Source organism: Legionella donaldsonii, from assembly GCF_900452385.1.
In the GTDB taxonomy this organism is placed as follows: domain Bacteria; phylum Pseudomonadota; class Gammaproteobacteria; order Legionellales; family Legionellaceae; genus Tatlockia; species Tatlockia donaldsonii.
Window position 1 is genome coordinate 115,344 of sequence record NZ_UGOA01000001.1, and the last position, 57,671, is coordinate 173,014.

Here is a 57,671-nt window from a genome sequence, read left to right on the forward strand (position 1 = left end):
GCTGATGCCTTGTTACCCCAATTAGGTAAGGGGAAGGAGAAATTAATTATTAACATTAGTTCGCGTATGGGGAGTATTAGCGATAACCAGCGAGGGCGTAGTTATGCCTATCGCACAAGCAAGGCTGCATTGAATTGTGCGATGCGTGCTTTCGCTTTGGATGTGGCTAATGAAGGTATTCATGTGATGCTATTGCATCCTGGTTGGGTAAAAACTCGTTTGGGAGGCTCCGATGCACCCATCGATGCACAAACCAGCGTCGCCAGTATGTTAAAAGTCATTGCAAAACATAAGCATCATAGCCATGCTGAAGTACTACTAAGCTATGATGGTAGTACGATCGATTGGTAACGCATTAAAGGTTATAGAGTATTGATTATGTTAAAAAATTATTTTGATTCCCCTTTTAAGGGTGTCCCGTTGGCACAACAAGTGACTAATCCCAATATTAGTGTGGGGCCGTATAGCTACTATTCTGGTTATTACCATGGCCATAGCTTTGATGATTGTGCTCGTTATCTCATGCCTGACAGCGAGGAAGTAGACAAGCTCATTATCGGAAGCTTCTGCTCAATTGGAAGTGGCGTTGCATTTATGATGGCTGGTAATCAGGGCCATCGCACAGACTGGCTTAGTACCTTTCCTTTTTTTTACCTTGATGAAAGTGAGTTGGGCGGCGCAATAGATGGCTACCAGGCAGCAGGGAATACTGTTATTGGCAATGATGTTTGGATTGGTACCGAAGCATTGATTATGCCCGGTATTCAGATCGGTCATGGGGCGATTATTGCCAGCCGTGCTGTAGTAACTAAAAATGTTGAACCCTACGCTATTGTTGGAGGTAATCCGGCAAAACTCATTCGGAAGCGTTTTAGTGATCAAACCATCGATATTTTATTAGCCATGGCATGGTGGGATTGGCCTTTAGAACGATTGACCCCCGCGATGCCTCTATTATGCTCTGGTGATATTCAGGCCTTACAGGACTACTGGTTATCCTGGCATACCTCTGGCTAAACGTGTTTATTGCTAAACTTTCATAACATGTCCCTGTTAAGGGAGCAGGCCTGGCTCCGGGAGCGAGAAAATGCATTCGATCAGCGAATGGTGGATGTGGTTGGGTTTTTTTCTCTTAGTGAGCCTGGTATTAGCCATTGACATTTTTTTATTGGGCAGGAGGAAAGCACACCGTATCTCAATTAAAGAGGCACTTACCTGGGTTTCAATCTGGATATCCCTGGCCTTGTTATTTAATTTGTTTCTTTGGTGGTATTTAATTCATACAGCCGGCGTCGTTATCGCTCATCAAAAAGCGATGGAATTTTTAACCGGTTATTTAATTGAAGAATCACTTTCAATTGACAACATGTTTATTTTCATCATGATTTTCAATTATTTTGCAGTTCCTCATGAATACCAGCGCCGTGTTTTATTATATGGAGTCATGGGCGCTATTGTCATGCGTTTGGGTATCATTTTGTTGGGTGTTTTTCTGGTAGAAAAATTCCATTGGATTTTATATATCTTTGGTCTGGTTTTGATAGCAACCGGTATTAAAATGTTTATCTTTTCTGAACAAAAATTTGATTTTACGGAAAATTGGGTTTTACGTTGGATGAGAACTTATCTGCGGGTTAGCACGGCTTTTCATGAGGAAAAATTCTTTATAAAACAGGGAAATTTGCTCTATGCAACCCCTTTGTTTTTAGCTTTGGTACTGATTGAGGTGAGTGATTTAATTTTTGCTTTAGATAGTCTTCCCGCCATTTTTGCAATTACAAACGATCCGTTCATTGTTTTTACATCGAACATTTTTGCCATTATGGGTTTACGTGCCCTTTATTTTTTGTTGGCAAATATAGCCGAACGCTTTCATTTACTTAAATATGGTATTGCACTGATTCTGGTATTTATTGGATTTAAAATGTTGTTGAGTTATTGGTTCAAGATGCCTATCTATATTGCCCTTGGGGTAGTCGTGATTACTTTGGCGGGTAGTATAGTGCTCAGTTTACAGCAGACTGCCAGGAGAAAAGAGGGAAAATAAAACAATCAGCTCATTTTTTTCTATTTGGGTGGCATATAATAGACATTAATAGGATTAATAGAAGAGTAATATGGCTTCACAGAGCAATTTACCACCGATCGTTATCCTAAGCCGTTCATCTTCTTCAAGTGGTCAGATTCTAAGCCAGGATTCTGAAGGTGGGAATCTGGCATTGGGGATGTCTGAATCCTTTGTTTATATTCCAATTATCTTAGTAGAACAAAGTTTAGTAACGCCTGATTACGAACTTTATCTTTTTAAAGACTATGAAAATCTTAGCGAAAAAATTGACGAAATAATAAAAACTGGCCGTGATGCGATTATCCTGCTGGGAAGTGGAAAAGAACGGGTTGCCTATTTTATTGAGGATAAAGGCCTGGTTTCTTCCACGCCTAGTGAAATCAGATACGGCTTTGATGTAGAGAAACTGAATCATCTCCAACTTGATGATAAGCAAAAAGTGGATCGAGCGAACAATGACCTGGTTACAGTGAGAGGAATAATTAGACAACTTCGATTACAGAGTGGTCGTGGTAATGAGGTTGAAGTGAATGGAACTCGAACAGGCCATCATGTATTTTCTCAGAGTTTCGGTCCTTGTAATCCTGTATTGGCACGACGTAAAAAAGATAATCAATTTGTTCTTCATCATGCTGATAGTTCATCTGTTGATGATACTGGTGGTATTGGTGCATTTTTACAAAGTGTAAAACTCGGCGAAGGAGCACAAGGTGTTTTTGTGGTGCAAAATCCTAAAGTCAAAAGAAATGTTGTTAAAGCACCTTTGATAGCTGGGGGTATTGCCGTGCAATTGCAGGATCAGAGTGTAAAACGCATCAATTTACCTGAAGGCTTCACTGCTATAGCCTGCATTAACGGAAATACGGTGATTTTGGCTAACAAGCTAGTCGTTTTTCACGGTAATGACGAGAAGGAAAAATTGCTACAGGATTTGAGTGAAGCGCAGAGTTCTATGGAAAAAAGCCGGGAAATTAATAGTCACGCAGGCCCTGATATTATTGCATTGTCCCAGACCTTGAAGGATGTGGTTACTGTGAATGGTGAAATGAAAAAAAAACTTAATGACAAAGAAGACCCCTATAAAGACTTGATTAATAATTTGAAAGAACTAGGGATTGGGGAAAAAACGACTGAAAAAAAAAGTATTTTTCAGCGTTTGCTGAAGCTTTAATGATTTGAATTGCAGGTAGGGTACTGTTTGAATGAGAAAGAGGTTTTTCTATAAGAATTCTGACTTATCGTGTTTTCTTTAAAAATGACAACTATTGTATGACTAAAAAAGGATGTTTTTTCTTGCCCTGATGCCTGGGAATAATTACTTAAGCAATATCAGTTGTTTCACAGGATTCATTTACATATAATTCGCGTGCTTTCATTTAACACAGGGGCGTGAATTATGAAGAGGATAGTGTTTGTTTTACTTGCCGGCTTGTTTCTTTCCAATGTACAGGCCTCTACACAGCGAAGTACTTTTTTCTGCGGTTATAAAGATTATTTTCATTTAAGCAGCAGTACCCATCCAAATATTTATATCCGCAGTGCCAACAATAATCAGGATTTAAACCTTTTAATAATCGGGCCTCGTAGCTTTGAAATTAGAGATACGGATGCCTGCAACACAGGTTACGCTCACGTTGGGGTCGCTTATGATGATTATCATTGGTGCATATTGGATATTAAAGATGGCCCTTATATGATGCACCCCTCTATAAGAGCTGCCTGTAGTGGGATGGAGTATAAGGGACTCAGTTATGATGGATTTAATACCTATTCTTACACGATAAATATTGATTGATTGGAAGAGAGGGTGAGTTGCTTATAGTTGTCTCACAGCAACTCATCCTGATAACAGCTTATGGCCAACCAAGTCCGGTAACAACCGCTGCAAAAATAACAACGGCCCAGGAAGGAATATTACAAAAAAGCAATAATAGAAAACAAACTACTGCCAGAAAATAATCAGCGAGATTGTAAATAGCACTTGTCCATACGGGGTTATAAAAGGCAGCTAATAAGAGGCCAACCACGGCGGCGTTTACTCCCAGCATTGCGCGTTGAATAACAAAATGGTTACGTAAGACTTCCCAGAAAGGCAGGGTCCCTATGATTAGCAAAAAGGACGGTAAAAATATGGCGATTAGAGCAATACTAGCGCCTACGAAGCCTGCCGGTGTTTGTGTGGATAGAGCCCCCAGGTAGGCAGCGAAGGTAAAGAGAGGGCCTGGTAAGGCTTGTGCTATTCCGTAACCAGCAAGAAATTGATTGTTTGTTACCCAGCCCGAAGGAACTACCAATGTTTGTAGTAGGGGCAAAACCACATGCCCGCCACCAAACACGAGTGCTCCGGCACGATAGAAACCAGCAAATAACGTTGTCACATAACTCTCCGTTTCCAAGGCAAGCACGGGTAATAGAAACAGCAAAAGAAAGAAGAGAGTCAGGCATACCAAACCACGCTTTTTATTGATGGGTATTGACAGAGAACAATGAGGTAGTTGGGTTGGTGGCGTAAGTAGCCACCAGCCTAATAGACCGCCTCCCAACATAACAATGAGTTGTCCTAAAATGCCAACGATTAACGAGGTAACTATTGCAGCGACAAGGGCAATACTTATGCGAATCCTATCAGGCGTTAAGATTTTTGCCATCCCCCACAATGCTTGGGCCACAATTGCAACAGCAACTACCTTCAAACCATGCAGCCAATTATTATTCACCGTTTGCAGGTGAGTCATCGCTATGGCAAATACTAGCATTATGATAGCTGATGGTAAGGTAAATCCTAGCCAGGCTGCTATGGCACCTTTAAGTCCGGCACGTGATAAACCCAGAGCAATACCGACCTGACTGCTGGCTGGGCCAGGTAAAAATTGACTTAAGGCGACCAAATCGGCGTAGGATTGCTCGGTTAACCATTTTTGGCGTAGAACAAACTCCTCTCTGAAATAGCCGAGATGAGCAATCGGACCACCAAAACAAGTGCAACCTAATTTGAGGAAAAGTAAAAATATACCGAAGACGGTTGGTGTTTTTGAAGGGAGGCTTATGGTTGTTTTCTTCATGAATCAATCCAGGTTGCCGTTAAGTATGAGGATCTATAAACAACCAGCCTTAACCCAATTGGTTTAAGGAGGAATATAAGCAATAACGCTTTATTTCTGCAAGACATATCTGCCGGGAGCAGCAGGAAGAGAGTCAGGCAGTTTTGGAGGGGAGACCCGTGTTGCGCTAGAGTGTTGAACCAACCAATGGTGTAAGGCCAGCCACCATGAGCCGTGTTTGATTGTTGCAATTTCGAGCCAGTTCGTTGGATCAATATAGGTTGTATCTTTCTTGTGCCTGTGGATACGGTAAGTTCTATTCTTGCGTCCTGGCTCACTAACTATGCCAGCATTATGCCCTCCCTCGGTTAATACAAAAGTAATATCATCATTGATCATCAGATGAATTTTATATACCGAACGCCAGGGAGCGACGTGGTCTTTTTCTGTGCTAACAATAAAGGCGGGCAAATGAATATTGGCAGCGACTACGGGCATGCCTTCAACTTTAAAACGCCCTGCAGAAAAATCATTATCGAGAAAAAGCTTTTCCAAATATTCACTATGCATTTTATAGGGCATGCGGGTGGCATCGGCATTCCAGGCTAACAGATCAATGAGACCGCGTTGAGTACCCGCCATATAGTCATGCACCATTTTTGACCATATTAAGTCATAGCTGCGGAGCATCTGGAAAGAGCCAGCCATTTGTTTCGTATCCAGATAACCCTGTCCCCACATCATATTTTTCAGAAAAGAAACCTGGCTTTCCGTGATAAAGAGCATTAGTTCTCCTGCTTCACTGAAATCGCCTTGTGCTGCTAATAGTACGAGACTGTTAAGACGCTCATCGCCATTTCTGGCCATTGCTGCCGCAGTAATCATCGCTAAAGTACCACCGAGGCAGTAGCCCATAAGATTAATTTTGGTTTTTGGTTGAATGGCGGAAACGGCATCAATTGCTGCCATAGCCCCTAAGCGGTAATAATCATCCATGCCTAAATTACGGTCCTTGCTGTCTGGATTGCGCCAGGAAACGATATAGACCGTATGTCCTTTGCTAACAAACCAATTCACCATTGAGTTTTTTGGCGAGAGGTCGAGAATATAATATTTCATAATCCATGCGGGCAATATGAGGAGGGGCTCTCTAAAAACGGTTTGGGTCTGTGGTTTATATTGGATGAGCTCAATCAAATGATTACGAAAGACGATTTTTCCTGGTGTAATAGCCACCGTTTTGCCAGGGATAAAGTGTTCAATTCCAGCTGGCGGCGCACCGATTAATCGTTCCAGGGTGTCTTGTAGAGCGAGTTTAGTCCCGTGAATTAAATTAAGACCATTTGAGCGAATTGTCTCATAAAAGAGATTAGGGTTAGTCAATACAAAATTGGATGGTGATAAAGCATCCATGATTTGCCGAATGCAAAAAGCAACCGTTCGTTCGACATGTTCGGGTAAACCGGGAATCTCGGTGGTCGCACGCCGCCACCAATCTTCTATTTGGAGAAAGCCCTCGGCCCAAAAACGCCAAGGGAGGGACTCCCAATTTTCGGTATGGAATCTTACATCACGGCCGTTACCTGGTCTGGTTTCGCATAAAATTTTGTTGCCGCAATCTTCGGTATGGAGAAGTGGATAAAGCGCTAGTTCTGTTAAGCGGCCTGGGCAGAGCGCTAATTGGGCTAGCCAGGAAAAATAAGCCGTGCTGAGGGCTGCGGGACTTATTCCGGCAGATATTTTAGCAAGATTTGCCTGAAAAAATTGATCAAAGAGATTAAAAAAAACAATTAACTCACTGGCTTCCTTAAAGGAAGAAGCCCGCTCAGGATAACCAGGAATTATGGTTGTCGGGCGTGATTTTGATAATCGTCGTACTTTTGAAATTTTATTTTTTGAGCCAGCCATTGCCCTTCCTTGGGGTTGTATAATTTTCAGACTTCTAATTACAAAGTAGCACTAAAACAGTCGTTTAGCGAAGCATTGGGTGCAAAAACAAGACGAAATTTTTGTTTCGATAGGCTTAAGGGAATAGTAAAGCTAATGAATTTATCATCGCGGCAGACCCTTTTATGAGTGGTTGCTAATAATTCGCCTGCTAAAGTCAAGTTATCCATAAGGAACGCAGTTATTCATAAGGTTTTTTTAGAGAAAGCTAGATAGGTCGGCTCAAGATCTTAGGGATAAGAGACAAGATGTAGCATGTAATTAGGTCGATTTGATATCTAAAGAGTGATCTTGGGTCTTCTCATCGGTTAGTTGTATACTGGCGTATGCGACGCTTGCAGGCATGATTCCTGCTTGTATAAATTTTCAACTTCTTGCTGTGAGCTAAATACAGTGCTAATTGGTCAAAAACGAAGCGTTCTTATTGATTTGGTAGTAGCAAGAATAACAATAAGGGGAATGGTCATGAAAAAATGGGGACGTCGTGCGGCAACTTTAGGCCTATTGATGCTATCACAGTGGCTTATGGCTGCCCAACAGAATTGGAATAGCTGGGTTGCTGAAGTCAGGCAACAGGCGCTGGAGCAAGGTATTTCTTCTACGGTTTTTGATCAAGCCTTTGCAGATATTCGTGAGCCAAGCCGCCAAGTAAAAGGCCTGGCACGTTCACAACCTGAGCATCGATTGACATTTAGTAAATATCTGCATTCGCGTGCGGATAATTACCGGATTATGATGGGACGTAAGCAGTACAATAAGAATAAAGAATTATTGGATGAAATTGGCCAGCATTTCGGTGTTGATCCCTGCTTTATTGTATCCTTTTGGGGGATGGAAAGCAGTTACGGCACCTACATGGGTAATTTCCCGGTCATTAAATCGTTAGCAACGCTGGCTTATGATTCTAATCGACGGGATTTTTTCCGTAAGCAACTCTTCCTGGCACTCCATATTTTGAATGATGGTCATGTAACCTTACAGCATTTCAAAGGAGAATGGGCTGGTGCTTCAGGCCAACCACAGTTTTTACCTTCTAGCTGGTTAGAATTTGCTGTGGACTATGATGGCGATGGCCGTAAAGACATTTGGGAAAGTAAAGCAGACGTATTCGCATCGATTGCCAACTACATGAAAAAGAATGGTTGGCAGACTGGTCAGCCTTGGGCTATCCAAGTGAAACTTCCTCCGAAATTTGATATGAAATTAGAGGGTAAAGCAGTCGTTAAACCAGTCAGTGAATGGAATGCTCTAGGCGTACGTACTGAAAGCGGTCAACCTTTACCTCACCAGGAGCTAGAGGCTAGTATCGTACAACCGAATGGCGGGCCAGTTTTCCTCGCTTATCCTAACTATAAGATGATTTTGCGCTACAATAATTCTATCTACTATGCTGGTGCAATCGGGTATATGGCCGATAAAATTTGTAATCGCGTTAAGTAGATTACAAGAGGGTTTTGAACAGGCGGAATTTGTCTTCCGCCTGATGGCTAAAGGCTCGATTTCTGTTTAAGAGGTGGATCTGTGAGCAATTATCTTGATAAGACAGCCAGTTTAACGCCTGCTGCCAAACGTATCATCTGTGACAAGGCAACCGAATATCCCAATACAGGTGAATATACTGACCATTTGGTAAAAAGCGGAACGTATCTTTGCCGCCGTTGCGGCCTGGCTCTTTTTCGTGCCCGAAGCCAATTTCATTCTGGTTGTGGCTGGCCCAGTTTTGATGATGATGTTGTTCAGGCGGTCAAACAAATCCCGGATAAGGATGGCCAACGTACGGAAATACTTTGTGCCCGGTGTGATGGGCATTTAGGGCACGTCTTCACTGGTGAGTATTTTACCCACAAAAATCTTCGCCATTGCGTGAATTCGGCGTCCCTGGATTTTGTGGCTGATGATCAGGTTTTGGATACGGAAGAGGCCATTGTTGCTGGTGGTTGTTTTTGGGGGGTTGATCATTTTTTACGCCTTGTTCCAGGGGTATTGAACGTGGAGGTGGGTTATTCAGGTGGTTCAGTTATGAATCCGAGTTATGAACAGGTTTGTCGTGGCGATACAGGGCATTACGAAGTAGCAAGAGTGGTTTATGATGTGGCGAAAACAGATTATTACACGGTTCTAAAACGTTTCTTTGAAATCCATGATCCTACGCAACGCACCGGGCAAGGTCCTGATATTGGTCCACAATATAAAAGTGCGGTTTTTTATTATAATGAAGAACAACGGGAAGACGCACAGGTATTGATTAAATTACTACAAGAGCGTGGTTACAATGTGGTTACTCGTCTATTGGAAGTACAAGCGTTCTGGCCTGCCGAAGGTTATCATCAAGATTACTATGCGAAACATAGCAAAGCTCCTTATTGCCACCGGCCAGAACCACGATTTGGTTAGGTAGAACTGGCCGAGGATGTTATTACAACGAGAAGTTTGTTTCTGTTGATAATAGCTTTTTGCCATATTCCTGAATCGCTTCTGGGCAATAAGACAGAGAGTCACTGATGATTTTTCCTAACGCTTTATCTTTAAATAACATTTCTAGCTCTTCTGCATCGAATTTAATAGCTTCCTCTTGGTATTCAGTACCGGCAGTGTTGATATCTAGAAAAATTTTACGGGCAACAGCAGTCAAAGGAACAGAGCGAACTTGCTGCAGATAGGTTAGTAAGTTTAATTTAAGATTTCGGATACCGTCTATTAAATCTAACGAAGCCTCGACACAAGCGCGATCGTCTAAACTTTTGTAATAAGTTCTTTGTAACAGTAACTTATAACCAGGAAGTTTATCCATTAAGGCTTCAATAAGAGGTATATAGGCTCCGAATTCCGGTTGGAAATGGCCGCTCGCTAAATTAAATACGGCGTCCTTCTGGCCTAGCGATATGGCACCGGCACTAAGAACGGCATTTCCGGTTGAGCCGCCAGAGAGTAATTGTGCCTGGCGAGCCAAGCCTCCGTGGGTTAATTTAGTTGGACCGTTAAATTGGGGTGCAAACCAGACTTCGCCCTCTAAGGTAACAACATATAAATAGTTCTTACCTGGTTTTAGCATGGCGGGATCATTAGTGACCATAACACCTTGATAATTGCGATCTTCGGAGGCAATTAGTCTGGATTCAGTATATTCAGGGTGAAGAGGGTATTGCCTGTAAGATTGCAATAACAAGCTTGAACTATCTGCAATTAACGTTGTTGGTATACTATTACCTATCAAGCTTAATTCCGGCGCTTCAAGCAGCTCTAAAACTAACTTCTCATCTTTCTTAACGATTTGATAGGGAATGCTTGCCATGGCACAAATAAATACCAAACGCTTCAACAAAGAGCTATCCGTAGAGTAATCTTGAATCTGATCATTAATTGAAGAAACAAGTCTGGGTATTGAAGTAATATGAGGATTAGTTAATAGCCCTTCTACAGTATCAATATTTTTTGAAGTACGATTTTTACCCATGCGCTGAAGAGGGCCTTTGGGAGCCCATTGGAGCCAGCTTCTAGTACAGTAATTGCCTAAAACTGCTTTGGCATTTTCGAAGCTGTTACTAAAAGGAGAGCAAAATTTCGAATAATTAGCAGCATAAGGAAGCGCAGTTGGGACTAAATTGCTTTCGGTGGATTCGACTTCTTGTTTGGATAACATGATATCTCGATATTAAATAATTAATCTATATGAGCATTATTTTAACATTCGATGCTTAAGAGAACTTTAACAGGCGTAGTGGCTGGTTTTGCAGGTAAAAAAGCACTGAACAAATCGTGCTCGTGTCCGGTTCTCAAGTGTTATTACGTACCCTTTTTGCGTGATTCAATGTGCTCTTGCAGTGAGGTAGAGGTTTCTTTGCCCCTGATAAGTCGGGCATAGATATGCTCAGGGGCACGATTTGTTATTAGAGAGAGTGGGGAGACTGACTAGTTTCAGGCTAATAATTGGCTTTGCAGGTATTGGAGGGTTTAAATCAGGAGGGTTTATCTTCTTGCTGATAAGCAGCATCTGCTTTTTCTGCTTTGCGTGTATTTTCTTTGAGTTGCTGTTCGCTTAATTGGTTTTGCCAAAAATTAGTAACTTGCTCTTTTAACCGGTTTAAATGACGGGCAAGTTTGCCTAGATGTTCTGCAAGCATGGGTAATTTGCTCGGGCCAAAAACCACAATGGCCACTAAGAAAGTAAGTAATAATTCTCCGCTACTCATGATTTTTTATCATCATCCTCATTCATAGCGCGGCGAAAATTCTTGATTGCGGTACCTAAATCGGAGCCGATATTTTTTAATTTGTTGGTACCAAACAAGGCTACAACAATGAGTAATATTAATAGTAATGATAAAGGACTGATCCCACTTAATCCCATGTTAACTCCTGTTAGTACGGTTAATAAAGGCGACAAATCCGCCGGCAAGTGCAATGGTAATCGCTATAGCTGACAATTTATCATGGTTTAACAATTTAAAATAACTGAGCGCACCGACTGTCGCCATGGTAATAAAAATACCTAAACCGAGCCCTTTGTACCAGGCATTTCTTGTCATGTATGCATTTTGCTGGTTGTTGACGGGCAGCAAGGCACGAATTTTTTGCTCTTTAGTTAATTCCAATACGTCATGTAATAATCGAGGCATATGAGGTAATTGCTCCGTAAGGAAGGGCAGGTTCTCGCGTAATTGGCGAATGAATGCTTTGGGCCCCATTTGTTCTTTCAGCCATTTTTCCAAAAAGGGTTTGGCAGTGACCCAAAGATCAAGCTCGGGATATAGTTGGCGCCCCAAGCCTTCTATTGCCAATAACGTTTTTTGCAAGAGTACTAATTGGGGTTGTACTTCCATATGGAAGCGTCTTGCCACTTGAAAAAGGCGTAAGACTACCTGGGCGAAAGAAATATCTTTTAGAGGTTTTTCGAAGATAGGCTCGCAGACGGTACGAATAGCACTTTCAAATTCTTCAATACGGGTGTCTCTTGCAACCCAACCGGATTCAACATGCAATTGCGCAACGCGTCGGTAATCGCGGTTAAAAAAGGCATATAGATTTTCTGCGAGATAACGCTTATCGCTGTCATTTAAGGTGCCTATAATGCCAAAATCAATGCAAATATATTGCGGATCATGAGGGTGGAGTGGTGATACAAAAATATTGCCCGGATGCATATCGGCATGAAAGAAGCAATCTCTAAATACCTGGGTGAAGAAAATTTCTACGCCCCGTTCTGCCAGTTTTTTAATGTTGACGCCTCTTTCCCGCAAGGTAGCAATATCAGAGACAGGTATTCCATAGATGCGCTCCATCACCATGACATTTTCACGGGTATAGTCCCAAAACACTTCTGGAATGTAGAGAAGGGGCGAATTATGAAAATTTCGTCGTAACTGGCCTGCATTGGCTGCCTCCCGTTGCAAGTCGAGTTCATCAATTAAATTATGTTCGAATTCCTGGACAATTTCTTTGGGTTTTAGACGCTTGCTTTCAGCCCAATAACGGTCAGCGAAGTTGGCTATGGTGTACATAATACGTAAATCTTTCTCAATAATTTTGCGCATATTGGGGCGCAAAATTTTCACCACGACCTCTTCCCCTGTTTTTAAGGTGGCTGCATGAACCTGTGCCATCGATGCAGAAGCAAGAGGAATGGGATCAAACCGGGCAAAGACTTGAAAGGCTGATTGACCAAAGGCTGCTTCAACAATAGCCAAAGCCTTTTCACTGGCAAAGGGCGGGACTTTATCCTGTAATTTACATAATTCCAATGCGATATCGGGGGGCAGGATGTCAGGGCGAGTTGATAAGGCCTGGCCGAATTTAATAAAAATGGGACCTAACTCTTCCAGGGTTTTTCTTAAGGCTTCTCCACGGGTTAATTTTTCTTTGCGCACCCAGTTCCAGGGGTTTAGATAAACGATAAAACGAAAAGGTGAAAAAAGCCGAATGGAAACAATGACCTGGTCGAGGCCATTTTTGGCCAATATCAAATTAATATGCAGCAGTCTTAGTAATTGTTTAATTGAATTCATGGCCTGCCATCAATTGGTTAATATGGGCTTGCAAACGCTCCACATCAAGTGCCAGCTTATCGATATCGTTAAAAAAATCATCGATTTCTTCACGTGGCGGCACAGCAGCCAGTTCTTCTTGCAGATAATCAGTCAAATTATGGCGCAGTGATTCTCCTAACTGCTTTTTAAATGCCAAACCATGGCGGACGAGGGAGCCCAGCTGATGGGCTACCACATCACCGGTAAAATGGGCGAGATGGCCTTCCCAATCAATGTCCAGTTCATCGAATAGTTTTTTGACCTGTTGACCCAGTTCTACATCACCTGATAATCGGATTTTATCGTTAAATAAAGAGCGGGCTTTGGAAACCGGTAAAAAACTTAAACGAATTAAACCAAGAGGACTGCTATGAATAATGGTATCAGGTCGCCCTTCATAGTCGGCGAGTAACTCCAATTGTTGCTGATCAAAATGAATAAAAAAATTAACACCCAAGGGGGCGATGATAATTTCGAGCACTTTGCCCTGCAAGGCCGCGATTTTGGCTGGCATGGAGTCGTCTAATGCCAGGGCGTGATTAATAGCCTTTTGCAGCGCTTTCAATGAATATTTCTTAATCATATTACTCTCAATATTTATGGGCGATGTGCAAGGCAACGATTCCACCACTTAAATTATGATAATGACAATCTTCAAATCCTGCTCGTTCAATCATTACCTTTAAACCTTCCTGGGTGGGATGCATGCGAATTGACTCAGCAAGATATTGATAGCTGTCAGCATCTTGCGCGAACAATTGCCCAATTTTAGGTAACACATTAAAAGAATACCAATCGTAAATCGGTTTTAGTCCTGGAATTGTCGGTGTGGAAAATTCCAGAACCATCAATTTACCACCTGGTTTACAAACACGATACATAGAACGTAACGCTTCTTCTTTATCAGTGACATTGCGCAAACCAAAACCTATCGTAATACAATCAAAACTATTGTCAGCAAAAGGCAGGCTTTGGGCATTAGCCTGTACGAAGTTGATATTGTTATACAAGCCTTCATCCAACAGGCGGTCCCGTCCTACAGCTAACATAGCCGCATTGATATCCGCTAAAATAACTTGTCCTTGATCGCCTACTTTCTTACTCAGTAAACGGGTTAAATCACCACTGCCACCCGCTAAATCGAGCACTTGATGTCCGGCATGGACCTGACTTAGGGCAATCGTGAAGCGTTTCCAGAGGCGGTGAATGCCTAGAGACATTAAGTCATTCATTAAATCATAGTTCTTGGCAACCGAGTGAAAGACGGCGCCAACTTTCTTTTCTTTTTCATCCCAGGCCACAGATTCAAAGCCAAAATGGGTGGTTTTTTCTTTTTTGGTCATTGGTTGTTTGTATAGGGAGCAGGTTGCTTATCTTAACCGATCCTAGGGCTATAAAACAAAAATGTTGATGAGTCTTGTTAAGTCTGACTTATTTTTAGTCTCTTGTTTGGATAAGTACATTAATGTGGATGCAGTGTAGGCAATAGTTTGTTATGCTCATTTTGTATCTTTTTCTGCCTACTCTAATCTCTAACGAGTGTATCACCATGCCAGTTGTTATGATTGAGATTTTTGTGCCCCTATTGAGTTTATTTATTTTTATCCTCGGAACGGGTTTTTTCTCCACGCTGTTAGCCTTGAATATGACCTTAAGTGAAGCGTCGCCACTTGCAATTGGTGCCATGACAGGTGTCTTTTATGCCGGACTGGTAGTGGGCTCGTTTCGCATGGATCGCTTCATTAACCGGGTTGGTCATATCCGTGCCTATGTGGTTTTTTCTGCTACGCAGGCAATTATCTGTTTATTGCATGGTATTTTTTATCAGGTTGGGCTGTGGCTATTTTTACGTGGTTTAGCCGGCTTTGCCTCAGCGGGTTTGTTTGTCGTGATTGAGAGCTGGCTGCTTGGGAAAAGTACGGCGATGAATCGGGGAAGAGTACTGTCTTTATACATGATTAGCTACTATGCAGCACAGAGTTTGGGACAGTTTTTTTTGAATCTTGCGGAGCCAGACACGCTATCATTATTTGCTTTGACTTCCATACTCTGCTCTTTGTCTATTATTCCCTTGGCCATGTCTCGTGTAAATCCACCGAAATACGAAGAGGCATCAACGCTCAGTTTACAGAAACTACTTGATAAATCGATGGCGGGTTTAGTAGGTTGCCTAAGCTCAGGATTGATTATGGGTGGTATCTACGGTTTGATGCCAACACTGCTGAGTGATTTATTTCATGATAATGCAAAAGTAGCGAACTATATGTTTGCCATTATTTTTGGCGGAATGCTATTACAGTATCCATTAGGTAGGCTGTCCGATCTGGTTGCACGCCGTTTAGTTCTGATTCTCATTGCAGTGGCTACCAGTATTGTTTCTTTCATTGTAATGACAACTCACATGAATCCCTGGTGCTTTTTTATATTGATGTTGCTCTTTGGTGGTTTGACCTTCACTCTTTACCCAATTAGCATTAGCCATGCTTGCGATACTTTAGAAGCACGCGATATTGTTGCTGGCACACAAAGCTTATTACTGGCTTATAGCCTTGGTGCCATGGCAGGGCCTTTACTGGCGCCCTGGTTTATGCACGTTTTTGGGATGGGGGGACTGTTTACCTATTTCATAACGGTTTGTACACTCATGACGCCATTCTTTCTTTTACGCAAAAGCGGTGAGGTGGGTGAACCGCAAGAGGAATCTTTCCTAGCCAACCCCTAAGAGGCGATTTAAGGCATCAAGATAGTCTTTTTCATTAGGAAATGTTTGACTGCGCTGGGCCCGCCAAAGAGATTCTGCCAGACAATCCATCATTAGGTGTTCGACTACCAATCGATCGCTGTATTTTTGCAGTAATTGACGATAAAGCGAGTCAATGCCGCTAGGTCGGTCAGTACTAATTTGCTCGCGAATGGCTATATGTAAGCCCATATGCAAGAAAGGATTGGTTTGTCCCAGCTCAGGAAAATAAGGCTGATTGTCGTAGGAGGAAGCAGTTTCCAGGAGCTTATGGTATTCAGGATGAACCAGAATAACGTCGACAATTTGTTGTTCCAGAGGTAGCAAAGGTTGCTTTTGGAGGTATTTCTGCCAGCTGGAAAAAAACAGTTGTCTTGTATCTTGCACATTGTCGCCGTAAAACATGATGGACCCGCTATGAACTATGAACTTGAGGGCAGTCTAGCTTATGCGTAAAGGAACAACAAATAAACTTCTGTCGAACCTCTACTCCATTGGCGCATAGTGTCGTCGATAGGGTGCTCGAGTCCTCATGCTTCGCAGTTCTGTGCGCCGTTTTCCTCGTATTTCTCTCACTGTAGCGAGTTATGAAAGAAGTTTCATCTAAAAGGGTTCTTGTGTATTGACAATGCTGACGTCGCTGTGCGATATTCGCCACGCGAGGTTGGACTTGCTATGTGTCATTCCACTGGGTCAATTGGCGACACACTGATTGACCCTTTCTATCTTTAGTTCTTTATTGATTCTCTCTCTTAAGTTTCTTGCTATCTTTTTTTTATTGCGATAAAAATATTCCAAGTGATGCAATGGAGTTGCCTAATGTTTGGATTTTTTGAAGAGCCGGCTTTAATCCCGCGAGTAGAATTGGGGGATGGGAATTTTAATTACAAATCGGCGAACCATCTCGATATCATCGGCAAACGCTGTCTGCGTTTCCAACAAGCACAAAAACATTTACATAGAATCGATAACAATATTATAAGAGGAGCAGTAATTGGTAGTGCTTCCTGGGTAGGGAGCTATGTTTTCCCTTTAGTTACTGTGTCTATAGCGGCGTTCTGTTTTGCTACCTATCACTATGCACATCATGCAGAAGCATTTAAACAATATCAGGAAGCCTTAAATGATTTGATTGCTGCCTATAATTGGTCAATGGGGCGAAATACGGGCGACCACTGGTATAAATTGGGTGTGCTATCGCTGCAGGATCTTGTATTGACGTTAGGTCCCTGCGTAAAAAGCGAAACGATTTGCACTTGGAGTATGGGTGATCTTGAGCCGGCTTCTATGTTATCACGTGCCAAAAGGGACAATGAGCCAACGACTCTTTTTAAAGCAAAATTAACGCAGTTTGCAGCGGGTGAGCAAACCAAAGAGTGGCGATTCAAAATTTATGGCGAGGGGGGAACAGATGATTTGTGGTCTGTCTTTTTACAATCCAATGGTAAAGATTTAGCTAACGAAGCGGTTAGAAGGACTGTACTTTCTTCTACGGGATAAAGACTATTAAAATTGACCACAAGCTAGTTTTAAACCTAAAAATAGCATCAGTATTCCACTGGAAAATTCGATGCGCTTCCAAACCTTAGCCCGAGACAAAACATGCGCAAAATAGTGGGTTGTGAATGTCAGTGAGCTGAACCACAGGAGACTGGAGGTCAGTACACCTAATAAGAAGGCTTGTTGATGCTCGGGAAATTGGCTACTGCCTCCTCCTATGATGACCAGACTGTCAATAATTGCATGCGGATTTAGTAAACTAAAGCCAAGGGCAAGCATGACAATCTGCAAACGATTAGGCGTTCGCTCGTCGGTAGCAGCCATCTGCATTTCTTTGCTCAAAGCTTGCTTTAATGTCTTGTACCCATAGTACAGTAAAAAGGCGACTCCAAACCAGGTTACCCATCCCTGCAACGTAGGATGAAGCTTAAGTACCTCGTGCAAACCGGCAACGCTGGCACAAACCAGAATGATATCGCAGAAAAAACAAACGAGGGCTGAAAGGGCGGCGTGGTTACGTAGTGCACCCTGGCGAATCAGAAAGACATTCTGCGGACCCAGAGCAGTTATTAGCGATAAGCCGAGCATTAAACCATTTAGATATACCGTCATGGTGAGTTATCCCTCGAAACGAAATGTGGCAATTATTGCGCATTTTTAATTATAATTAAAATTAATAATTATAATCATTGATAAGTTTTACTTATGAGAATAGAGCAAAGAGGCTTACAGGCTTTGGATGCAGTCATTCAAACCCAGAGTTTTGCGGCAGCCGCCAAGCAATTATTTATTACACAGCCTGCGGTAAGTTTGCGTATCAAACAATTGGAAACCCAATTCGGCCAACCTTTACTTATTCGCTCACTGCCTTATCAAGCGACTCCGTTGGGAGAAAAATTACTTAGTTTGCTACGTCGCACCCGTTTGCTAGAAGAGCATTTATTACAAGAAATTCAACAAGATACGCCAGCCCGCCTTTCTGTTGCATTGAATCGCGATAGTTTGGAAACCTGGTTTGTTCGTTTGTTGGAGGAATTAACGCTGTTGGAAAAAATCAACATTGACATCATCACTGATGATCAGGAAGTAACTATTGATTATTTCCGTAAAGGTTCAGTATCGGCTTGTGTAACCAGCTACGATCGGCCTTTGCCAGGCTGTGAATGTGTCTTGTTGGGGCATATGGATTATTTATTAGTCGCCTCACCCTCTTTTATCGCCCGTCATTTTAAGGCCAAAAAATCGGTGATCGATAATTTGTTAGCCGCACCGGTGATTATTTTTGATAGCCGCGATCGCCTACCGGAGCATTATTTTAAACATTTCTTTGCGCATTCATTTACCAGGTATCGTTATCATAAGGTGCCTTCCGTGCAGGGATATAAGCAATTCGCTTTAAAGGGCTATGGTTACGGCTGGATCCCTAGTCTGGATATTCGTGACGAGTTAGCACAGGGTTTGTTAGTAGAACTTTGCCCGGATAAACGTTGGTTGATGCCGTTATACTTGCATTACTGGCAGTTACCTGCCAGGCAATACAAGCTTTTTATAGAAAAAATTGCGGAAGGAGCAAAGCGGTTTCTAATTGAAATCTAACTGGAAAATTAGGGTCCAGTGCCTTTAAACGACATCAACTTCGATTTTACCTTGCTCAATTCGGGTCGGGTAAATTTTCAAGTTCTTAGGTTTGACAACTTTTCCTAAGAGATTGCCTACAGCAGGTGGCCAGGGTGACCAGCATTTTACATCGCCGGTGGCTAAATCAAATTCACTTTTGTGAAAAGGACAGACAATAGCGCAGTTATCCGTAATTTTACCTTTAGCGAGGGGAAGCTTGAAATGTGGACATTGCGCCTGAACCGCGTGCACTTGCTCGTTATGCCAGATAAAGAGGATTTTGTGGCCGTCAATAAGCAACGTTTCTCTCTCTGTTTGTTGTAATTGGGCTAAATCAACTGCCGCTTTCCACACCATAAGAATTCCTTGGTTGTCCATGAAGGATGGAATCATAACAACGCTTGTCGGAGATGTCAGCCGAATTATTACACTTCTTTCGATACTCTACTGTATTGGCGCACGTCGTCGATCCAGTACTCGAATCCTCCAGGACTTACGAAAAACTCCGATCTCTTCGTTAAAATTTGATTTTAATTCGGTCATTTAGTTAAGCTAAACTCCCTCATTAAAATCAAATTTTGCCTCGACCTCGAAGTTTTTCGTAAGTCCTGTCCTCGTGTACTGATGTGTACACGGTGGTTCTGCGAGCCGTTTCTCCTCGTACTGCTCTCACTGCAGCGAGTGTCGAAAGAAGTCTATTGTTGTTTTTCGTTAAATCTAGTACTAACAACGTTGCAAGTTGCGTGAGGAGGGGTATAAAATGCCAGATTAATTTTTCCTGTCTGTAGATTACCAAGGGTAATAAGTTTAAGGAGGGGGCGTGGGCTCTTTGTTGAAAAAAAACGCAATCATTGTGTCTTTTTTAGCGTTGGTGATGGCTTTTTCAGGGGCTTTATGGGCTGCTGAAGAAAACTCCAGCGAACCGATGGATCCGTTGATCGAAGGGTATTACCCTAGTTACCCTCCGACTACTCCTGCCAGTGGTGTCCAGGAAGAATTAATTAAGCGCGGTGAATATTTGGCACGGATGGGGGATTGCATTGCTTGCCATACCGATGTTAAAGGGAAGACGCCAGCTTTTGCAGGCGGTTTGCCGATCAATACTCCTTTTGGTACGTTTTACAGCCCTAATATTACACCTGATAAAGAAACAGGGATTGGGAATTGGACCGAGCAGGATTTCATTCGCGCTTTAAAAGAAGGGCGAGATCCCCAGGGTAGAAATTATTTCCCTGTTTTTCCTTATGTTTATTTCTCCAAAATTTCGGATGATGATGCGCGCGCACTTTACGCTTATTTCATGAATATTCCTGCGGTCAAGCAAAAGAATAAGGATTTGCCTTTCCCCTTCGGTGTACCCGGTGCCCGCTTTTCTTTATGGGGATGGAATTTATTGTTTTTCTTCCCAGAAGATAATGATATTACTTATGAATCGGATAAATCACCCGCATGGAATCGGGGCAAATATATCGTTGATGGTTTAGGACATTGCAGTATGTGTCATACGCCGCTCAATATTTTTGGGGCGCCTAAGAATCGTTTTTACCTCACAGGCAGTTTTATTGATGGTTATTGGGCACCTAATATCACGAAATATGGGTTACACTCAGCAAGCCATTATGAAGTGGCAGATGTTTTTGCTCAGGGCCAACTTATTAATAAGGCAGGCCCGGTTGCGGGGCCTATGGCAGAAGTTAACCATAACAGTTTAACTTACTTGACTGAAGAAGATAGATTGGCAATTGCTACCTATTTAAAAACAGTTGTAAGCGAGGAGCCTTTGGGTATTTCTCCCTCAGAAAGCCAGCCAACGCTGAAACGAGGCAAGCAGGTTTATGTAAATTCTTGCATTATCTGTCACCAAAAAGGGGAGATGGGTGCGCCACTAATCGGCAATGGAGCCAACTGGTATATGCGCTTAAAGAACAGTGGTTTAACCGGGCTTTATCGCCATGCTATCCACGGCTATAACAGCATGCCTGTGAAAGGGGCTTGTGTGACTTGCTCCGATAACGATATTTTAGCTGCAGTTGATTATATTCTTAACAAATCGCTATCCCGATCACAGTGGAGCGATTTGGCGGCGGGTGGATCCAAAAAATACCCTTCCAATGGAAAAGAAATTTATAACGAAAATTGCAGCATGTGCCACGACTCAGGCAAGCAAGGGGCACCTAAAATTGGTGATAAGGCGATCTGGGAGCCATTAATTGCCAAAAACATGGATGTCTTAATTGAAAATACGATTAAGGGTGAAGCACATCCGAAAAATGGTGGGTGTAAACATTGCACAACCGGTGAGGTTATTGAGGCAATTAAATATATGGTGAGTCAATCAAAAACGGAAGGGAACTTTTCCCTCTGGTAATTGAGGTATCGTTTCTGGTTTGATTATAAATTTATTTAATTATTGGCCAGCGAAGAATACCTGGCCATTTAAAGAGGTGAGGACGGGGATGCTAAACAGGTTTAAGGTAAGCAAGGTGCTTGCCGCCTTGACGGGACTGGTGATGAGCCAGGCCGTAATGGCTGCAGCGGATAAATGGCAGCTAAATATGTATAAAGGTGTGACGCCTTTAAGTAACGACATGTATGATTTGCACATGATTGCCATGGTGATTTGTGCGATCATCGGTATCGTGGTGTTTGGGGTGATGATTTACTCACTCATCCACCATCGTAAATCGAAAGGTTATACACCGGCTACTTTTCATGACAATACTCGCCTGGAGATTGTTTGGTCGATAATTCCATTTCTGATTCTTGTTGGCCTTGCCATTCCTGCTACCAAAGTTTTGATGCGGATGGATGACACTGCGGAGTCTGATGTAACCATTAAAGTTGTTGGCTATCAATGGAAATGGCAATACCAATATCTCGATCAAGGTATTAGCTATTTTAGTAATTTATCGACTCCTTATGAACAAATACAGAATAAGCAGAAGAAAGGACAGTGGTATTTGCTGGAAGTGGATAAACCCCTGGTCTTACCGGTTAATAAAAAAATTCGTTTCTTGGTGACTTCTAATGATGTGATTCACTCCTGGTGGGTTCCCGAGATTGGCATAAAACGGGATGCCATGCCAGGATTCATGCATGAGGCTTGGGCCAGAATAGAAAAGCCTGGGGTTTATCGAGGCCAGTGTGCTGAATTATGTGGTATTAACCATGGCTTTATGCCCATTGTTGTAAAAGCAGTCAGTGATGAGGAGTTCAATAAGTGGGTTGCTGAGCAGGTTAAGGTCAAGGATGAATATGATGCCAGCGTTGCTCAGCCAACAGAACAGCCGAAAATGACTCGTGCTGAACTGATGAGTATGGGTAAGCAAAAATACGATCTCATTTGTGCAGCTTGCCACAAGGCGGATGGTAAAGGGATACCGCCTATGTACCCTGCTCTTAAAGGAAGTTCGGTTGCAGTAGGAAAACCGATTTCACGTCATATTGAATTGGTTCTGCATGGCATACCTGGCTCTGCTATGCAAGCGTATAAAGACCAATTAAGCGATGCTGAAATTGCCGCAATTATTACCTATGAGCGTAATGCTTGGGAAAATAATACTAACGATGAAGTTCAGCCTGCCGATGTTGCAAAAATACGTCAGGGTGATAATCAACAACCTAAAATGGTGAATAAAGCTCAAGCTGGAGGTTTGCGATGAGTGATATATTAACGCATGATACTGATCACGACGAACATCATGGCCCAGAACAGGGAAAGGGAATAAGCGGTTTTGTAAAACGATGGTTGTTTACAACAAACCATAAAGACATTGGCTCCCTTTATCTCTGGTTGGCGTTGATCAGTTTTTTTATTGCCGGCTCCATGGCGTTAATTATTCGTGCTGAACTTTTTCAGCCTGGCCAGCGATTTGTTGACCCCAACTTCTTTAATCAAATGACCACGCTTCATGGTTTGATTATGCTCTTCGGGGTAGTTATGCCTGCATTTACAGGGATGGCCAACTGGCAAATTCCTATGATGATAGGTGCGCCTGATATGGCTCTGCCACGTTTGAATAACTGGAGTTTCTGGATATTGCCTTTTGCCTTTGTACTCTTGGGCTCAACCATGTTTCATAGCGGTGGTGGACCGAATTTCGGTTGGACGATGTATGCGCCTTTGTCAACCAAATATGCCCCTCCCAGCACTGATTTTATGATTTTCTCCATTCATATGATGGGACTTTCATCCATCATGGGTTCGATCAACATTATCGCTACAATTCTGAATATGCGGGCTCCAGGCATGAGTTTGATGAAAATGCCCATGTTTGTGTGGACGTGGTTGATTACAGCTTTCTTGCTAATTGCTATTATGCCAGTATTAGCCGGGGCTGTAACAATGATGCTTGCCGATAGGCATTTTGGCACCAGCTTTTTCGAAGCGGCTGGCGGCGGGGATCCCATTTTATTCCAACATGTATTCTGGTTTTTCGGTCACCCGGAAGTATACGTTCTTGTTCTGCCTGCCTTCGGTGTGGTGTCAGAAATTATTCCTACATTTAGCCGTAAACCACTATTTGGTTACCATTTCATGGTTTATGCGACCGCAAGTATCGCGATACTTTCTTTCGTAGTCTGGGTACATCATATGTTTACTACGGGTGTTCCTTTAGGCGCAGAATTGTTTTTTATGTATACAACGATGTTAATCGCGGTGCCGACTGGTATTAAGGTTTTCAACTGGGTCAGTACGATGTTCAAAGGCTCAATGACTTTTGAAACCCCGATGCTTTTCGCCATTGCCTTTGTTTTCCTCTTTACTATTGGTGGTTTTACCGGCTTGATGTTGGCCTTGGTACCAGCAGATTTCCAATACCAGGATACCTATTTTGTGGTTGGCCACTTCCACTACGTTTTGGTGCCTGGCGTTATATTTGCTCTGCTAGGGGCAACCTATTACTGGTTACCAAAGTGGACCGGACATATGTACAACGAGCGTTTAGGAAAATGGCATTTCTGGTTGTCTACTATTTCAGTAAATATCGCATTCTTTCCTATGCATTTCTTAGGTTTGGCTGGAATGCCAAGGCGAATTCCTGATTACGCATTGCAATTCACTAATTTCAATATGATTTCTTCGATTGGTGCGTTTATTTTTGGGTTCTCGCAGTTATTATTTTTGTATAATGTGATAAGAACAGTGCGTGGCGGTAAGAAAGTAGATGCTCGAGTTTGGGAAGGTGCACACGGCCTGGAATGGACTCTACCTTCACCCCCACCTTATCACAGCTTCACTACGCCGCCTGAAATTTGATGAGAAATAAGTAGTTATTAACAGGTAGGGTGGTGAATTTAATGGCTGAAAAAGGTCATGCAAAATTGGTGATTAGTCTTGCGGTGGTTGTTATCGGCATGTTTGCTTTTGGCTTTGCCTTAGTACCCATTTACAATAGTTTATGTAGAGTGCTGGGAGTCAATGGCAAAACGAATACCGAAGCAGTTGCTTATGATGAAAAGCAGGCAAAAATCGTGCATGAAAGAGAGGTTGTTGTGGAGTTCGTGGCGACAAATAATAGCTCTGTGCCTTGGGCCTTTTATCCCAAGGTTCAGAAGTTAAGAGTGCATCCAGGCGAAATTGCTAAACTTGCTTTTTATGCAGAAAATAAGACAAATCATCGCATGACTGTGCAAGCAATCCCTAGTGTCACACCAGGAATTGCAGCTAAATACCTAAAAAAGACGGAATGTTTTTGTTTTACGCAACAAACTTTGAATGGGCATGAAGCGATGGATATGCCTTTATTATTCCATTTGGATACAGATTTACCGGCAAAGGTTAAGACAATTACTCTGTCTTATACGTTGTTTGATGTCACTAATAAAGTGATTAACTAGTTCGATATAGACGCAGAATCTGTGTTTATATATCCCTAGGCGAACGTTATCCCTTACAATGCGCAGCATTTGTGTGGGGCCAGTATCTAAGTCCCAGTTCGTTTAATATAGCGGACTCACGTTAACTAAGCATCGCAGTGCAGTTGCGCTGGCGATATAGATAGAACAGGAGAAAAATATACAATGGGAGCACATGGCACATATTACGTACCTAAACCCAGTCACTGGCCATTAGTGGGCTCAATTGGTTTGACGACAACGCTGGTTGGCGCTGCCTCTTGGTTACATCACGATTGGTATGGTCCTTATATTTTTACTCTTGGTTTAGCCATTTTAGTGTTTATGATGTTTGGCTGGTTTGGGCAAGTAATTTACGAGAATGAAAAGGGCTTATACGATTTACAGGTTGATCGTTCATTTCGTTGGGGCATGAGCTGGTTTATTTTTTCTGAAGTTTGCTTCTTTGGTGCTTTCTTTGGCGCTCTCTTTTTCGCGCGTTTTTGGTCAGTCCCTCTGCTTGGCGGTGATATCCATCCCATTACCCATATCACACTTTGGTCTGATTTTCAGGCGACCTGGCCCTTGCTGACCAACCCGGACAATCAAGCCTTTGTGGGTGCTGACAAGGCGATGGGAGCCTGGGGTTTGGCTGCTATTAACACCCTTATTTTGTTGACATCAGGTGCTACGATAACTTGGGCACATTGGGCTTTGAAACTGAATAAACGTAAACAACTCATCGCAGGGATGATCTGTACTATTGCGCTGGGTATACTTTTCCTGATGCTGCAATCTTATGAGTATCATGAAGCCTATACCGAAATGAATCTAACGCTGGATGCCGGAATTTATGGCACGACTTTCTTTATGCTGACTGGATTTCACGGTTTGCATGTTACTATCGGGACAATCATGCTGATTGTTATTCTGATGCGTTGCATTCGTGGTCATTTTACCCCTGAGCGCCATTTTGCCTTTGAAGCGGCTGCCTGGTATTGGCACTTTGTAGATGTGGTCTGGTTATTTTTGTTTATTTTTGTCTACTGGCTCTAATAAGCTAAATCGATCTTGAAGAGATAAACCTTGATGTCGCAAGCTCCATCAAGGCTACAAGAATAAATAAGTAGCCTTTGATGGAGGCAGCGACGCCAGGGAAAAAGTTCTACGAAGCTAAATCCTGCCTCAAAGCCCCATCAAGAAACAGTTCTCAGGCTAAACTACGTTCGTGCTAGCATCCGTTACAGCTTGGTGTTGATTAGTAAGCCAGGTTGAAATTGAATAAAATTAATTGTTAACGTATAAGTAAAACGGTAGCGGTGAAAGCTGATATGAGTAATGATCGCTTCACCACGAAAAAAGTCGGCGTTAAAAACGACAGGACTTTCTTTATCAAGGTAATCAGTACTAGTCAATTGCATTTCACTTTCCCCGAGCTCAACCAACCAACAAGATGCCTGGGCGTGCCCGCATTTTAACTTGACGGCAACTGGTTGCACAGGTTGGATTTGCATAGTACTTCTCCGCCATATGACTTAATATCGGCAGATAAGATAAAAACTTGAGCACCTAATTTATTAATTGCTTAATAACAGTTTGCAAATTTTGTAGGGTATCGTAATGGATGACTAAGGTTCCTTTACCCGCTTTGCCTGGTTTGATTTTAACCGGAGTTTTCAATCGCTGGGTCAGTGTCTCAATCTGCTCCTGGATTAGAGGAGTAATTTCTCCTTTCACGCCAGTTTCAGGTTTACCATTTTTGACGCGTGCGACTAATTTTTCTGTTTCCCTTACTGACAAATTCTTAGCAACTACTAATTGTGCAACCTGACTTTGTTGCTCATCACTAAGCATAAGTAAGGCACGTGCATGCCCCATATCCAAATCACCATGCTCCAAAAATTGTTTTACTTCCGTGTTCAAACCCAATAAACGCAGGTAGTTACTCACAGCAGTTCGCGATTTGCCTAATAGGTCGGCAACTTGCTGATGGGTTAAATCAAATTCATCGGTAAGGCGATGCATGGCGCGAGCTTGATCCATGGCGTTGAGATCTTCACGCTGCAAATTCTCCACTAAAGCGATAGCCATAGCTGTTTCGTCATCTACCTGGCGCAAGACGACAGGAACTTCAGTAAAACCGATTAATTGGCAGGCACGCCACCGCCGTTCGCCGGCTATGATTTCATAACGTCCATTAGCAATTTCACGAACTACCAATGGTTGTAGCAAGCCTTGTTGCTTGATGGATGCAGCCAATTCAGCCAACGGTGCCTCCTCGATTTCTGCTCGAGGTTGATATTTACCAGGTTGCAAGCTATCTATAGCCAGGTTTAATCGTTCGGTTGTTGCTTTTTCATTAAGCAAATTTACCGCAGAATTACCTAGTAAGGCAGATAAATTACGTCCTAAACCACTGCGTTTTGTTGTCATAATTACCTCGATTAACCGGCCACGGTGGTTTGCTTACTAATGACTTCGGCAGCTAATACCATATAAGCGGCTGCGCCCGGTGATGATTTGTCGTAGTATAACGCTGGCAAACCATGACTGGGTGCTTCAGCAAGGCGTACGTTTCGTGGAACTACCGTTCGGTATACTTTATTTTGAAAATGCTCCAATAGCTGTTTTGAGACGTCAGAGCACAAGCGATTACGTGCATCGTACATGGTACGTAGAACACCTTCAATATGCAGGCGCGGGTTTACCGAGGCCTTAATTTGTTCAATAGTGGACACCAGGGCAGCCAAACCTTCGAGCGCATAATATTCACATTGCATCGGAATTAACACGGAATCGGCGGCTACTAATGCGTTGATAGTGAGTGTATTTAATGCAGGAGGGCAGTCGATTAGGATAAAGTCATAGGCGCTTTGTATGGATTGTAATGCTTTAAATAGGAAGGTTTCACGATGGTTTCTTTCCATCAAACTAACTTCGGCAACAGTCAAATCGCCATTAGCCGGTATTAAATCAAAACCACAGGCTGTGGTTAAACAAGCCTGCTCGGCGAGACAATCACGCAGTAAAACATCATTCGCAGTATGCACCAGCGTGCTTTTATCAACGCCTGAACCCATCGTTGCATTACCTTGGGGATCTAAATCAACGAGTAAAACCTGTTGACGATTCGCAGCGATAGAAGTTGCTAGATTAATTGCTGTCGTGGTTTTGCCCACGCCCCCTTTCTGATTGGCAATGGCTATGACTTTTGCCATGGTTATTCCTTGATTGCATTTTCAATAATGACGCAGCAACGCTTACCATCCAGGCCGGGTACTGTATAGGACTGGACTTGATAGGGTAGGTTGATGCTCGCCAGTTCGGTTTCAGGATAGCGTCCTTTCATGGCAAGCCAGATACCATTTGTCTCAACAAGATGGTTAGTCCATTTCAACATTTGCGCCAGATCGCTGAAGGCCCGACTTGTTACTGTATCAAAACCGCGTGATGGGTGGTAGTTTTCTACACGAGTTTGCACGATTTCAATATTATCTATGTTCAGAGCACGCTTTACTTCTTGCAGGAATCGTATTTTTTTACCATTACTGTCCAGTAAAACCACATGTAAGTCAGGTTGTATAAGTGCTAACGGGATACCTGGTAAACCGGCTCCGGTCCCAACATCCAGCAAACGTTTGCCACGAATCCATGGTGCAATAGCCAAGCTGTCAAGCAGATGACGGGTAACCATGACATCCATATCTCTAATCGCAGTTAAATTATAACTACGATTCCATTTGTGTAGTAATGATAAATAATGCAACAGTGGTTCAGTTTCTGTTGATATGCCCAGTTCTTTCAGACCCTTATTGAGAATTAAAGCCAGCTCAGGTGAGATACTCATGCTGGTTCTCGATGCTTTTTGAGATAAATTAACAACAAGGATAAGGCTGCCGGGGTGACACCTGAAATGCGCCCTGCCTGGGCCATTGTTCTTGGTTTGATACGGCTTAATTTCTGGATGACTTCCGTCGACAAACCAGGAACAGCCGTATAGTCCAGGTTTTCCGGTAGCTGCGTGTTCTCATGCTTGCGTAAACGCTCAATATCTAGGAGTTGCCGTTCGATATAACCTGCGTATTTACTTTGAATTTCTACTTGTTCAGCAATATCAGCAGCTAACTCTGGTAAACCCAAATGAGTAACAGCCTGCAAATCCCTATAGTTGATTTCCGGTCGTTTAAGGAGATCTGCCGCACGGCAATCCTGTTGCAGCGGGTTTGCAATCATCGCAGCGAAATCTTCATTGTGTGCAACCCGGATCCAGGTGTCTTTCAGTTGGGCTTGTGCCTGCTCTATCGCTTCCCGTTTCTTACAAAAGGCTTGCCAGCGTTCATCGCCCACTAATCCTAATTCACGGCCCTTTTCTGTGAGGCGAAGGTCGGCATTATCCTCACGTAAAAGCAGGCGATATTCTGCCCTTGAGGTAAACATCCGGTAGGGTTCCTGGGTCCCGCAGGTAATCAAATCATCAATGAGAACACCGATGTAGGCTTCATCGCGGCGAGGGCACCATAAGGGTTTTTCCTGCGTTTGTAAGGCTGCGTTCATGCCGGCAATCAAACCTTGCGCTGCAGCCTCTTCATAGCCAGTAGTACCATTGATTTGACCAGCAAAAAACAGATTGGAGAGCGGTTTGGTCTGGAGGTAAGGTGTTAAGCCGCGTGGATCAAAATAATCGTATTCAATGGCATAACCAGGGCGAGTAATATGAGCATTTTCAAAGCCCTTGATAGTTCGAACAAATTGAACTTGTACTTCGAAAGGTAAACTGGTTGATATACCATTGGGGTATATTTCGTCTGTAGTTAATCCTTCGGGTTCAACAAAAATCTGGTGGGATGTTTTATCGGCAAAGCGAACTACTTTGTCTTCAATTGAAGGACAATAGCGAGGGCCAATACCCTCAATAACACCAGCATACATAGGGGATTGATGCAGATTGGCTTGAATAATTTCATGCGTAGCGGCAGTTGTATGTGTTATGTAGCAGGGCAGTTGCTGTGGATGTAGTGCCGTAGTCCCCAGATAGGAAAATACGGGTACAGGCATATCGCCAGGTTGAACCGACATTTGTGCATAATCAAGCGAGCGCCCATCGATACGGGGAGGCGTTCCGGTTTTCAAGCGGCCGACAGGCAATTCTAATTCACGTAAGCGTTTTGCTAAGGCAATAGCAGGGGGATCACCAGCGCGCCCACCAGCATATTGACTCATTCCTACATGAATTTTTCCGCCCAAAAAAGTACCCACAGTTAAAACGACAGCATGGGCTCGCAAAACTAAACCCATCTGGGTGACGACGCCTTTGACTTGTTCCCCTTCAACCAGCAAATCATCAACGGCCTGTTGAAACAACGTTAAATTAACTTGATTTTGTAATTGTTGTCGAATTGCTTGCCGATAAAGTACACGATCTGCTTGTGCTCGAGTGGCTCGCACGGCGGGTCCTTTAGACGCATTGAGGATACGGAACTGGATACCAGCTTTATCGGCAGCTAAAGCCATGGCACCATCAAGTGCATCAATTTCTTTGACCAGATGGCCTTTACCAATACCGCCGATAGCAGGATTGCAAGACATTTGCCCAAGCATATCCATGTTATGAGTAAGTAGCAGTGTTTGAGCACCTAGACGGGCTGCTGCAAGTGCTGCTTCAGTACCGGCATGGCCACCGCCGACAACAATAACGTCGTAATGTTTTTCAAGATTCATTTAAGGAAACTATTGCGCAACAAATCAGCAATTATACATTTTTTTATTAGCATACCCAACCTCTAAGTAGCATGAATAAAAAAGTTGATTCTTGAAGCCTCCTTGCAAGGAACAAATTATTACTGTCTATGCTTGTTTGTTAACCTATCAAACGGTAAATGCCCGGGGTCTCTGGTGCTGAGTTATTCTCTGCCATACTTTCCTTATGAGAATTATCTATTTGGTAAAATAGATAAGCGGCAGTCATTAAAAGAGCTACTGGCCAAGAAACCGCTGCTGCAGTGATAAAGAATGCAGGTCCGGTTGTATTGTAGAATAACCCTTTCCAAAAATTGGAATAGGCATCACTGCTTTCCTTCTTTAATTGGATAAGTAATTCCTGATGTATTGTATCATCGACCAGTTTACCATTGACCAATTCGCGCTGAATGGCTATCGTTGAATTTTTATAGGTCTTGTAGTCATCTGCGGACACATACATGGCAGTTCCCAGCATGCTTAAAGCAGCTAGATAAGCCAGAGAAAGCCCTCCGGTAAAAATCAAAGTTGCCCCAAAGCCAGCGACGACAGCGCTTGCTGCGATGACGTTAAAAGCATAATAAGACGTTTGAGCTGCCCATTCGTCATTTAAGATATCAATCTGCCGGTTAATAACGGCTAATTGTTGTTCTGATTTAGGCAACCCAGTAGTTTGTTGCTCCTCTAATTCTGCAATACGATGATTATATTTAGCTTTTTCAAACAGCCAGCTTGCGAGGATGAGTGCTACATCGAAAACTAAAAAGGCTACGGTTATTTTATCCGCTGCGGCCACCGAAATATGAAAAAGCTTATTGTAATTGGTTAGCAAATTGACCGTGCCCCAAACGCTATCATTGAGCATGGAAAAGCCACTTTTTTCCAGTTCTTGTTTTAAAACTTTTTTGCCTGATAAATCATTTCCTGACTCGGCATCCATAACCCGTTTTGTTACTGTGACCAGGTTAATTATAAAGCGCAATGCATAGATACTTACACTCAACACGTATAAGACTTGCTGTGGCTTATCGAGCGCTTTAACAAAGTCATCCATACTGTAATGGTGTCCAAATGTTGCGTTTACTCTTTTTAAGTAATCAGGGATACCACTTTTTTGCAAAAGAACAATGGCGTTGTTGATCATGCCATGACAGTAAATCCAATAAATACGATTGTTATTTAAGTTAGAGATGTTATCACGAAATTTGGCTGAATCAGTTAGGCTCGCTTTATAATCAGAAACAGTATCAGATACTTTATTTCTTAAAAAAGAAGAAAGCGGAACTGCTTTTTTACCCTCTTTAGACTTGGAAGAGGCACTTGGGGTTTTAAAACTAACTATCTCTGCTTTCTTCTTCTGCAGATCATTAAGCGTAGCTTCATCATAGTTGCATTGGTAATAGAGGATCATTAAATCACAAAGCGCTTCCATACAGCATACTATGTCGTTGTCTCGGTCTTTTTCCCAGCGCTTTTTATTAGAAAGGAATAACTGATATAAAGATGAAAATTCTGCATCCAGCTGATTTAGGTTAAAATCAGCAGCCTTAAAGTCAAAGGCTTCTGATACTTTAGGCTTTTTATTAAAAAAGCTGTCTTTAAGCTGATTTAGATGGGATGGAGGCATAAATAATTTCCTGGTTTTAAAGCAATAATTTAAAAATTTACTTAGAGATTGCTCATTTGCTGCAATCAGCAATGGCGGGAAAAAGCTCGTTATGAAGAGCGCGCACGCATACTACGTGTGGTTATTCTTTTTATAAGTGAGGGAGTGTGCAGTAAATTATTTAAAATAACATGTCCGCGGTCCTTAAGCGAAAGCAAGGCTATTTTTACAAAAGGAACGCTTGTAGGCATAATATCACCTCAACAATAAAAAGTTAGTGCACAAGAAATACCACTGAAATAGTGCAACATGTTCTTTTTTTATAACATAATCTCTGTTTATTGAACAAGCATTTAAGGAACAAATTTACACAATTGATAAATTAATTATGAAATCAGCTGCGATTTTGTTAAAAAAAAGAAATCAGAGCTGCAATTGTAGCCAAGATGATTATAATTGTCACTAAAAAATAAGGGTGGTTGGTAGACAAATAACCACAATGTAAAATTATTCCTTTCATAAAATGAGTGAAAAATGAAAAAAGCAGTTGTTCTATTATCAGGAGGCCTTGACTCTACGACCTGTTTGGCGATGGCGAAAGCGCAAGGATTTGCGTGTTATGCACTTAGCTTTGCCTATGGCCAAAGGCATTCCGTGGAATTATCGGCAGCACGCCGCGTTGCTGCTCATTTCTCAGTAGTAGAACACCGTGTCGTGACACTCGATCTTGGTCAATTCGGTGGTTCGGCTTTGACCGATGAAACACGGTCGGTACCAGATTATAAAGGAGATGGACTAATTCCAGTGACTTATGTCCCTGCACGCAATACGGTATTTTTATCTATTGCACTGAGTTTTGCGGAAGTCATTGGTGCGCGTGACATTTTTATTGGGGTCAGTGCAGTTGATTATTCTGGCTATCCAGATTGCCGTCCGGAGTATATTGCTGCTTTTGAACACATGGCTAATTTGGCAACCAAGGCTGGCGTGGAAGGCGAAGGGGTAAAATTACATACGCCTTTACAACATTTGAGTAAAGCAGAAACCATTTTAGCGGGCAAGCATTTAGGCGTAGATTATGCATTGACCGTATCTTGTTATCAAGCAACAGAGAGTGGCCATGCTTGTGGGCGCTGTGATAGCTGTACCTACCGCCGCCAAGGCTTTGAGGCCGCTGGAGTGGCTGATCCAACATTGTATCTTTAAAGTATTCCCCAGCGGGTTCGATATTAAACATAATTTTATTTTCTAGTATTGAACCAGGACATGGATTCCGTATAAAGGTTGAGCATTCTACGAAATAGGTTCGTTTTAGAGCCATTTGCTTTGCGTTATGACAACGGTTGTACATTTCCAGTTCGTTTTTAGTTGGCCGCCTGCTATGATTCGCCTCGGTTACTAAAACAAGGAGAAAGACATGACTGTTTTGGAGTTTTCAAGGATGCATTGGGCTGCAGCATCAGCTCTTTTTATTGCAACATCGCTTGCAGTTGCGACGGGAACAATAATTTTTCTTCATCCCGGAATTATACTGGCAGTAGCGGGATTCACCCTATCAGATGCTATGCCCTTAGCTTTTATTGGGTTAATGCCCCTTCCTGCCGCCATTACTACTTTGTCTGCTCTTGTTTTTAGCATCAATCTGATTCTTAGTACATTCTTTAATATAGTGGTTGCAATATACAACGCCATGGATCATTTTTTTCGTCCGGACGATATTAATTTAGGAGACGGTTATCGTACCGAAAAGAATAGAGATTTACGGAAATTACTCAGTGAACATTGGGCGATGACTTTCGCTCTTCTTATTGCAACAGCCTTTGCCATAGCCATTGCTACGGTAGCCTTTCTTTATCCACCATTCATTCTGGCAATTGCCGGGTTTACTTTATTTGATACCACGCCTTTAGCATTTATAGGACCTATGCCTCTCCCGGCTGCTGTTCTTACGATAACCGCCCTTGTGTTCAGTATTAATGTGGTTGCCAGTATTCTCTTTAATACGGTCGTGACTATTTATAATGGTTTGGATCATTTGTTGCAGCCGGAACTGTCGGAGCATTTAATAACTACTAGCCATCGTAATATGCAGGAGAGTGGTTTGGAAAAAAGACAATCAGACGGTAATAAGATGGCTCCTGCTAATGGGGGTGAAAAGTATGGTGACGATACGCATTATTTTTCGCCCATTGATTCGCCGAGCCGAGGCATAAAGGTTGATGGCCATCTTTCTCCTTCTACAGATATAGGCTCACCCCGCAAAAATAACTGTTTTTAATCAGGGGAGGCAAGAACGGTTCCAGTAACAGTTTTTCATTATTAGGTTGCTAGCGATTATTCTTGCCAACGTTTTACTAAGCCGCTATCAATATCGAACAAATCTAAAATTCTCCCGACGCTATGATTAATCAAATCATCAATCGTTTGTGGCTGAGTATAAAAGGCGGGGACAGGCGGGCAAATAATTCCTCCCATTTGTGTAATGGTGACCATGTTTTGCAGATGTCCCAGATGCAAGGGCGTTTCTCTCGGCATTAAAACCAAACGGCGGCGCTCTTTAAGAACGACATCGGCTGCGCGGGTCAGCAAAGTCCCTGTAATACCATGAGCAATTTCGCCGAGCGTTTTCATGGAGCAGGGGGCGATAATCATGCCTTTTGTTTTATAGGAGCCGCTCGCGATAGACGCACTGATATCATTAACAGGATGATAACTATCAGCCAAATTCTTAAGTTCTTCCATTGTTAAATTGGTTTCGCAAGCACGGGTGAGTTGAGCGGCTTTACTTACTATCAGATGCGTTTCAATAGGAAAATTTTTTAAGACTTGCAGTAAGCGAATACCGTAAATAATACCGGATGAGCCGCTAATACCAATAATAAGACGTGGATTATTCATGAGGCTTATTATCCTTTTTCATCGTGCAACTATAATATTAGCCTTTATTGTAACGTATAAATCGAGCATTCCATCGGCGTATGCGTTATAATTTGCCATTTTTATTGTTGCGAGTAATCACTTTATGACAACAGTCCGCAAAATGCTGGTGACCAGCGCACTCCCCTATGCGAATGGACACTTACACTTGGGGCATTTGGTCGAACATATCCAGACTGACATTTGGGTGCGTACTCATAAAATGCTAGGCCATGAATGTATCAGTGTTTGTGGTGATGATGCCCATGGCACGCCAATTATGCTGAAAGCAGAACAATTGGGGATAACTCCGGAAGAACTGACTACTCAAATGAGGCAGAGTCATGAGCAGGACTTTAAAGCATTTGCTATTGCTTATGATTGTTACCATACAACTCATTCCGAGGAAAACCGGTTATTGGCTGCTCAAATTTATGAACGGTTACAAGCGGCTGGCGCTATTGTTAAAAAAACCATTCGCCAAGCCTATGACCCAGTGAAGGCAATGTTCTTGCCCGATCGCTATGTGAAAGGAACATGTCCTAAATGTGGTGCTGCCGATCAATACGGTGATAATTGCGAATCTTGCGGTGCAACTTATGCACCAACCGAACTCATTAATCCTGTTTCCGCTATTTCCGGCGCAAAGCCTGTTGAAAAAGAGTCTGAGCATTATTTCTTTGATTTGCCGCGTTATGAACAATTATTAAAGGAATGGACGCGTAATGGCCATTTGCAAACAGAAGTAGCCAACAAATTGGACGAATGGTTTGCTGCTGGCTTAAAACAGTGGGACATTTCCCGTGATGCGCCTTATTTTGGTTTTCAAATTCCGAATGTTAGTGATAAATATTTCTATGTTTGGTTAGATGCGCCGATTGGTTACATGGCTAGCTTTAAGAAATACAGTGATGAAAATAATTTGTCCTTTGCCGAGTTTTGGGATAAAAACGCTACAACGGAGTTGTACCATTTCGTTGGTAAGGACATTGTTTATTTCCATGCGTTGTTCTGGCCGGCTTTATTGGCAGCCAGTGGACATCGATTACCCACAGCCATTTTTACACATGGTTTTCTAACCGTGAATGGCCAGAAAATGTCAAAATCACGCGGTACTTTTGTTGAAGCTCGTACTTATCTCGCTCATTTGCATCCAGAGTACTTACGTTATTATTTTGCTGCAAAACTAAGTAGTCGTGTTGATGATCTGGATTTGAATTTTGATGATTTTATTAACCGGGTGAACGCAGATTTAGTAGGTAAAGTGGTTAATATTGCTAGTCGCTGCGCGGGTTTTATTAATAAGCGTTTTGATAATCAATTGGCAACAGAATTAGCAGAGCCTGCTCTTTACCAGCAGCTGTTGGCTCAAAAGACAGAGATTATCGATGCCTTTGTCAAGCGGGATTATGCGCGTGCTATCAGACAAATCATGGAATGTGCTGATCGAGTTAATCAGTATATCGATACGAACAAGCCCTGGGTACTTGCCAAGGACAATGAGCGCGTGGCTGATGTCCAGGCAATTTGTACTATGGGTTTGAATCTGTTTCGTTTGTTAATGACTTATTTAAAGCCGGTATTACCGATGATGGCTGAAGCTTGCGAACAATTTCTAAATTGCGAAGCGTTGGGCTGGGACAATATCGATAAACCGCTGCTTGGCCACACGATTAATACGTTTAAACCTCTCATGGTGAGAGTAGAAAAAGAGAAAATTGATGCCATGCTATTACAAACCAAGGAGTCTCTGGTGAATACAACGGATGTTCAAAAAAACCAGGCTAAGGCTGTAGAGAATACAATCAGTATTGAGGATTTTACCAAAGTTGATTTACGGGTCGCTCGAATTATGTCTGCTGAAGCTGTGGAAGGAGCGGATAAGTTATTACGCCTGCAACTGGATTTGGGTGATGGGCAGCGACAAGTATTTGCCGGAATTAAAAGCGCTTACGCACCTGATGATCTCATCGGTCGTTTGACTGTGGTAGTAGCAAATTTGGCACCACGAACCATGCGTTTTGGGATATCTGAAGGCATGGTCTTGGCCGCGGGTGATGGGAAAGATATTTTTCTTTTACAGCCAGATGCAGGAGCGCAACCTGGTATGAAGATAAAATAATGGTTTCTGTTAAGGCAATTGATGAGTTATTACCGCAAACACAATGCGGTGAGTGCGGCTATCCAGGCTGTTTACCTTATGCTGAAGCCTTGGCGCAAGGTACTGCACCTATTGATCGTTGTCCACCCGGTGGGGTGACGACAATGCGAGCTCTTGGTGAGTTGTTAGGCGTTGATACAGAATCCTACTTAGCGGCAGTCGAAGCAAATACGCGTCCGCCTTCTCTAGCTGTTATTCGTGAAACGGAGTGCATCGGTTGTACCAAATGTATTCAAGCTTGTCCTGTTGATGCGATTATTGGTAGTGCCAAGGTGATGCATGCTGTTATTGCTCATGAATGTACAGGCTGCGGGCTTTGTGTGGCGCCTTGTCCCGTAGATTGTATTGAACTGGTGGATTTGCCAGAACCTGGCTACGATAAAACAGTAGCTCGCCAACGGTTTCATGCCAAGCAGGCGCGTTTGTTAAGGGAAGAACAGGAGAAACAGCAAATTTATCGTGAAAAGCGCCAATTGGCCGTTAAAACCAGCGATGTCAGGCAGGATGTACAAGCCAAACAGGACTATATCAGGCAAGCACTGATGAGAGTGCAGGCAAAGAAGAAATGAACAAAGCAAAACGTCGTGCTATTTTTGAACGTTTTCGCGCTCAAAATCCCCATCCTACGACAGAGTTGCATTATAGTTCGCCGTTTGAATTGCTCATTGCTGTCATGCTTTCCGCGCAGGCGACTGATGTGAGTGTTAATAAGGCAACGGCTAAACTTTTTCCTGTTGCCAATACGCCCCAAGCGATATTGGCTCTCGGTGAAGAGCAACTAAAAACGTATATAAAAACAATTGGCTTGTTTAATAGTAAAGCACAAAATGTGGTAAAGACTTGCCAATGCCTTATTGAAAAGCATGATGGTCAAGTACCAAGCAGTCGTGAAGCCTTGGAAGCGTTGCCGGGTGTAGGGCGTAAAACAGCCAATGTGGTGCTCAATACAGCGTTTGGTCAGCCAACGATGGCAGTAGACACTCATATTTTTCGGGTTGCCAATCGAACTGGAATAGCCCCGGGAAAAACACCACTGGCTGTTGAATTGGCTTTACTTAAGCAGGTGGACAAAGAATTCATCCAGGATGCTCACCACTGGCTTATTTTACATGGCCGCTATGTCTGTGTTGCTCGTAAACCGCGTTGCCCCGATTGCCTTATTCGCGATCTTTGTGAATTTGACCATAAAACTAAATAATCAGATTAGGCAGTTTCTAATCTACTCTGGTAATTTTTTAAGGTTGCTCCTAGAATAAAATTTTGACCATTGCCGGAGAGCAATATGGGGTTTTGGGATGCATGGAGCACAGTCAAGGAGTGGGGTAATTCCCTGTGGAATAACGAGTATATTAAGAAAACAGCAGTCGATCGATTTCGTTCCTCTTATTCTGTATTAGAGCATTTAGCTAAAGAAATCGATGCTGCGCCAAAGGTCCTTTATTCAGCTGTTGTTGATCCCCAAACCCATAAAGTTGCTAGCCATGTAGCTCGTATTCTGGTTGAAGATTTACCCCTTATCATGGCACCTTCGTATGCTAATACGTTGATCCAACAAAGTGGCTATAGCTATCTAAATAATGAATCAGATGTCCCTTGGCTAAGTATAGATACCAGCATAATCATGGCCTTGGGACTTTTAGATTGGAGTGTTTGGGTCTATACCAATAGGCACCGGGTACAAATGACGATGCGTATGCTGGTAGTACTCCTAGAGGCAGGCGATGACTTAACTTTGCATAAACCGAAGATGACTATTTGTAGTGAAGAGGCCTGTACAGACGCACGTTTTTTAAAAGGGGTCATTCGCAGTACTATTAAATATTCCACCACAAAACAATTGGTAAAGCTAATTGGGTATATACCCGTTATAGGTGAGCCACTGACCTCTCTGGCATTGGCCTATAACGAGGGAAGTTATATTGTGTCAACGATAATTCCCGAGGTTTGTGATCGCCACCAGGAAGAGTATTTTAATGAGTATGCGGGGCTTATTTTTGCTCTTGGGATTGGACATGCGCTTACTGCCAAGGGGGCTGCTTTTTTAATAGAATATTTGACTACGAAGTACCTGATTGCCCTTCCTAAATTTTATTATGAAGAGGCTTTCAGTAGTGCCCTGCTCGTTCTTTTTTTCAGTATCGCTGCCCATATGAAGTTACCCCCACCCGTACCTCAGTCAACCTATAGTATTCGTGATCCGATAATAGCCGCCAGACGTGCAATCGGGGTGGTTTTTGAAATTCTGTTCGCAGGGTCAAGAATCGTATTACCCCGTATTGTGAACAAGGAGCGCTTGCCTACTATTTCTTTAGCCCAAGTCGGAAAAATTTGGAAGTGGGGAGAGGCCATTTGGTTTCACCGCTGGACTGACAAGGCGAGATTTATTTTGTTACCACACTCTCTACAAAGCATGCAGTATTTCATTGATGATCCAGTCATTTCCCCTAACTGGAATGGTGTACGGAATAAGTTGGTAAAGGAGATTAAAACCTTTACAGAAAAGCGGGAAAGCTGGTTAATCTTCTTCGCAGGGCAACTGCCTGGCGCTTCCTCTACTGCAGCCAATGCATTTTTTGGTGTTCCTGAGCCTCTCACAGCGTTTTTACTGAGACTTATGGGCAATGAAGACTTTATGCTGGCCTTGGGGACCTATGGTGAAAAATTGGAGGGGTTGCATGTTGGTCCCCCTCCGCCAATACCCGTTGAGGAAGATTCGCCTTCTCTACGAGGCCATGAGAAGCAAGATGGACCAAAAGTCCCGTTACAAAACCCGGAATCTACCGCCAATAACCCGCATAAAATTGCTCCGGAAACCGTTATTAGACACGAAAAATCTACAAAACTGGAGGCTCAGAATGTTATTCGAAAACGCTCTAATCACCCCAAAATAAGCGCAAGTGCGGTAATCGGAAGAGGGGGCTCTCGTTTTTTTAAAACAGATCCCACAAGCGTTATTGTGGCTGGAGGTTCAGGGGATAGTATGGACCAGGTATATACAGGGGAGCCTCCCAGTAATCAATATACTTAAAGGGAATCAGGGAAGACTCCTGCAGCTCGGAACGTATTCCTATCGAAAAGCACTATGGTACCTAGGCTATCGTAGGGATCCTGTTTGTTGAGCGATATAAAGAATAGGCTCCTGCTTTTTATATCGACTCACGTTGGTTTGAGTCAAAGAAGTTTTTTTCTTTTAAAATAGTAAAGCATGAGAATAGTCAGCAATAGCATTAGCCCAAGAATAAATGGATAAGAATAACGCCATCTTAACTCCGGCATGTTGACGAAATTCATGCCATAGATCCCTGCGATAAAAGTCAGGGGAATAAAGAGGCTGGCAAACACGGTAAGGACCTTCATGGTCTCATTCATGCGATTATTAAGAGTTGATAAATAAATTTCTAGAATGGAATTGCTCATTTCTCTCTGTAAATCAATGGATTGTAAAAGACGCACGCAGTGATCATGTAAATCGCGATAATAAAGGCGACACTTCACATCGATAAAACGGTTACGCTCTGATAATAACAAATCGACAATATCCTGCAGTGGGGTGATCGCTTTTCGCAGAGTCATTGTATGCCTTTTCATGGTATACAAACTGGAGAGATCGATAGCTTGAGGGTCTTTCAGGAGCAGATCTTCCATGTTGCTCAAATTTTTTTCAACATCCTCAACGAAATTGAAATAATTATCGACTATGTTGTCCATTAGGAGATGTGTCAGATATTCGCTGCCGTGTTCTCTTACCAAAGAATGTTGTGCGCTTAGATACTTATAAATGGGATGAAAATCATAATTATCGGATTCACGAAAAGTCACTAACAGATTTTTTTTTACCAGCATGCTGAGCTGTTCTACATTATAGCTTAGACGACGTGTAGCGCTATGCAGCAACTTAAAAACAATAAAGAAACCACCATCGATTTCATCTAATTTGGCACGTTGATGGGTATTTAAGATATCTTCAACAAACAACGGGTGAATGGCAAATTCAGCGCAGAGTTCACTAATCTGTGGACTATCTGCAAGTCCCGAGACGTCTACCCAGACAGACTGATTCGCAGTCAAAGCATCCTGAATGGCAGGCAGGGATAATCCTTCAAGTCTTTTATAGCTATGACTATCGTAAATATGGATGAAGATCCTGGTTTTAACGGGTGGGTTTTCACCCACATAGATCGCTGAACCCGGTAGCATCCCTTTTTTTGCTGATGATGTTTTCTTATGTGAATCCATAAGTTATTCCTTAGTCTGTATCACTACTATTCTGATTTCGTAACAAGATTCAGTCAACATTGATTCTGACAATAATAATTGATTTGGAAAAGGGATTTCGTTTTATTTCTATCGTTTTTGACTGACAGAATTTGCCAAAAGAAAGATAATAATGATATATTACTGCACAATTCAAAGTACTATCTGGGTAAGAATTAGTCTCAGATGTGTAATATGAGTCCGGGCTGAATGATGACGATTTTTTCAACTGCGCTGCAAAAACGCAGCTATCTCCCTCTTACTGTGGGTATGATGACTTGTCTTATTTTGTTAATCAATGTCTCGTTTAAGATCATTATGATCCAGGGCTTAATCTTTACTGCAAGTGCCGTACTTTGTCCCTTGATAGCCTTCATTTATTTATTGGTTTTAAACGAATGCAATGTTGTCCAACAACGTCATATACTCAATCAATCGCTCCTTGCACTGTATTTGTTTTCTATAGGGATTTATTTGCTGGTAAATTTGCCAGCAGCGGAAACAATGTATGATAACCCGGCCTATCAGATTGTTTTCGAGGACATCCCTAAAAAATTCTTTGCATCAACCCTGGCTTTTGGCTTAAGTTTTTATTTGCCGCACATGATTTGCTGCGCAAGAAAGAGTAAAGTCTTTGCCTCACCTAGAAAATGCCTTTTAATGGCGCTTTTGGGCGGTTTTTCTTTTTTTAGTTTGGATTTCGTTTTACTTTTTTCTGATCCGCATATCCATAGTTTTAATCAAATTTATCTTGATTCTTCAATGCTTGCACTGACTCTTCTATTGTTAATAGGAATTATCTATCTCGTTTGTCTATTAATCTCCAACAGGCCAGATCAAATAAAACAGCCTGCCGAGTTACCCCACTATTTATCATTCCCCTTATACCATTATTTGGTTAGCTTTTCGGTTGCTATCTTATTGATCTGTTTAGCTTGTGAATATCGACTGGTTTCTTTTCCCAATGGTTGGGCTTTAACAGCAAGTGGATTGTTATTTCCCCTCACAATGATGGCTAGTAGTCTTATTGGCGAACTTTATGGTTATAAGGCAAATATTCGTTTAATCATCGTGCTCTTAATTACACAATTAGTCTTCGATTTCTTGTTAATGGGGGCAGTTGCGTTGCCATCACCTGATTTTTTTAATCTGAATCCTTTCTATTCGTTAGTGATGCCGCGACAGATACCCGCAGCAAGCCTGGCTTTATTTGTTAATTTTGTTACCAATGCCTCTTTATTGGAGTATCTGAACAAAGCCCAGCTTGTGACGAATCGTTATTCGCGGATTCTCATTGCTAATATTTGCGCCACTACGTTGATTTGTATCGTTAATTACAGTTTATTGTATGCCGGCATTTATCCTCATGAGCAAATTTTTACTCTGGCGATTACCTACTGGCTCTACAAACTAGTAGCGACGTTGATTGGTTTGCCGCTGATTTTATGGTTATGCAATCAATTTCACAAGCAGATGGAAAATACGACGGGTTTACTGGCCAACTAACGCCAAGCATTCAGGGGGATGCTGTAAAGATAAGCCTGGCTGAATGCAGGGATTTTTTAATTAAGATTTTTTGACAGGTCTTTTCCAGCCAGTGATTGTTTTTTGTTTGCTCTCAGTCAAGGTCAATTCATTGGCAGGTACATTTTTGCGAATAGTACTACCAGCGCCAATAGTAGCATTAGCCCCGACTGTCACGGGGGCAACTAATTGGGTGTCAGAGCCGACAAAAACGCCATCTTCGATGATTGTTTGGTGTTTATTGGCACCATCATAGTTGCAGGTAATGGTACCCGCACCAATATTAACCTCTTTGCCAAGGGTTACATCACCTAAATAACTCAGATGGCTGGCTTTACTTCCCTCACCAAAAACCGCTTTTTTGGTTTCAACAAAATTGCCGATTTTGCAATCATTAGCTAATTGCGTACCTGGCCTTAATCGTGCGAAGGGACCAATGTGACAAGACTCGCCAATGTGACAATCTTCAAGGACAGAGTTAGCTAAAATTTCACAGTGAGCACCTAAAGTAACATTATGCAGAATGCAATTGGGGCCTATAGAACAGCCATTACCCAACACTACTTTGCCGCTAAACACGTTATTAACGTCAATAAATACATCCTGGCCGCAATGAAGTTCACCCCGAACATCAAAGCGGTTAGCATCAGCAAGGGAAACCCCGGAAAGCATGAGTTGTCTAGCAAGGCGCTGTTGCCAAATACGCTCCAACTGCTGTAACTGTAACCGATCATTCACTCCCTGAATTTCCATGAGGGTTGGTGTCTGCAGGGAGGTAATCACTTGCTGTTCATTGACTGCCATGGCAATGATTTCTGTCAAATAATATTCGCCTTGGGCATTATTGCAGCCTAACTGAGGTAACCAACGAGCCAGGTCAGCTGCTTGCACACAACAAATGCCGCTGTATATTTCCTGGATTTGTTTTTGCTCTGCGGTGGCATCTTTTTCTTCGACGATGGCCGAAATATCTCCTTGCGCATTGCGGACAATGCGGCCAAGTCCAGTGGGGTTATCAAGTTTTGCCAGTAATAAACTTAAGGAATTGGCTGGTGCAGGAGCAGCGTGGTGTTTATCAATTAGGTTTTGCAGCGTTTTCGCTTCAATTAAAGGAACATCTGCTGAAAGAATGAGCACTTGTGAATCTAACGGAATATGGGGAAGGGCTTGCATCACGGCATGTCCGGTGCCAAGCTGATCTTTTTGTAATACCCAATTGACAGGCAGGTCGGGAAGCGCTGCTTTTATTTGCTCGCCCCCATGGCCATAAACGACATAAATAGCCTCTGGATTGAGTTGTTGTGCTGTTTCTACCACACGTACGAGCATCGGTTTTCCAGCAATCTTGTGCAATACTTTTGGGGTACCGGAATACATGCGCTTACCTTGACCGGCGGCAAGAATAATAATTTGTAGTGTCATAGGATTACGATTTCCTTTTTTGGAACAACATTACTCAGGGTGGCTACTGAATTAAGCAATCTGTATGTATGTTGCGAATAGAATAATTAATGGATATGATAAAAAAAATATGAGCAAAGGAGTAGTGCCGTGTCCAATTTTCTTCAGGCTGCAAAAATTATTCTCGCTAGAAGAATTAAACAAATTAGGAATGATTCTGTTAGTGCGGATGCCGGGTTGACTAACCGCGCAATTACGTTTTTTAGCCTCGGTCTTTTAGGTCGTGACAAAGCACTATCTGCTACCAAACAAGATCTTGACGATGATTTGTTATCTGAACTTAACAATGTTCAAGATGGGGAGAGTGATGAGGCTACCTTGGAAACGCTAAAAGTGCTGATTAGCAAATATAAAAATTCAGCGAAGATGGCAAGTAGCAAAAAAGGCTATGATGAAGGAACTTCGGGCCCTGCGTTGCAAGCGGTAATGACGTTACTGGATGATATATACACAAAACTCGAAGATGCAGAAAAAGAAGGCGTAAAACTTCTTGATACCCCCGATGATGATATGCCGTTGAATGTTTATCGTTATCAGACAATAAGGTATCTGGCGCAGAAGGTTGAAGATGCGGGCAACCAGTCACTCATCAACAAGTTATTACAGAATCCGAAAATTTCCTCTTGCCACGAATTGGCAGAAGAAAAGGAAAAGCTTCTCATAGCTAATTTAAAACAATGTGAAGAAAATATAAGGGAGCTTGATGATTTTGAGGAAATTGCTCGTCGCGAGGCTGAAAGAGCAAAGAAGGCTAAGGAAGAGAGGCATGATGAGGATATCGACGAGGTAGAAAACCCCAAGCCAAATAAAATTCTTGTTGAAAAAAAGCCTGTCGATTATCCGGCGTTGAGAAAGAAAAGTGTTTTGTCATCTTTAAAGACTTTAAAGGAAGAAAATGAAGCCTTATGCATTCGCTTTGGCCCCAAAATCAGTCTCCCCGTCAGTCTGGCATTTTTTACTTCACTTAATATTGCTTTACCGACTTTCAAGCCGGGTCCAGGTTATTTGCAAGAGTGTGCTGAAGCTGCAGTAACGGGGATTAATCCGCCTGAAGTAGCCCATGTCTCTAGTTGTGCTCTGTAGGATACGCTTTGAATCATCAAGGAATATAAAATTTTGCACTTCAAGGGGTTAGTTCGCCACATAAATTCGTTTCCATCAACGTTTTGACCTCTTGATTGCTCAAATTTTTACTGAATAGATAGAGCAATTTACAGTGAGCTGCTTCCGGTGTCATATCATGGCCGCTGATAAGTCCAGCCTGCTTTAAAGTATGTCCTGTGGCATATTGGCTCATTTCCACCCGTCCATGCTGACATTGACTGCAATTGACGATGACAATGCCTCGTTCACAAGCATTTTTTAAAAGAGCCAAAAATTGCGGATCATTGTTTTGTGCATTCCCCGCGCCATAGGTTTCCAAGACCAGCCCTTTGAGTGGTGGCTGCAAAATAAATTCCAATACTTTTGTGGCAAAACCCGGGAATAAACGAAAGTTAGCAATAAATTGGGGGCTTATTGTTTGTAAACAAAATGGCTTGGCCGGTGGCGGGAGTAGACGTTCTTGATGTAATTGGATGCTGATTCCAATCGTTGCTAAATGAGGGGCATTCGGTGAATCAAAGGCATTAAAACGTTGCGCGCTGATTTTTTGAGCCCGGTTACCACGCAATAAATGTTGATTAAAATAAATACATACTTCATTAATGGGTTGATGCGCACAAAGCCACAAGGAGGTAATTACATTGTCCAGTGCGTCATTACGAACCTCAGATAAAGGAATTTGCGAGCCAGTAACAATGACCGGTTTTCCCAGATTTTCCAGCATGAACGATAAAGCAGACGCTGTATATGCCATGGTGTCCGTACCATGAAAAATCACAAAGCCGTCAAACTTCGCATATTCACTGGCAATATCGGTCGCAATACGATTCCAGTCAGTTACTGTCATGTTGGATGAGTCAAGCAGCGGCTGATACTCTTTAATAGCATAATCAGGCATTTCAGCATGATTTAAGGCAGGGATTTTAGCCAGGGCTGATTGGACGTATCCCATGGCTGGTTCATAACCATGATTGGTTTTTACAGAACTAATTGTTCCACCGGTGTTAAGGATCAAAATGCGTTTTTTCATAAGCGCGCCTGCTGTGAGAGTTGTTGAAATTATACCTGTCATCCCAAGCATTGTGGAATGCTTCATTGTTTTGACTACAACTTGACAAGCTTACGACTGCCTTGTAGAAATTAAATCCACAAGGATTGAATGGGAGGGGTTATGGGAGGCAATCTCTTAGAAACATTGCAGGAAGAATATGATAAAGCGTATAAGCCTATCCATGCTCGTTGTGAATATTTTAGTAATACAGCAAGTCAAATAAGACAGCTCTTGTTAACTCATTTTGCTAATGAAGCAACAAAGGCAATGTTGGTTGAAGAAGCCCAGACAGACATAGAGGAGGGGGTGCGGCGCTGTCTGGTTAAGGAGGAAGTACTTATTGCTACTGCTGAGCAATTTAATGCGGCATCAGAAAGTACTTTACCTAGTTTGGTTCATGCTTTAGATGAACATATTGTAACCAGTGGGTTACCGATAATTGTGCTGGATAACCAGTACCAGCTAAAGCTGGAAAAGCTTTATCCCGCCAAAGTACAGGATTTTATGCAGCAATTGGTAGATAGTTTGACTGCTTACCGAATAAGTTTGGGTATTTGCGATATTTATTTCGCGATGATTAGGTATTCTTATTTAGATCTCACCGCTCATAAAGAGTGCCTCTGTGTAGCGCAACAATTGCAAGATCTATTGTCAGAGTCTGGAGAAAATGTAGATTTACAAAATAGCTTACGGCAGGCAAAAGCGAACAAGAAAAAGATTAATGCATTGCTTGTGAACGTCTATGAGAGTGCTCAAACCTTTGAAGAGGAATTGCCATTTAAAGTACAGCAACTTGTAGAGCAATTTGAACGCGGGCGGCTTTATTTGCAAGGCTGTTATAAAAAATTCCCTAACAATACGAAATTGGCCTGGCTTTTTTTTGATGGAGCATGGCAAGCATTGTTGAAGAATATTGCCAATAATCTCTATGCTAGCCAGTGTACTTATTCCAGTTTATACGGCAGCCTGACTATCTCGCCTGAATTCATTACTGAAATAAATAGGGAAATTGTCCAGTTTCGGGATGCGGCTTTAGAGAAACTCCCTGCACTTAAAACCGAATTGCTAATTACTGCCTACCAAAAGACAAATCAGGTTATAGTCAGTGTTAAAAAAATTGCTGCGATAAAACGCATTTCCTTAATGGAAGCGCCGCCTACGCTATTTGCAACGGGTGAAAAATCGATTTGGGGACTCATGGCCGCTTACTATCATCCACTGTCTGAACAAACAGTTGCCTCCACTTGGACAAATCCTATTGTGTCTTCTCCTACGAAGGATGACCTTGGAAATGAATCGCCTGTCCTTTAAGTACAGATTTATTTGCCAAGCTCTTGTACTTTGTGGAAAAATCAAGGTATTAATGGTTTAGTGTAAGCAGTGGCAACATGGTTATTGATCGAGCCGGGTACCGGCTGAACGTTGGGATCATTCTGGTCAACGGATCGGGTCGGGTGTTTTGGGGTAGGCGCTATGGTCATGATGCCTGGCAATTTCCGCAGGGAGGGCTTGCTACAGGCGAAACCTCACTAGAGGCCATGTATCGCGAATTGCGAGAAGAAATAGGTTTGGATAGAGAGGATATCGAAGTTTTAGGTTCGACCAAGCGCTGGCTAAAATACCGTCTGCCTAAACAATATCTTCGTCATGGCAAAGAGCCTTTGGTGATAGGGCAAAAGCAAAAATGGTATTTATTAAAATTAGTTGCTTCTGAGCAGAAAGTTCGACTGGATTTAAGTGATTCGCCGGAGTTTGACAGCTGGCGTTGGATTGATTATCACGAGCCACAAGAGCAGGTTATCTTTTTCAAAAGACAAGTTTATGCTCAGGCCATGAAAGAATTAGAGTACTTGTTAAAGAAACGTCGCACTCCATTTGGTGCACGCCGCAAGCGAGGTAATCATAGTCGATAAATGCTAAAAATATTAAAACGAATCGTACAGGATGTAACCACAGCCACTCAATTAACAGATGCATTGACAATCCTGGTGCAACGAGTGCGCAAAGCAGTGAATGCTGATGCCGTTTCCGTTTTCCTCATTGATAACAAGCACGCCGAATATGTATTGATCGCTACAGAAGGCTTAAACAAGCAAGCAGAATCAAGAGTGCGTGTTGGATTAGACAGTGGTTTGATTGGTTTGGTGGGGCGTCGCGAAGAACCGATTAATATTGAAAACGCCCCCTCGCATCCCGATTTTTACCAACATAGCCTTCTAGGTGAAGAGCATATGAATGCTTTTCTAGGTGTACCGATCATTCAACATCGTAAATTGTATGGTGTACTAATCGTACAACAGAAAGAACAACGTTGTTTTGATGATGCTGAAGAAGCCTTTTTAATTACCTTGGCGGCACAGCTTGGTGGTATTATTGCCCATGCGGAAGCAACCGGTGAATTAGCACAATTAACCCAGCCAAAACCCTTGGGAACGGACAAGGTTGATTTGGCGCCCATGGCGTTAACTGGTGTGGGTAGCGTGCCTGGTGTTGGTATTGGTACAGCCGTTGTTGTATATCCTCCTGCTGACATTGATGCAGTCCCCCGCCGTACGGTCGAAGATCTTGATGCAGAGCTCGTTGCTTTCTTCCATGCCTTACAAATGGCACGTGAGGATATGCAACGCTTAAGCAAGCGAATGAAAGCTACCGTTGATGAGGATGAGCACGCTTTATTCGATGTGTATTTGCGTATCCTTGATAAGGATAGCCTGGGTGCTGAAGTTGAGCATGTTATTCGGGAAGAACATCTTAGCGCCCAGGCCGCTTTGGCTGTTGTAATCAAAAAACATGTACAACTATTTGAAAGTATGGAGGATGACTATCTACGTGAACGAGCCTCTGATTTTCGTGATTTAGGCCGGCGAGTACTTGCTGAACTGCAATGGTCTCAACGAGAAGAAATAATTTATCCCCGACGGACTATCCTGATTGGTGAAGAAATCACTGCTGCAGCATTAGCAGAGGTACCGGAGGGGTATTTGGCTGGGGTTGTATCTGCAAAAGGAGCAAATAATTCTCATGTTGCTATTTTAGCGCGCGCTTTGGGTGTGCCTACGGTTATGGGAGTTCGTGGACTTAAAATTGAACATTTATCGCGTCGTGCTGTTGTCGTTGATGGGTATTACGGTCACGTTTATGTGTCGCCCTCGAAAACGGTTCTGGCAGAATTTAAGAAGGTGGCGCAAGAAGAGCAAGAATTAAATCAAAGCCTGGTGAGTTTACGCGATAAGCCTGCGGAAACACTGGATAACTACCGTGTCTCTTTACAAGTGAATACTGGGCTGGCCATGGATGCGGGCTTATCGATGAGTGTTGGCGCAGAAGGGGTAGGGCTTTACCGCTCTGAAGTGCCCTTTATGAGCCGTGATCGGTTCCCCTCTGAAGATGAACAACATATTATCTATCGTCAGATTCTTAAAGCGTTTGCTCCACGATTTGTAACAATGCGGACGTTGGATATTGGCGGGGATAAAATACTTCCTTATTTTCCAGTGGAAGAAGATAACCCTTATTTGGGTTGGCGGGGCATCCGTGTCACTCTCGATCATCCCGATGTTTTCTTGATGCAGGTGCGTGCAATGATGCGTGCCAGTGAAGAGCTGAATAATCTCCGCATCATGTTACCCATGGTGACTACTTTAAGTGAGGTAGAAGAGGCGGCCTATCTGGTTGGGCAGGCTTATGAAGAATTGTTAGAAGAGGGATATCGCATTGAAAGACCCAAACTGGGTGTTATGGTTGAAGTACCAGCAGCAGTTTATCTTGCTCGTGAATTAGCAAAGCGCGTTGATTTTCTATCGGTAGGTAGTAACGACTTAACGCAATATTTGCTGGCAGTTGACCGTAATAACGCGCGTGTAGCAGGACTTTATGATGGTTTTCATCCAGCGATGCTGCGTACCTTAATGAAAGTGGTAGAAGGTGGTCATGCTGCGGGTATTGAAGTAAGTATTTGTGGCGAGATGGCCAGTGATCCTCTCGCGGTGATCCTCTTACTGGCAATGGGTTTTGATACTTTGAGTATGAATTCAACAAGCTTGCCGCGAGTAAAGTGGGTGATTCGTAATATTTCTCTGGCACAAGCGCGAAAAGTGTTAGCGGATGTCTTAGAACTTGAACATCCGGCTGAGATCAGACTGTATTTGCAAAAAGCATTGGAGGATGAGGGCCTTGGCGGCTTAATCAGGGCAGGGAGATCGTGATTTTATCGGAAATAGCCGTGAATGGCGGCATTTATGCCTTGGCAGGCGCTTTTGCTGGCCTTATGTCGGGTCTTATGGGCATAGGAGGGGGTATCGTTGTGGTACCTGCCTTGCTTTTTATCTTTCAACATAATCCGGCTTTCCCTTCTAGTTTAACGATGCATTTTGCTGCTGGGACTTCTCTGGCCGTTATGTTATTCACTTCGCAGTCTTCCATACGCGCCCATTATCGCCAGAGTGGCATTCAATGGGATGTTTATAATCGGTTATGGCCTGGTATTATAATCGGTGCTATAAGTGGCGGGGTGCTCGCCGATCAATTGCCAACGCGTTGGTTGGAGATATTATTTGGAATATTTTTGTTGTTTGTTGCTTTCAAGATGTTATCTGGTATGCAGATTACTCGCCCACAGCAATTTCCCCGTCCCTGGATTAACAATTTGATAAGTTTTTTAATAGGTTGTAAATCGGGATTATTAGGGGTTGGCGGTGGAACAGTCATTATTCCCTATCTTAGCTATTGTGGTATGGAAATGCCGAAAATTGCGCCAGTGTCGGCTTTATGTACAATGACGGTTGCTATTATTGGTACAATCACATTTATAATTACCGGTCTAAATGAGGTTGGCTTGCCGGCTTACACAACCGGTTATATTTATTGGCCCGCAGTATTGTGTATAGCTATTCCAAGCAGTATTTTTGCTCCTATCGGGGCGAAATTGACGTATGTATTGCCCATTAAGCATTTGAAATATGGGTTTGTTGTTATCCTGGTTTTCACTGCTATCAATTTATTAATTTAAAGGATTTTTTTAGAGGTAATTGTATGCTCCCTTTCCCTGCTATTGATCCTGTTGCATTTTCTCTAGGTCCTATTAAGGTGCATTGGTATGGCCTAATGTATTTGGCTGGTTTTTTTATCGCCTGGCTTTTAGCCCATTTGCGGGTGAAGCTTTACCATCTGGATTGGACTTCTGAGCAAATTAGCGATTTAATTTTTTATGCTGCTTTGGGGGTAATTATTGGCGGTCGGCTAGGTTATATGTTGTTTTACAATACACAGCATTTATTTACCAGACCTTGGGAGTTACTGAAGTTATGGGAGGGAGGTATGTCCTTTCATGGCGGTTTGCTTGGGGTAGCTGTAGCAATGTTCCTGTTTGCGCGTAAAGTTAAAAAACCCTTTGTAGAGATCACGGATTTCCTTGCTCCCTTAGTCCCGTTGGGGCTTGCTGCAGGACGTATCGGTAATTTTATTAATGGGGAGTTGTGGGGGCGTGTTACTGATGTGCCCTGGGCTATGGTCTTTCCCCATTCCGATGGACAACCTCGCCATCCTTCCCAATTATATGAGTTTGGTTTGGAAGGTCTTGCTTTATTTATCTTTCTGTGGTGGTATGCTGCCAAACCCAGGCCTAAGGGTGCAATATCAGCAATGTTTTTAATTGGTTATGCCGTTTGCCGTTTAATTGCTGAGTGTTTTCGCCAACCTGATGTGCAGTTAGGTTATATTGCCTTTGATTGGTTAACAATGGGACAATTATTATCTATCCCCATGTTAGTGGCAGGGTTATGGTTATTTCGGTGGGCTAAACGATGAAGACATATTTGCAATTTCTCCAACACATTTTAGAGCATGGGACAAAAAAATCAGATAGAACCGGCACAGGGACCCTATCTGTTTTTGGCTATCAGATGCGTTTTAATCTGGCGGATGGCTTTCCTTTGCTTACCACTAAAAAATTACACACGCGTAGCATTATTCATGAGTTACTCTGGTTTTTGCGGGGTGAAACTAATATTGCTTATCTGAATGAGAATGGCGTAACTATTTGGGACGAGTGGGCAGATAGTAAGGGGGATTTAGGTCCTATCTATGGCCGCCAATGGCGTTCCTGGCCTACACCGGATGGCCGCTCTATCGATCAATTGATGGACGTCGTTACTCAAATCAAGACAAATCCCGACTCTCGTCGTCTCCTTGTAAGCGCCTGGAATGTTGGTGAGCTGGACAGGATGGCTTTAATGCCTTGCCATGCTTTATTTCAATTTTATGTTGCAGATAATCGTCTTTCTTGCCAATTGTATCAGCGTTCGGCGGATGTTTTTTTAGGGGTACCTTTTAATATCGCTTCCTATTCCTTACTTACTCACATGATGGCAGAGCAATGCAATCTGGACGTGGGGGAGTTCATTTGGACTGGTGGCGATTGCCATTTGTATTTAAATCATCTTGAGCAAGCACGTACTCAGTTGGAACGTACTCCTTTACCGTTACCTCAACTTGTTATTCAACAAAAAGCCCCTTCACTTTTTGATTATCAGTTTGCTGATTTTGAATTTCGGAATTATCAATCACATCCCGCTATCAAAGCCCCTATTGCTGTTTAAAGGGGCTGCTGCGAGGTACGCGACAGTGCTTATGTTTACTGATTGATATCTTGATAAATTTGATGGGCTGGGAAGTCATTTCTTGCAGAGAAGGCAGCAGTTATTTTGTTATTCGCCCATAATGTGGTTTAATATTGTCCTTGTTGGTTTTTATTGGGTCTGTAATTGTGAAGAAACTAGTCGTCCTCCTGAGTGCTGTATTGTGTCTAACGCTGGGACATGCCAGTAAGTTGAGTAAATATTTAAACAAAATGGAAGCCAATGATAAAGCACGTCAAGCCCAGGAATGGCAGCAAGATATGAATTTTGGCGATTTTGCTTTCCGTTTGGATAAACGTTATGTTGACGATCGCGGCCAGCATTGCCGTGATTATGTTTTTAGAGCACGCAGTAATCCCTATCGCCATGGCTATTATAGCGTTTGTGACGAGCGTTAATTTTTTACCATTAAGCGGTGATTTTTCCACCGCTTAATGGTAGGTGCCGAGTATACCCAGCTAGTTTTTATAAGCGATAACAGTTGGGAACAGTTTTGCTTTGTCATAAAGAAATTTAATGTCGGTATAACCCAGGCTCGTCAGTTGTTTTTTAGTTAACGCAGTGGAACGGTAACACTGGAATTTCGCGGCCATGACGTCAGCAAAAAGAATTTTCTGCAATAGCAAATCCTTTTGGTTAATCACAGAAAAATCCCACTCACATTGTTCGGTAAGGGTTGGCGGTGGGGTCAAAAAACTAGTGACTAATTTCCCGCCTGATTTCAAAGCCTGGTAAAATAGGCGAAACAATTCCATCACCTTTTCATCCCCAGGTTCATAAATGGTTAAACCATTACTGGAAATTAAATCGAATTCATTGTGGAAATCCAATTCCCAAGCATCTTGCTGATAAAATTTCACTAGATGGCTTAAGCCACGTTGTTCTGCCAACTGAGTTGCATCCTTTAAAGTAGCAGCGTCATAATCAAACCCGATGAGTTCAATATCATGCACCGATTCCAGATTAAGGTATAAAAGTTCACCCATTAAGCCGCAGGGAATACAGGCAAGTTTGGCTCCGTTGCGTACTTTTTCCTGATTTTCTTGCAAGAAAATTTGACAGCGTTCTTGTGTTGCAAGCATTAGAGGAGAGCGATCGAGAATAAATGCTTCCAACTCCGTAAAGGGTTGGCCGCGGTTGTTTTTACCATTGATACGCCCGGTTTGGGGATGGTAAATCATATAATGAGTCCAGTATCCATTGATCCCCTGGTTTTGTATTAAGAAACGGCCAAAATCAAAGTCGGCTAATTGGTTCAGTAAATCAAGTTGTTCTGTTACGGTAATATAAGGTTTATCACCTTCCTGTTTAATTCGGGCGGCGATTTTATCAACAACAATAGCTAGTGTTTCCTCTGCGATGTTGTGTGAGATCAGATGCGGTTGCTCTATATTGGCCATGAATAGTCCTGGTTTGCTGCGTTGCAGGTTATAAAAATAAGCGCTTAATCTTAAATGGCTAAAATAAATTTCGTATTGAATCCGGGATAGGAACAGATTTATTGGCGCGATAATCCACCCAGACTATTTTACTTGTTCCTTGGGTCATCAAGGTTTCACCTTGGTATAAATCATGATCCATCGTAATACTGGAACGACCGAGATTGTGAACACTGCTCTTTATTGTCAAGGTTGCCGGATAAACGATGGGTTTTAGAAAAGTGCAGGCAACATGAATGACGACAGGACCGACTTGTTGTTTCATATCCAAACTTAGGCTTTCCAACCACTCAATACGAGCCTGCTGGAAGTAATCAAAGTAGCGGCCATTATTCACATGACCCAATGCATCCATATCACCCCATTCAATGGCAAAGGTTTTTTGGTGTACAGTTATCTTCGTGTCAGTCATGATAAATCCATAGGGTCAATATCCACATTCCAGCGGATATTATTGCTTAATTTATTTATTGTTAACCACTCTCTCAGCGCCGTCAATGCGGCTTGCAAAAGGGTACGTGAGGGCGATTTAATTAGTAATTGCATGCGATGCTGCTCGGCTTTACGAGCTAAGGGAGCCGGTGCTGGACCTAAGATTTTAAGTTTTTGATGAACCAATTGTGCTTTGATTGCATGGAGAAATTCCAACACTTTACTTGTCTGTTTATCTTGGGCTCTGATAACTGCCAGAAAATGGTAGGGCGGCAGTTCAGCTTCGCGGCGCTCTGCTAATAAGGCAGTAGCAAACGAGTCATAACCTTCCTGAATGAGGCGATTGAGCAAGGGATGTTGTGGTATATGCGTTTGAATAAGTACCTGGCCGGCATATTGAGCACGGCCGGCGCGGCCGGCGACTTGGACCAGCAGTTGGCCAAGGCGCTCAATGGCACGAAAATCCTGATTATAAAATCCGGCATCGGCATCCAGGACGACCACCAAGGTCAAGCGAGGGAAATGATGGCCTTTAGCGAGCATTTGTGTACCCACAATTAATTGGGCCTCGCCGTTGTGAATGCTTGTAAGATGCTTATTCAAAGCGTCTTTTTTTTGGATCTCATCGCGATCGATACGCAGAAGCTTGGTCTGTGGAAATTGTTCGGCCAAATACTCATGTATCCGTTGAGTACCGGCTCCGATGGGTAGTAATTCTTTACTATGGCAATCAAGACAATGGTGCGGAATTGTTTTTGTTGCTCCGCAATGATGGCAGATAAGGCGCCCTGATTGGCGGTGCAGAGTTAGATGACTATCGCAAGCAGAGCAATCAGCCATCCAGCCACATTGGTGGCATAATAGAACAGGAGAAAAGCCCCGCCGATTAATAAAAACCAGTACCTGATTACCTTGCTTGAGATGCTCAGCAATTGCATGGATGGTATTAGCAGCCAGTCCATGTTGCAATGGTTTGTTGCGAATGTCGATTAGTTGATAATGGAGCGGTGAACTGTCGAGTGCCTTGTGATTTAAACGCAAAAGAGAGTATTTTTTTTGTGTGCAATTATGCATACTTTCCAGACTTGGTGTGGCAGAGCCGAGAATAATAGGGATATTTGCTAAATGAGCACGTATTAGACCGGTGTCGCGAGCGGAATAACGGACTCCCTCCATTTGTTTTAGAGAGCTATCGTGTTCCTCGTCAATAATAATTAAGCCTAAAGCAGGCATTGGGGTAAAAATAGCGGTTCTCGTACCTATTACCAGCTTTACTAAATTATCTTTTGCCAGCTGCCAAGCGAATTGCCTTTCGCTTTCATTTAAATTGGAATGCAGGACTGCCATAGGCTCTTTGAATCGTGCTTGAAACCGTGCCAATAGCTGTGGTGTTAATCCGATTTCAGGCACTAAAACCAGGACCTGACGATTTTCGGCTAATACCTTGGCGATTGTTTGTAGGTAGACTTCCGTTTTGCCACTACCGGTTACGCCTTGTAATAAGAAACAATGATAGGTATGTAATTGCTGAGCAATGGCTTGCACGGCAATAGCTTGCTCATTATTTAAGGTGAGAGGGCTATCAGTGGCTTCCTGTCCTGAGCAAGGTAAGTTAATTTTTTGCACCAGGGTAATTGCGTTAACTGCCAGAAGCGCATCAATTTGTGCGGAATTAAATCCTTCCTGTACTAATAATTTTTTGCTTAAAGGGATAGCTTGATTATTTAAAAAATCAATAAGTGCGTGCTGCTTACGGGCTCGGTCAGCTATTAATGTATGCGCTTCTTCTGCTGCTAAGGCCAACTGATAATAATCAGCAAGTGGTAATTGGCTGTTTTGCCCCAAACGATATTTTTTGGGCAAGGCCAGTGGGATAACCTCTGATAGCGGTGCCTGATAGTAATTCGCTACCCATTGACATAAGGTGAGCATTGCTTCATTTAAGAGAGGTTGCTCATCAATGACTGCTGATATGGATTTAATGGAGTCATAAGTGTTTGCAGAGGAGCCTTGACCAACGACCACACCTAAGCGTGTTTTCTGACGAAAAGGAACCCATACCCGAGCCCCAATACAAGGTGAACAGTCAGTTGCTAGATAATCGAAATAATCCCGATTGGTGTGCGGGATACAAACCTTGTAGATTGTTGCTGTCATCTAGCTGCGCTGCCACTCGTGACTCGCTGATTGTCCGGGAGCTGAAAAAACTTTAACCACGATTTTTTCTATGCGATGGCGATCCAATTCGGTCTTGTCTTTTATTAATTCCTCAACGAACCAACGTGATAGCTCTTCTACTGTAATATTGGTCAGTGGCATAAGGGTAACATCTTCTTTTAAAAACGGTATTCTCTTGTGGTTAAAAGTAAAATAGTAATGTTCGTTATCTTCTGAGAATTGCAAGAAAGGTGAAAATTGTGGCATTAAGAAGGTTTGATTTAAATGATGACATAATTTATAAATGCGCTCTTTGTAATAGCGGTAGTCAAAGGTCATCCCATTTTCTTCTACCCAAGTGGTTAAAGCGAGATAAACCGTATACATATGACCATGCAGGGGTTCACGCTCGGTTGCGGAA

55 protein-coding genes (2 of these 55 cut by a window edge) are annotated in these 57,671 nt (G+C 42.6%); 30 read left to right on the plus strand and 25 right to left on the minus strand.

Translation table 11 applies throughout. From position 1 onward, the window contains the following. The 5 genes from DYC89_RS00540 to DYC89_RS00560 form a co-directional block, all read left to right on the plus strand. On the plus strand, window positions 1-351 hold the 3' portion of the coding sequence (locus tag DYC89_RS00540; RefSeq protein ID WP_115220031.1) for an SDR family oxidoreductase. 345 nt of this gene lie to the left of the window's left edge; only the last 351 of its 696 coding nucleotides appear in the window; its start codon lies beyond the left edge, outside the window; the stop codon is at window positions 349-351. Between the two features lie 27 nt (window positions 352-378). Next, window positions 379-1,017 (plus strand): type B chloramphenicol O-acetyltransferase, encoded by a 639-nt coding sequence (gene catB, locus DYC89_RS00545; RefSeq protein WP_115220032.1) that lies wholly within the window; start codon window positions 379-381, stop codon window positions 1,015-1,017. A 70-nt stretch (window positions 1,018-1,087) separates the two neighbouring features. Then, on the plus strand, window positions 1,088-2,047 hold the full coding sequence (locus DYC89_RS00550) for a TerC family protein (protein ID WP_115220033.1): 960 nt from the start codon (window positions 1,088-1,090) through the stop codon (window positions 2,045-2,047). A 70-nt stretch (window positions 2,048-2,117) separates the two neighbouring features. Then, window positions 2,118-3,239, plus strand: coding sequence for a hypothetical protein (locus tag DYC89_RS00555; protein WP_115220034.1), 1,122 nt, complete (start codon window positions 2,118-2,120; stop codon window positions 3,237-3,239). 225 nt (window positions 3,240-3,464) lie between these two features. Then, window positions 3,465-3,863 carry a hypothetical protein gene (locus DYC89_RS00560; protein ID WP_115220035.1) on the plus strand — a complete coding sequence of 133 codons (399 nt, stop codon included), beginning with the start codon at window positions 3,465-3,467 and terminating at the stop codon, window positions 3,861-3,863. A 58-nt stretch (window positions 3,864-3,921) separates the two neighbouring features. On the opposite strand, the gene chrA is transcribed toward DYC89_RS00560, so the two are convergent. Both chrA and DYC89_RS00570 read right to left on the minus strand, forming a co-directional pair. Continuing rightward, entirely contained in the window at window positions 3,922-5,130 is a 1,209-nt protein-coding gene (gene chrA / locus DYC89_RS00565; RefSeq protein WP_115220036.1) for a chromate efflux transporter, read from the minus strand. Between the two features lie 90 nt (window positions 5,131-5,220). Beyond that, window positions 5,221-7,017 carry a PHA/PHB synthase family protein gene (locus tag DYC89_RS00570; protein WP_115220037.1) on the minus strand — a complete coding sequence of 599 codons (1,797 nt, stop codon included), beginning with the start codon at window positions 7,015-7,017 and terminating at the stop codon, window positions 5,221-5,223. A gap of 504 nt (window positions 7,018-7,521) precedes the next feature. On the opposite strand from DYC89_RS00570, the gene DYC89_RS00575 reads away from it, so the two are divergent. Further along, window positions 7,522-8,496: a lytic murein transglycosylase gene (locus tag DYC89_RS00575; protein ID WP_181879289.1), complete on the plus strand. Its 975-nt coding sequence runs from the start codon at window positions 7,522-7,524 to the stop codon at window positions 8,494-8,496. 81 nt (window positions 8,497-8,577) lie between these two features. Continuing rightward, the gene (locus tag DYC89_RS00580) at window positions 8,578-9,450 is read left to right on the plus strand and encodes a bifunctional methionine sulfoxide reductase B/A protein (protein ID WP_115220038.1); all 873 of its coding nucleotides are present in this window, start codon (window positions 8,578-8,580) and stop codon (window positions 9,448-9,450) included. A gap of 22 nt (window positions 9,451-9,472) precedes the next feature. On the opposite strand, the gene DYC89_RS00585 is transcribed toward DYC89_RS00580, so the two are convergent. The 6 genes from DYC89_RS00585 to ubiE form a co-directional block, all read right to left on the minus strand. Then, window positions 9,473-10,696, minus strand: a complete 1,224-nt coding sequence (locus tag DYC89_RS00585) for a hypothetical protein (protein WP_115220039.1) — start codon at window positions 10,694-10,696, stop codon at window positions 9,473-9,475. Window positions 10,697-11,012: 316 nt separating this feature from the next. Next, window positions 11,013-11,246 carry a Sec-independent protein translocase subunit TatA/TatB gene (locus DYC89_RS00590; RefSeq protein ID WP_115220040.1) on the minus strand — a complete coding sequence of 78 codons (234 nt, stop codon included), beginning with the start codon at window positions 11,244-11,246 and terminating at the stop codon, window positions 11,013-11,015. Continuing rightward, on the minus strand, window positions 11,243-11,404 hold the full coding sequence (tatA, locus tag DYC89_RS00595) for a twin-arginine translocase TatA/TatE family subunit (protein ID WP_058443498.1): 162 nt from the start codon (window positions 11,402-11,404) through the stop codon (window positions 11,243-11,245). The genes DYC89_RS00590 and tatA overlap by 4 nt, the downstream gene beginning before the upstream one ends. 1 nt (window position 11,405) lies before the next feature. Then, window positions 11,406-13,058, minus strand: coding sequence for a ubiquinone biosynthesis regulatory protein kinase UbiB (ubiB, locus tag DYC89_RS00600; protein ID WP_115220041.1), 1,653 nt, complete (start codon window positions 13,056-13,058; stop codon window positions 11,406-11,408). Further along, the gene (locus tag DYC89_RS00605) at window positions 13,045-13,662 is read right to left on the minus strand and encodes a ubiquinone biosynthesis accessory factor UbiJ (protein WP_115220042.1); all 618 of its coding nucleotides are present in this window, start codon (window positions 13,660-13,662) and stop codon (window positions 13,045-13,047) included. Before DYC89_RS00605 ends, ubiB begins: the two co-directional genes overlap by 14 nt. 7 nt (window positions 13,663-13,669) lie before the next feature. Next, the gene (gene ubiE / locus DYC89_RS00610) at window positions 13,670-14,422 is read right to left on the minus strand and encodes a bifunctional demethylmenaquinone methyltransferase/2-methoxy-6-polyprenyl-1,4-benzoquinol methylase UbiE (protein WP_115220043.1); all 753 of its coding nucleotides are present in this window, start codon (window positions 14,420-14,422) and stop codon (window positions 13,670-13,672) included. A 206-nt stretch (window positions 14,423-14,628) separates the two neighbouring features. On the opposite strand from ubiE, the gene DYC89_RS00615 reads away from it, so the two are divergent. Next, a complete protein-coding gene (locus DYC89_RS00615; RefSeq protein ID WP_181879290.1) occupies window positions 14,629-15,801 on the plus strand; it encodes an MFS transporter in 1,173 nt (390 codons plus the stop codon). Here the strand turns inward: DYC89_RS00615 and DYC89_RS00620 are convergent. After that, complete coding sequence (locus DYC89_RS00620; protein WP_115220045.1) at window positions 15,787-16,224, minus strand: DUF1841 family protein; 438 nt, start codon at window positions 16,222-16,224, stop codon at window positions 15,787-15,789. The genes DYC89_RS00615 and DYC89_RS00620 overlap by 15 nt on opposite strands. Window positions 16,225-16,638: 414 nt before the next feature. On the opposite strand from DYC89_RS00620, the gene DYC89_RS00625 reads away from it, so the two are divergent. Next, window positions 16,639-17,319, plus strand: coding sequence for a hypothetical protein (locus DYC89_RS00625; RefSeq protein WP_115220046.1), 681 nt, complete (start codon window positions 16,639-16,641; stop codon window positions 17,317-17,319). A 6-nt stretch (window positions 17,320-17,325) separates the two neighbouring features. On the opposite strand, the gene DYC89_RS00630 is transcribed toward DYC89_RS00625, so the two are convergent. Then, window positions 17,326-17,931 carry a LysE/ArgO family amino acid transporter gene (locus DYC89_RS00630; protein ID WP_115220047.1) on the minus strand — a complete coding sequence of 202 codons (606 nt, stop codon included), beginning with the start codon at window positions 17,929-17,931 and terminating at the stop codon, window positions 17,326-17,328. A 93-nt stretch (window positions 17,932-18,024) separates the two neighbouring features. Between DYC89_RS00630 and DYC89_RS00635 the strand changes: the two genes are divergently transcribed. Next, window positions 18,025-18,915 carry an ArgP/LysG family DNA-binding transcriptional regulator gene (locus tag DYC89_RS00635; RefSeq protein WP_115220048.1) on the plus strand — a complete coding sequence of 297 codons (891 nt, stop codon included), beginning with the start codon at window positions 18,025-18,027 and terminating at the stop codon, window positions 18,913-18,915. A 24-nt stretch (window positions 18,916-18,939) separates the two neighbouring features. Here DYC89_RS00635 and DYC89_RS00640 read toward each other — a convergent pair whose 3' ends face one another. Then, on the minus strand, window positions 18,940-19,293 hold the full coding sequence (locus DYC89_RS00640) for a Rieske (2Fe-2S) protein (protein ID WP_115220049.1): 354 nt from the start codon (window positions 19,291-19,293) through the stop codon (window positions 18,940-18,942). Window positions 19,294-19,861: 568 nt separating this feature from the next. Here DYC89_RS00640 and DYC89_RS00645 point away from each other — a divergent pair. The 5 genes from DYC89_RS00645 (at window position 19,862) to DYC89_RS00665 (ending at window position 25,830) form a co-directional block, all read left to right on the plus strand. Then, window positions 19,862-21,304: a c-type cytochrome gene (locus DYC89_RS00645; protein ID WP_425451562.1), complete on the plus strand. Its 1,443-nt coding sequence runs from the start codon at window positions 19,862-19,864 to the stop codon at window positions 21,302-21,304. A gap of 88 nt (window positions 21,305-21,392) precedes the next feature. Continuing rightward, window positions 21,393-22,598, plus strand: a complete 1,206-nt coding sequence (gene coxB, locus DYC89_RS00650; RefSeq protein ID WP_115220051.1) for a cytochrome c oxidase subunit II — start codon at window positions 21,393-21,395, stop codon at window positions 22,596-22,598. Next, window positions 22,595-24,196, plus strand: a complete 1,602-nt coding sequence (ctaD, locus tag DYC89_RS00655) for a cytochrome c oxidase subunit I (RefSeq protein WP_115220052.1) — start codon at window positions 22,595-22,597, stop codon at window positions 24,194-24,196. The genes coxB and ctaD overlap by 4 nt, the downstream gene beginning before the upstream one ends. A gap of 41 nt (window positions 24,197-24,237) precedes the next feature. Beyond that, window positions 24,238-24,777, plus strand: a complete 540-nt coding sequence (locus DYC89_RS00660) for a cytochrome c oxidase assembly protein (protein WP_115220053.1) — start codon at window positions 24,238-24,240, stop codon at window positions 24,775-24,777. A 183-nt stretch (window positions 24,778-24,960) separates the two neighbouring features. After that, the gene (locus DYC89_RS00665) at window positions 24,961-25,830 is read left to right on the plus strand and encodes a cytochrome c oxidase subunit 3 (RefSeq protein ID WP_115220054.1); all 870 of its coding nucleotides are present in this window, start codon (window positions 24,961-24,963) and stop codon (window positions 25,828-25,830) included. A 185-nt stretch (window positions 25,831-26,015) separates the two neighbouring features. Here the strand turns inward: DYC89_RS00665 and DYC89_RS00670 are convergent, their stop codons facing one another. The 6 genes from DYC89_RS00670 to DYC89_RS00695 form a co-directional block, all read right to left on the minus strand. Then, complete coding sequence (locus tag DYC89_RS00670) at window positions 26,016-26,288, minus strand: hypothetical protein (RefSeq protein WP_115220055.1); 273 nt, start codon at window positions 26,286-26,288, stop codon at window positions 26,016-26,018. A 55-nt stretch (window positions 26,289-26,343) separates the two neighbouring features. Next, a complete protein-coding gene (locus DYC89_RS00675) occupies window positions 26,344-27,207 on the minus strand; it encodes a ParB/RepB/Spo0J family partition protein (RefSeq protein WP_115220056.1) in 864 nt (287 codons plus the stop codon). 11 nt (window positions 27,208-27,218) lie between these two features. Continuing rightward, window positions 27,219-27,992, minus strand: a complete 774-nt coding sequence (locus tag DYC89_RS00680) for a ParA family protein (protein ID WP_115220057.1) — start codon at window positions 27,990-27,992, stop codon at window positions 27,219-27,221. 2 nt (window positions 27,993-27,994) lie between these two features. Continuing rightward, entirely contained in the window at window positions 27,995-28,621 is a 627-nt protein-coding gene (gene rsmG, locus DYC89_RS00685; protein WP_115220058.1) for a 16S rRNA (guanine(527)-N(7))-methyltransferase RsmG, read from the minus strand. Then, window positions 28,618-30,492, minus strand: a complete 1,875-nt coding sequence (mnmG, locus tag DYC89_RS00690) for a tRNA uridine-5-carboxymethylaminomethyl(34) synthesis enzyme MnmG (protein WP_115220059.1) — start codon at window positions 30,490-30,492, stop codon at window positions 28,618-28,620. The genes rsmG and mnmG overlap by 4 nt, the downstream gene beginning before the upstream one ends. Before the next feature lie 139 nt (window positions 30,493-30,631). Next, window positions 30,632-32,137, minus strand: coding sequence for a hypothetical protein (locus tag DYC89_RS00695; protein ID WP_115220060.1), 1,506 nt, complete (start codon window positions 32,135-32,137; stop codon window positions 30,632-30,634). Between the two features lie 513 nt (window positions 32,138-32,650). On the opposite strand from DYC89_RS00695, the gene queC reads away from it, so the two are divergent. After that, on the plus strand, window positions 32,651-33,322 hold the full coding sequence (queC, locus tag DYC89_RS00700; protein ID WP_115220061.1) for a 7-cyano-7-deazaguanine synthase QueC: 672 nt from the start codon (window positions 32,651-32,653) through the stop codon (window positions 33,320-33,322). Between the two features lie 211 nt (window positions 33,323-33,533). Continuing rightward, window positions 33,534-34,394, plus strand: coding sequence for a hypothetical protein (locus DYC89_RS00705; protein WP_115220062.1), 861 nt, complete (start codon window positions 33,534-33,536; stop codon window positions 34,392-34,394). A gap of 56 nt (window positions 34,395-34,450) precedes the next feature. On the opposite strand, the gene DYC89_RS00710 is transcribed toward DYC89_RS00705, so the two are convergent. Then, window positions 34,451-35,014 (minus strand): UbiX family flavin prenyltransferase, encoded by a 564-nt coding sequence (locus tag DYC89_RS00710; protein ID WP_115220063.1) that lies wholly within the window; start codon window positions 35,012-35,014, stop codon window positions 34,451-34,453. 124 nt (window positions 35,015-35,138) lie between these two features. Here DYC89_RS00710 and metG point away from each other — a divergent pair, with 124 nt between their 5' ends. The 4 genes from metG (at window position 35,139) to DYC89_RS00730 (ending at window position 40,221) form a co-directional block, all read left to right on the plus strand. Continuing rightward, a complete protein-coding gene (metG, locus tag DYC89_RS00715) occupies window positions 35,139-37,154 on the plus strand; it encodes a methionine--tRNA ligase (protein ID WP_115220064.1) in 2,016 nt (671 codons plus the stop codon). Continuing rightward, window positions 37,154-37,762, plus strand: coding sequence for an RnfABCDGE type electron transport complex subunit B (locus tag DYC89_RS00720; protein ID WP_115220065.1), 609 nt, complete (start codon window positions 37,154-37,156; stop codon window positions 37,760-37,762). Before metG ends, DYC89_RS00720 begins: the two co-directional genes overlap by 1 nt. Beyond that, window positions 37,759-38,391 carry an endonuclease III gene (nth, locus tag DYC89_RS00725; RefSeq protein WP_115220066.1) on the plus strand — a complete coding sequence of 211 codons (633 nt, stop codon included), beginning with the start codon at window positions 37,759-37,761 and terminating at the stop codon, window positions 38,389-38,391. Before DYC89_RS00720 ends, nth begins: the two co-directional genes overlap by 4 nt. 84 nt (window positions 38,392-38,475) lie before the next feature. Beyond that, the gene (locus DYC89_RS00730; RefSeq protein ID WP_115220067.1) at window positions 38,476-40,221 is read left to right on the plus strand and encodes a hypothetical protein; all 1,746 of its coding nucleotides are present in this window, start codon (window positions 38,476-38,478) and stop codon (window positions 40,219-40,221) included. Window positions 40,222-40,364: 143 nt separating this feature from the next. Here the strand turns inward: DYC89_RS00730 and corA are convergent, their stop codons facing one another. Continuing rightward, a complete protein-coding gene (corA, locus tag DYC89_RS00735) occupies window positions 40,365-41,429 on the minus strand; it encodes a magnesium/cobalt transporter CorA (protein WP_115220068.1) in 1,065 nt (354 codons plus the stop codon). A 228-nt stretch (window positions 41,430-41,657) separates the two neighbouring features. Between corA and DYC89_RS00740 the strand changes: the two genes are divergently transcribed. Further along, the gene (locus DYC89_RS00740; RefSeq protein WP_342767864.1) at window positions 41,658-42,953 is read left to right on the plus strand and encodes a VUT family protein; all 1,296 of its coding nucleotides are present in this window, start codon (window positions 41,658-41,660) and stop codon (window positions 42,951-42,953) included. Window positions 42,954-43,013: 60 nt separating this feature from the next. Here the strand turns inward: DYC89_RS00740 and glmU are convergent, their stop codons facing one another. Then, window positions 43,014-44,393 (minus strand): bifunctional UDP-N-acetylglucosamine diphosphorylase/glucosamine-1-phosphate N-acetyltransferase GlmU, encoded by a 1,380-nt coding sequence (gene glmU / locus DYC89_RS00745; RefSeq protein ID WP_115220069.1) that lies wholly within the window; start codon window positions 44,391-44,393, stop codon window positions 43,014-43,016. Between the two features lie 129 nt (window positions 44,394-44,522). On the opposite strand from glmU, the gene DYC89_RS00750 reads away from it, so the two are divergent. Then, window positions 44,523-45,515, plus strand: coding sequence for a hypothetical protein (locus tag DYC89_RS00750; RefSeq protein WP_115220070.1), 993 nt, complete (start codon window positions 44,523-44,525; stop codon window positions 45,513-45,515). Window positions 45,516-45,555: 40 nt separating this feature from the next. Here DYC89_RS00750 and ansA read toward each other — a convergent pair whose 3' ends face one another. Beyond that, window positions 45,556-46,566, minus strand: coding sequence for an asparaginase (gene ansA / locus DYC89_RS00755; RefSeq protein WP_115222607.1), 1,011 nt, complete (start codon window positions 46,564-46,566; stop codon window positions 45,556-45,558). Window positions 46,567-46,707: 141 nt separating this feature from the next. On the opposite strand from ansA, the gene DYC89_RS00760 reads away from it, so the two are divergent. The 7 genes from DYC89_RS00760 (at window position 46,708) to DYC89_RS00790 (ending at window position 53,620) form a co-directional block, all read left to right on the plus strand. Next, the gene (locus tag DYC89_RS00760; RefSeq protein ID WP_147285460.1) at window positions 46,708-47,898 is read left to right on the plus strand and encodes a hypothetical protein; all 1,191 of its coding nucleotides are present in this window, start codon (window positions 46,708-46,710) and stop codon (window positions 47,896-47,898) included. Between the two features lie 77 nt (window positions 47,899-47,975). Continuing rightward, window positions 47,976-48,500: an RNA pyrophosphohydrolase gene (locus DYC89_RS00765; RefSeq protein WP_058443532.1), complete on the plus strand. Its 525-nt coding sequence runs from the start codon at window positions 47,976-47,978 to the stop codon at window positions 48,498-48,500. Further along, on the plus strand, window positions 48,501-50,792 hold the full coding sequence (gene ptsP / locus DYC89_RS00770; protein ID WP_115220072.1) for a phosphoenolpyruvate--protein phosphotransferase: 2,292 nt from the start codon (window positions 48,501-48,503) through the stop codon (window positions 50,790-50,792). Next, entirely contained in the window at window positions 50,789-51,595 is an 807-nt protein-coding gene (locus tag DYC89_RS00775; RefSeq protein ID WP_115220073.1) for a sulfite exporter TauE/SafE family protein, read from the plus strand. The genes ptsP and DYC89_RS00775 overlap by 4 nt, the downstream gene beginning before the upstream one ends. 23 nt (window positions 51,596-51,618) lie before the next feature. After that, entirely contained in the window at window positions 51,619-52,392 is a 774-nt protein-coding gene (lgt, locus tag DYC89_RS00780) for a prolipoprotein diacylglyceryl transferase (RefSeq protein WP_115220074.1), read from the plus strand. Continuing rightward, window positions 52,389-53,183 carry a thymidylate synthase gene (thyA, locus tag DYC89_RS00785; protein WP_115220075.1) on the plus strand — a complete coding sequence of 265 codons (795 nt, stop codon included), beginning with the start codon at window positions 52,389-52,391 and terminating at the stop codon, window positions 53,181-53,183. The genes lgt and thyA overlap by 4 nt, the downstream gene beginning before the upstream one ends. Window positions 53,184-53,350: 167 nt before the next feature. Next, complete coding sequence (locus DYC89_RS00790) at window positions 53,351-53,620, plus strand: hypothetical protein (RefSeq protein WP_115222608.1); 270 nt, start codon at window positions 53,351-53,353, stop codon at window positions 53,618-53,620. 60 nt (window positions 53,621-53,680) lie between these two features. On the opposite strand, the gene DYC89_RS00795 is transcribed toward DYC89_RS00790, so the two are convergent. The 4 genes in view from DYC89_RS00795 to DYC89_RS00810 are tightly spaced (at most 58 nt apart) and all read right to left on the minus strand, a layout consistent with a single transcriptional unit that may run on beyond the window. After that, on the minus strand, window positions 53,681-54,622 hold the full coding sequence (locus DYC89_RS00795; RefSeq protein ID WP_115220076.1) for an SAM-dependent methyltransferase: 942 nt from the start codon (window positions 54,620-54,622) through the stop codon (window positions 53,681-53,683). Between the two features lie 58 nt (window positions 54,623-54,680). After that, window positions 54,681-55,073 (minus strand): acyl-CoA thioesterase, encoded by a 393-nt coding sequence (locus DYC89_RS00800; RefSeq protein ID WP_115220077.1) that lies wholly within the window; start codon window positions 55,071-55,073, stop codon window positions 54,681-54,683. Beyond that, complete coding sequence (locus DYC89_RS00805) at window positions 55,070-57,250, minus strand: primosomal protein N' (protein WP_115220078.1); 2,181 nt, start codon at window positions 57,248-57,250, stop codon at window positions 55,070-55,072. Before DYC89_RS00805 ends, DYC89_RS00800 begins: the two co-directional genes overlap by 4 nt. Next, window positions 57,251-57,671, minus strand: the 3' portion of a protein-coding gene (locus DYC89_RS00810; RefSeq protein WP_115222609.1) for a 6-pyruvoyl trahydropterin synthase family protein. 74 nt of this gene lie beyond the right edge of the window; 421 of the gene's 495 nt are visible here — the last part of the coding sequence; its start codon lies beyond the right edge, outside the window; the stop codon is at window positions 57,251-57,253.

Excerpts from the sequence above, each read along its gene's own strand:
- catB (WP_115220032.1), top strand. The coding sequence starts at position 379 with ATGTTAAAAAATTATTTTGATTCCCCTTTTAAGGGTGTCCCGTTGGCA.
- DYC89_RS00550 (WP_115220033.1), top strand. The coding sequence starts at position 1,088 with ATGCATTCGATCAGCGAATGGTGGATGTGGTTGGGTTTTTTTCTCTTA.
- DYC89_RS00555 (WP_115220034.1), top strand. The coding sequence starts at position 2,118 with ATGGCTTCACAGAGCAATTTACCACCGATCGTTATCCTAAGCCGTTCA.
- DYC89_RS00560 (WP_115220035.1), top strand. The coding sequence starts at position 3,465 with ATGAAGAGGATAGTGTTTGTTTTACTTGCCGGCTTGTTTCTTTCCAAT.
- chrA (WP_115220036.1), bottom strand. The coding sequence starts at position 5,130 with ATGAAGAAAACAACCATAAGCCTCCCTTCAAAAACACCAACCGTCTTC.
- DYC89_RS00570 (WP_115220037.1), bottom strand. The coding sequence starts at position 7,017 with ATGGCTGGCTCAAAAAATAAAATTTCAAAAGTACGACGATTATCAAAA.
- DYC89_RS00575 (WP_181879289.1), top strand. The coding sequence starts at position 7,522 with ATGAAAAAATGGGGACGTCGTGCGGCAACTTTAGGCCTATTGATGCTA.
- DYC89_RS00585 (WP_115220039.1), bottom strand. The coding sequence starts at position 10,696 with ATGTTATCCAAACAAGAAGTCGAATCCACCGAAAGCAATTTAGTCCCA.
- DYC89_RS00590 (WP_115220040.1), bottom strand. The coding sequence starts at position 11,246 with ATGAGTAGCGGAGAATTATTACTTACTTTCTTAGTGGCCATTGTGGTT.
- tatA (WP_058443498.1), bottom strand. The coding sequence starts at position 11,404 with ATGGGATTAAGTGGGATCAGTCCTTTATCATTACTATTAATATTACTC.
- ubiB (WP_115220041.1), bottom strand. The coding sequence starts at position 13,058 with ATGAATTCAATTAAACAATTACTAAGACTGCTGCATATTAATTTGATA.
- DYC89_RS00605 (WP_115220042.1), bottom strand. The coding sequence starts at position 13,662 with ATGATTAAGAAATATTCATTGAAAGCGCTGCAAAAGGCTATTAATCAC.
- ubiE (WP_115220043.1), bottom strand. The coding sequence starts at position 14,422 with ATGACCAAAAAAGAAAAAACCACCCATTTTGGCTTTGAATCTGTGGCC.
- DYC89_RS00615 (WP_181879290.1), top strand. The coding sequence starts at position 14,629 with ATGCCAGTTGTTATGATTGAGATTTTTGTGCCCCTATTGAGTTTATTT.
- DYC89_RS00620 (WP_115220045.1), bottom strand. The coding sequence starts at position 16,224 with ATGTTTTACGGCGACAATGTGCAAGATACAAGACAACTGTTTTTTTCC.
- DYC89_RS00625 (WP_115220046.1), top strand. The coding sequence starts at position 16,639 with ATGTTTGGATTTTTTGAAGAGCCGGCTTTAATCCCGCGAGTAGAATTG.
- DYC89_RS00630 (WP_115220047.1), bottom strand. The coding sequence starts at position 17,931 with ATGACGGTATATCTAAATGGTTTAATGCTCGGCTTATCGCTAATAACT.
- DYC89_RS00635 (WP_115220048.1), top strand. The coding sequence starts at position 18,025 with ATGAGAATAGAGCAAAGAGGCTTACAGGCTTTGGATGCAGTCATTCAA.
- DYC89_RS00640 (WP_115220049.1), bottom strand. The coding sequence starts at position 19,293 with ATGGTGTGGAAAGCGGCAGTTGATTTAGCCCAATTACAACAAACAGAG.
- DYC89_RS00645 (WP_425451562.1), top strand. The coding sequence starts at position 19,862 with ATGGATCCGTTGATCGAAGGGTATTACCCTAGTTACCCTCCGACTACT.
- coxB (WP_115220051.1), top strand. The coding sequence starts at position 21,393 with ATGCTAAACAGGTTTAAGGTAAGCAAGGTGCTTGCCGCCTTGACGGGA.
- ctaD (WP_115220052.1), top strand. The coding sequence starts at position 22,595 with ATGAGTGATATATTAACGCATGATACTGATCACGACGAACATCATGGC.
- DYC89_RS00660 (WP_115220053.1), top strand. The coding sequence starts at position 24,238 with ATGGCTGAAAAAGGTCATGCAAAATTGGTGATTAGTCTTGCGGTGGTT.
- DYC89_RS00665 (WP_115220054.1), top strand. The coding sequence starts at position 24,961 with ATGGGAGCACATGGCACATATTACGTACCTAAACCCAGTCACTGGCCA.
- DYC89_RS00670 (WP_115220055.1), bottom strand. The coding sequence starts at position 26,288 with ATGCAAATCCAACCTGTGCAACCAGTTGCCGTCAAGTTAAAATGCGGG.
- DYC89_RS00675 (WP_115220056.1), bottom strand. The coding sequence starts at position 27,207 with ATGACAACAAAACGCAGTGGTTTAGGACGTAATTTATCTGCCTTACTA.
- DYC89_RS00680 (WP_115220057.1), bottom strand. The coding sequence starts at position 27,992 with ATGGCAAAAGTCATAGCCATTGCCAATCAGAAAGGGGGCGTGGGCAAA.
- rsmG (WP_115220058.1), bottom strand. The coding sequence starts at position 28,621 with ATGAGTATCTCACCTGAGCTGGCTTTAATTCTCAATAAGGGTCTGAAA.
- mnmG (WP_115220059.1), bottom strand. The coding sequence starts at position 30,492 with ATGAATCTTGAAAAACATTACGACGTTATTGTTGTCGGCGGTGGCCAT.
- DYC89_RS00695 (WP_115220060.1), bottom strand. The coding sequence starts at position 32,137 with ATGCCTCCATCCCATCTAAATCAGCTTAAAGACAGCTTTTTTAATAAA.
- queC (WP_115220061.1), top strand. The coding sequence starts at position 32,651 with ATGAAAAAAGCAGTTGTTCTATTATCAGGAGGCCTTGACTCTACGACC.
- DYC89_RS00705 (WP_115220062.1), top strand. The coding sequence starts at position 33,534 with ATGACTGTTTTGGAGTTTTCAAGGATGCATTGGGCTGCAGCATCAGCT.
- DYC89_RS00710 (WP_115220063.1), bottom strand. The coding sequence starts at position 35,014 with ATGAATAATCCACGTCTTATTATTGGTATTAGCGGCTCATCCGGTATT.
- metG (WP_115220064.1), top strand. The coding sequence starts at position 35,139 with ATGACAACAGTCCGCAAAATGCTGGTGACCAGCGCACTCCCCTATGCG.
- DYC89_RS00720 (WP_115220065.1), top strand. The coding sequence starts at position 37,154 with ATGGTTTCTGTTAAGGCAATTGATGAGTTATTACCGCAAACACAATGC.
- nth (WP_115220066.1), top strand. The coding sequence starts at position 37,759 with ATGAACAAAGCAAAACGTCGTGCTATTTTTGAACGTTTTCGCGCTCAA.
- DYC89_RS00730 (WP_115220067.1), top strand. The coding sequence starts at position 38,476 with ATGGGGTTTTGGGATGCATGGAGCACAGTCAAGGAGTGGGGTAATTCC.
- corA (WP_115220068.1), bottom strand. The coding sequence starts at position 41,429 with ATGGATTCACATAAGAAAACATCATCAGCAAAAAAAGGGATGCTACCG.
- DYC89_RS00740 (WP_342767864.1), top strand. The coding sequence starts at position 41,658 with ATGATGACGATTTTTTCAACTGCGCTGCAAAAACGCAGCTATCTCCCT.
- glmU (WP_115220069.1), bottom strand. The coding sequence starts at position 44,393 with ATGACACTACAAATTATTATTCTTGCCGCCGGTCAAGGTAAGCGCATG.
- ansA (WP_115222607.1), bottom strand. The coding sequence starts at position 46,566 with ATGAAAAAACGCATTTTGATCCTTAACACCGGTGGAACAATTAGTTCT.
- DYC89_RS00760 (WP_147285460.1), top strand. The coding sequence starts at position 46,708 with ATGGGAGGCAATCTCTTAGAAACATTGCAGGAAGAATATGATAAAGCG.
- DYC89_RS00765 (WP_058443532.1), top strand. The coding sequence starts at position 47,976 with ATGGTTATTGATCGAGCCGGGTACCGGCTGAACGTTGGGATCATTCTG.
- ptsP (WP_115220072.1), top strand. The coding sequence starts at position 48,501 with ATGCTAAAAATATTAAAACGAATCGTACAGGATGTAACCACAGCCACT.
- lgt (WP_115220074.1), top strand. The coding sequence starts at position 51,619 with ATGCTCCCTTTCCCTGCTATTGATCCTGTTGCATTTTCTCTAGGTCCT.
- thyA (WP_115220075.1), top strand. The coding sequence starts at position 52,389 with ATGAAGACATATTTGCAATTTCTCCAACACATTTTAGAGCATGGGACA.
- DYC89_RS00795 (WP_115220076.1), bottom strand. The coding sequence starts at position 54,622 with ATGGCCAATATAGAGCAACCGCATCTGATCTCACACAACATCGCAGAG.
- DYC89_RS00800 (WP_115220077.1), bottom strand. The coding sequence starts at position 55,073 with ATGACTGACACGAAGATAACTGTACACCAAAAAACCTTTGCCATTGAA.
- DYC89_RS00805 (WP_115220078.1), bottom strand. The coding sequence starts at position 57,250 with ATGACAGCAACAATCTACAAGGTTTGTATCCCGCACACCAATCGGGAT.